The organism is Micromonospora eburnea (assembly GCF_900090225.1).
In the GTDB taxonomy this organism is placed as follows: domain Bacteria; phylum Actinomycetota; class Actinomycetes; order Mycobacteriales; family Micromonosporaceae; genus Micromonospora; species Micromonospora eburnea.
The window spans coordinates 6514190-6571185 of record NZ_FMHY01000002.1; the positions used below are offsets into that span (position 1 = coordinate 6514190).

A 56996-nucleotide genomic window follows, 5' to 3' on the forward strand; every position below is an offset into this window, starting at 1 on the left:
GGGTCGAGGCGCAGGTGATGCACCGGTTCGCCGAGGTCTACCTCGCCACCGACCAGATCGAACTGGCCCGGCAGCCGATCTACCGGGCGCTGCGTATCGTCCGGGCCACCGGCGACCGGATCGGTGAGACCCACGCCCTTTACGGCCTCGGCATTCTCCGGCACCGCGAGGGACGGCCGGACAACGCCTCGATGATCCTGACCCACACCCTCAACCGGTCCCGCCGGCTCGGCGAGCGGCTGATCGAGGCGCGTTGCCGGTATTCCCTCGGTGAGATCGCCCTCGCCACCGGTCGGATCTCCGGCGGGATGGAGCATCTCCGCGCGGCGTGCGACCTGTTCGAGCACCTCGGCTCGACCGTCTGGTACGAGCGGGCCAACTCGCTGCTGGCCGACGCGGACCTGCTCACCGCCCATCCGGACCCGACGGTGGCCCCGGCAGCGAGCTGACCCGCCAAACGCCGTTGCGGCGCCATCCCCTGCCGGGATGACGCCGCAACGGCGGGCGAAGGCCGGTTCACCAGTGGGTGTCGGTCACGCACATGACAAGCTCGTCGCTCCAGTGGGTGTCCTCGGGGCACGCCTCGATGGCCTGCGAGACCTGCTGCCCCGGGCCGTCGGCGACGACCGCGCCGAAGCCGACGGCCGCCGCGACGACGAGGGCGGACTTGACAGTGGTGATGACGAGCGTGCGGGTGATGGACATTTCCGTTCCCTCCTGGATGTGGCCTCTGCCGTGGCGGCTTGCCATCACCAGACCGCCTCGCGCTATCGAGACGGCCTTCGATCGCTGTTCGAGATCAGAGGGCGGCCGATAGCTGTTCGAAGGTAACCCGATAGGACCGGCGCCCACGGTGTGATCGCAGACGAAACGACCACCGAAGGGAACGTCCGATGGACAGCATGATCCCCCGCCCTGGTGCCGACCCCTTCTGCGGCACCAAGGCGGTGGACCCGGTCGACACGGTGACCGAGCGGCTGATGACCGGTGGCACGGTCGTCCAGCCGACGGGCATCCGGGGCCGGGCCGGTTGCCCCGGGGCAGCCGGCCCGACGACCCGGCACCGCGCGGTGTACGACGCCGCGGTGCTGGTCGCCCTGGCAGCCCGACACCTGCTCGGTCCGGAGGTGATCACCACGTCGGTGATCGGCCGGGGGCTCGCCGTCCAGCTGCACACCATGATCCTCGCGCGGTACGTCCCCTGGATCAGTCACGTGTCGGTGTTCCTCACCGACGAACCGGCGACACCGGAGGAGGCATCCTCCGGGCGGGCCTACGACGACAGCGACCCGGCCCCGTCGTACTTCGACGCCCGGGTGGTCGACGAGCTGGACCTGGCCGGCATCGCGCTGGCCCGAGCCGCCTCGCCCGCGAAGTCCGCGTTCGGGTCGAACCTCGTGGTCGTCGCCGGGCCGGACGGCCCGGACGGACACTGGCCCCCGGGCACGCCGGTACACCTGGCCAAAGGGGCCCTGCTGGTCAACGCGTCCGGCCGGGACCTGCCGCCGGGCCTGGCCAACCAGGTCGGACAGGTCATCGTCGACGACCTTTCCCTGGTCGAGCAGGCCGCCGAGCACGGCCTGGCCCGGCCGGCACAGGCCCACCACAGCCCGCAGCCGCGCTACCGGCTCGTCGGTGACCTACGTCAGGTAGTGCTCGGCGAGCGCATCGGGCGGACCAACCAGGAACAGGTGCTGCTCGTCGAGTTGCTGAGCAGCGCCGTACCTCAGCTCTGCTGACCCGTTTCCCGCACCTCGCTGTCCCTGCCGCACCGCGGGGCAGCGCCGTCACCGTGGCGATCCGCCACCGTCGTTCACCCGTCACCGCCGCACCGGCTCACCGCCGACGGCAAGAAAGGACTCCTCATGTCCCACGAGGCCGAGATCCGGCAGTTCATCGTCAGCGCGTTCGCGCCCGACATTCCCACCGACCAGCTTCCGGACGACCTGGACCTGCTGGACAGCGGGATCGTCAACAGTCTCGGGCTGCTGCGTCTCATCGCCTGGGTCGGCGAACGCTACGGCATTCCGGTCGAGGAGCAGAACATCTCGCCCGTCCAGTTCAGCTCGGTGGCCGCGATCGCCGGCTTCGTGCAGGACACGCACAGCCTCGTGTGAGCCCACCCTTCCACCCCGCGTACCACGCGGTCCGTCTCCGTCCCGGTGCGCAGCAGCGCAGCGGTCCGTCACCGAAGGCACCAGAGCTACCGAAAGGAAAAGATCATGATCGTCAAGACCAAGTCCGGGGCTCCCGCCGTCGACTGGGGCAACGGCACGAGCTTCCGGCTGCTCGTCGAGAAGGACAACATGGGCTTCGCCGTCGCCCACACCGTGGTCGCGGCCGGTTCGAAGTCGCCGCTGCAGTACCGCAACCACCTTGAGGCCTGCTACTGCATCTCCGGCCGCGGTCAGGTGATCGCCGGTGGCGTCACCCACGAGATCGAGCCCGGCGTCCTCTACGCCCTCGACCAGCACGACGAGCACTTCCTGATCGCCGATCCAGAGCAGGACATGGAGCTGATCAGCGTGTTCAACCCGCCGCTGCGCGGCGACGAGCGGCACCACTTCGACGCGGACGGGTTCTCCGAGTACTAGCTGCTCCGCTCCGGGGTGGGCGGGTCCGCCCGCGCACCCCGGGGGCCCGTGTCCCATCCGATCCGTCCCCACCGGCACCCAGTCACAGAGGAGCACACATGAACGAGCACTTCTCGCTCTCGGAGGAGGTTGCCGACGCGCTGGCGTTCGGCCGACCCGTGGTGGCCCTGGAATCCTCCGGCGTCGTCCACGGCCTGAGCTATCCGCTCAACCTGGAGACCGCGCTGGACATCGACAAGGTCATCCGGGCCGGCGGCGCGGTACCGGCCCGGACCGGCATCGTCGACGGCCGGTTCGTCGTCGGCATGTCCGAGGAGCAGGTAGCGCTCTTCGCCACCACTCCGGACATTCCGAAGGTCGGCACCCGGGACATCGGCCCGACCCTGGCCGGCGGCGGACACGGCGGGACCACCGTCTCGGCCGCTCTCGTCGCCGCCGCGCAGGTCGGCATCGAGGTGTTCGCGGTGGCCGGCATCGGTGGCGTGCACTTCGGCGCCGAACGGAGCTTCGACATCTCCGCGGACCTGGTCGAGTTCACCCGGCACCGGATCGCCGTGGTCTGCGCCGGCGCGAAGTCGCTGCTGAACCCGGCGCTGACCATGGAATACCTGGAAACCCTCGGGGTGCCGGTCGTCGGTTACCGGTGCGACGACTTCCCCGCGTACTACAGCGTCTCCAGCGGCGTCCGTAACCCGCGCCGCATCGACGACCTGACGGAGCTGGCCGCCGCGATCCGACTGCACTGGGCGGTCGGCAACGACGCCGGTTTCCTGGTCACCCACCCGCTCGACGAGCTGGACGCGCTCCCCGCCGAGGAGATCTACGCGCTGATCCACGAGGTGCAGGCCGAGGCGGAGGCAGCCGGGGTGCAGGGACCGGCGATGACCCCGTACATCCTGAGCCGGGTCTCGACGGCGACCAAGGGGCGCACCGCCGCGGCGAACCGGTCGGTGCTCCTGTCCACCAGCGCTCTCGCCGCCGAGGTCGCCGGGGCGTTGCGGGAGCGGTCGTGAGCACCGCGATCCTTTTCGACCTCGACGGCACCCTGGTCGACACCCCGGCCGGGATGACCACCGTGCTGCGCGCGGTCGTCACCGAGCATGGCCGGACGGCCACCGACGACCAGCTGCGCCGTACCGTCGGCCGCCCGCTGACCGCCTCGTTGGCCACCCTGCTCGGGCTGCCCGTCGACGACCCCGAGGTGGGGCGGGCGGCGGACCGGGCCCGGCGGTTGTTCACCGAGCTGGTCATCCCGTCCGCCGCCCGGCTGGTCCTTCCCGGTGTACCCGAGCTGCTCGCCGCCCTGCGGGACCGCGGCCATCCCCTGGCGGTGGTCACCAGCAAGGTCCGGCCCAGCGCCATCGAGCTGCTGGCCGCCACCGGACTCCTGGACGCGTTCGACTCGCTCTCCTGCCACGGCATGGCCGAACGCGGCAAGCCGCACGCGGACCTGGCGCTGCTGGCCGCGGACGCGCTCGGCGTGTCACCCGCCCGCTGCATCGTCGTCGGCGACGCCGTGGACGACGTCCGGATGGCCAACGCCGCCGGCATGACCCCGTTCGGCGTCACCACCGGTGTGGCCAGCCGGGCCGAGCTCCTGCTGGCCGGTGCCCGCGCGGTCTTCACCGGCGCGGACACGCTCGGCCCGGCCCTGCTGCTCAGCGATTCCGATCCCCGTCCCGCCCGACCTCAGCCAGAGGTGATCTGACCATGTCCAGCACCGCCCGATCCGCGGTCGTCCCCGGCCGGCCGCCGTTCGCGGCCGCCACCCTGACCATCCTGGCGATCGCCCAGTTCCTGATCGCCCTCGACTACTCCATCGTCTACATCGCCCTGCCCCGCATCGGTGCCGAGTTCAACCTGACCGAGAGCTCCATCCAGTGGGTGGTGAGCGGGTACGCGGTGTTCTTCGCCGGTTTCCTGATCGTCGGAGGCCGGGCCTCCGACCGGTTCGGGCCCCGGAACCTGTTCATCGTGGCGATGGCGGCCTTCGGGATCGCCGCGCTCGCCGGCGGCCTGGCCACCGCACCGGCGATGCTGCTGGCGGCCCGCGCGATGCAGGGCATCGCCGCCGCCGCCCTCCAGCCGGCGGTCATCGCCCTGATCAACACCTCGTTCGCCGCCGGTCCGGCCCGCAACCGGGCGCTCGGCGTCTGGGGTACGGTCGGCGCCTCCGGCCTGGCCGCCGGAGTGGTGCTCGGCGGATTGTTGAGCACCGTCTCCTGGCGCTGGGTCCTACTGATCAACCTGCCGCTCGCGCTGATCTGCGCGATGGGCGCACCCCGGCTGCTGCCCCGGCTGCGCCCCCCGACCACCGGCCGCAACCAACTGAACGTGCCCAGCGCGATCCTGTGCACCGGCACCGTGCTCTCCACCACGCTGGCCCTGACCTGGGCGTCCAGTGACGGCTGGACGTACGGCGGCACCCTGGCCATGTTCGTCGTCGCCGCCGTGCTGCTGGTCGGCTTCGTCCTGCGGGAGCGGAGCAGCGACCAGCCGCTGGTCGACCCGCTGCTGCGACGTACCCGGTCACTCCTGGTCGGTTGCGGGGCCACCGCTCTCTACATGGCCAGCGTCGGCAACCAGTTCTTCGTGCTCACCCTGCTGCTCCAGCAACTGCGCGGGTACGGCCCGATCGCGGCCGGGATGGCGTTCCTGCCGATGGCGGTGGCGATCGCGGTGGCGAACTCGGCGGCCCCCCGGATCGTCTCCGCGCTCGGCGTCCGGCTGGCCCTGGCCCTGGCCTTCGTCGGCAACGCGACCGGTCTGCTGCTGCTGGCCGTCCAGGTGCACGGCGAGAGCTACGTCCTGCACCTGCTGCCCGGCCTGCTGATCACCGGTTTCGCGCACGGGGTCACGTACGTGTCGATGTTCATCGCCGGCACCGCCGACGTGGACGACCGCAACCAGGGGGTCGGCAGCGCCCTGATGACCACCTCCCAGTACATGGCCGGCGCCCTCGGGATCGCCGTGCTGGTGCTGGTGCTCGGCACCGACCCGGATCCGGGCAGGTTCGGCGCGGCCTTCCTCACCACCGCCCTGGCGGCCGGCGCCGGTGCGGTCCTGGCTCTCCTCGGCCTGCCGGCGAAGCGGACGAAGGATGCTCCTCCGGTAGCCGGCGGGCCGGCCGAGGACGCCGCGGCGCGCGGGCCGGAACCGGCCGGCGGACGCGACGCCGGGGGCACCGGTCGCCCGGCGGACGTGCTGGTCGCCGGCCACGAGGGGAGCCGGTCGTGAGGGCCGCGGCCTGGGTCGCCCAGCTCGGCGTGCTGGTGGTGCACAACGACCCGGTGGTGGAGGCGGAGCTGTGGGACCGGGCCCCAACCGGGGTCACCGTGCACGCCGCCCGGTTCGAGAGCCCGACCAGCACCGGCGCCGAGTACACCGAGGAGACCTGGCAACGCCTGATCGCCCAGCCGGACATCCGGCGGGGACTGGTCCAGCTCGGCCAGATGGACCTGACCTCGATCTGCCTCTGCTTCGCGTCGGCGAGCTTCTTCGGCGGCTTGGAGTTCGACGCCGGCTTCGCCGCCGCCGCGACCGAGCTGGCCGGCGGGACCCCGGTCTACACCGCCGGGGAGGCGATCCGGGCCGGGCTGACCGAGCTGGGCGTGCGCCGTCCGCTGGTGGTGGTGCCGCCGTGGTTCACCGCGCCGACCTTCGCCGCCACCCGACGGTATCTGGCAGCCGGAGGGTTCCAGGTGGCCGGGCTGCTGCACTACCAGCTCGACGCCGGCTGGCACGGCGTGGAACAGCACCGGATCTTCGACCGGGGCGGCCGCTGGGTGGTCGATCCGGACGAGGTCTGCCGGCAGATCGGTGCCGGCTTCCCGGCGGACGCCGACGGGGTGCTGATCCCCGGCAGCGGCTTCCGCTCGTGGGATGCGGTGGCCCGGCTGGAGGAGACGCTCGGTGTCCCGGTGGTCACCTCCAACCAGGCCTGCCTGCGGCGGCTGCTCGCCGTCGCCGGTCTCGACCGGCCGGTGCCAGGCGGTGGCCGCCTGGTCGACGCCCGCGCCTGATTCCACCCGGCCCGCCCTCTCCGGGCGCCCACGCCGTCAACCATCCCCAGCCCCGGCTGGGAGAACGAACGACAGGAGAGACACGTGCCCACCAGATCGTTCTGCACCGCCTTCCGCGAGCAGGTTCGCGGCAGACCGGACGCCCCGGCCCTGTTCTGGGCGGGACGCCAGATCAGCTACCGAGACTTGGCACACCTGGTGGTGGCCGCGGAGCGGGCGCTCGCCGATCTCGCGCTCGATCCGGAGCTGCCGCTCTGCGTCCCGGCGGTGAAGTCGCCGGAGACCATCGCGCTACTGATCGCCGCGTTCGCGGCGGACCGCCGGGTGCTGCTGCCCTCGGCGTCCCTGGGGAGCGAGTCGCTCACCCGCCTCTCCGCCGAGGTCGGATGTGCCCACATCCTCCGTGCCACCCCGGACGGCCTGACCGTACGGGCCAGCGGGGCCGACGGCCGTCGACTGCCCGGGGCCGGCCTGCTGCTCACCACCTCCGGCTCGACCGGTACGCCGAAGGTCGTCGACCTGGCCGCTGACGGCGTGGATGCCTTCCTGGCCTGGGCGGGGCGGGCCTTCCGGATCGGGCCCGACGCCCGGGTGCTCAACTACGCGCCGCTCAACTTCGACCTGTGTCTGCTGGACGTGTGGGCCGCCCTGGCCGCCGGGGCCTGCGTCGAGCTGGTGGACCCGGATCGGGCCGTCGATGGGGCCTGGCTGGCGGAGCTGTGCCGGGACCGGAAGCCGACCGTGGTGCAGGCCGTCCCGCTGTTCTTCCGGCTGGTCACCGAGGCCGGCGGCCGTTTTCCCTGGGTCCGGGACGTGCTGCTCACCGGTGACGTGGTGCCGCTGGCTCTGCTGGACCGGATCACCGACGCGTTCCCGAACGCTCGGCTGTGGAACGTCTACGGCTGCACCGAGACCAACGACAGCTTCCTCTGTCGCGTCGATCCGGACGAGGTACGCGCGCAAGGCGCGATGCCGATCGGCCACCCGATCGACGGCGTCGAGGTGTCCGTGCTCGACGCCGACGGCGCGGAGGTCACCGGCGCGGGCACCGGTGAGCTGGTGGTCCGTACGCCGTTCCGGGCCCGGGGCTACCTGGACGCCCGCCTGGACGCCGAGCGGTGGCGGGACGGCTGGTTCCGGACCGGTGACCTGGTCCGGCGGGACGCCTCCGGGGCGTACTTCCTCACCGGACGCAACGACCACCAGGTCAAGGTCCGCGGGGTCCGGACGAACCTGCAGGAGGTGGAGCAGGTGGTGCTCGCCCATCCGGGGGTGCTGGAGGCGGCTGTGGTCGCCGTACCGGACTCGAACGAGGGCAACGTCCTGCTCGCCGTGGTCCGCCCGACACCGGCGTCGGGGGTCAATGGGCTGCACCTGCGGCTGCACTGTGCCGCCGCGCTGCCCCGTACGGCCATTCCCGGCGCGTTCGAGCTGGTTGATGAGGCGCTGCCCCGGACGTCCACCGGAAAGGTCGACCGCAACGCCCTGCGCGCGCGTCGCGGCCGGGCCCTCGCCGGAACCATCGAGAGGAGTTGACGTCGTGATCAGATGGACCGAGGAACAGCGTGAGCTGCGCACCCTGGCCGAGGAGCTGGGCGCGGCGGCGGGCGAAGGTCACCTCGAACGCGACGCGGGCCGCGAGTTCGGCCACGCGGCCTGGAAGCTGATCCGGGAGACCGGGCTGCTGGGCCTGCCGTTCGACGAGCGGTGGGGCGGGCTCGGCCAGGACCTGCTCACCACCATGTACGTCCTCGAAGGACTGGGGTACGCGTGCCGCGACGGTGGATTCAGCTTCTCCGTCTCCACGCAGATCGTGAGCACCGGGGTACCGCTGCAACGGTTCGGCTCGGCTCAGCTCAAGGATCGCTACCTGCCCCGGATCAGCGACGGCTCGCTCATCGGGGCGCACGCGATCACCGAGCCGTCAGGCGGCTCCGACGTGATGGCCATGCGCACCACCGCGGTCCGCGACGGCGACGACTACGTGCTCAACGGCAGCAAGGCCTTCGTCACCAACGGGCCGATCGCCGACGTGATCGTGGTGTACGCGCTGACCGGCAAGCGGGGCAGCCCCGCCGCCCTGACCGCGTTCCTGGTGGAGCGGGACACGCCGGGCCTGGTGGTCGGGCCACCGGTGGCGAAGATGGGGCTCGCCACCTCACCGTTCTCGGAGCTGTTCTTCGACGACTGCCGGGTCCCGGCGGCGAACGTGGTGGGCTCGCCCAACGCCGGTTTCCTGGTGATGGACCACGTCATGAAGTGGGAGATCCTCTGCTCCTTCGTGATCAACGTCGGCGAGATGCAGCACCGGTTGGAGCGGTCCGTCGAGTACGCCCGGTCCCGGACGCAGTTCGGCCAGAAGATCGGTTCCTTCCAGTCGGTGTCGAACCGCCTCGCCGACATGCACATCGCGGTGGAGAGCTCCCGCAAGTGGCTCTATGACACCGCGCAGCGGTACAGCAACGGCGAGAACGTCACCATCGACATCGCCGCCAGCAAGCTGATCACCAGCGAGAACAACGTCGCCGTCGCGCTCGCCGCCGTCCAGCTCTTCGGCGGTTACGGCTACACCAGCGAGTACGGCCTGGAGAAGGACCTGCGCGACTCCGTCGCCGGAACCATCTACTCCGGCACCTCGGACATCCAGCGCCAACGTATCGCCAGGATGCTCGGCCTCTGACACCCCTTCCGCACGCCACACCCGTCCACTCCTCTGGAGGACCTTCACCATGTCGACAAACGTCACCGAACCCGCCCTGCTCGAGCCCACCGAGTTCCTCGACCACGACTCCGCCGTCGTCCGCGAATTCGTGGCCCGGACCCTGCCGGACGGCGGCACGGGGATGACGCCGACCGAGCGGGCGATCGCCCTCTACTACGCCGTTCGGGACGGCATCCACTACGAGGTGTACGGGGCCGACCTGTCCCGCCACGGCCTCAAGGCCAGCTCGACGATCACCCGCGGGATGGGCTTCTGCGTCCACAAGTCGATCGTGTACGCCGCCGCGATGCGCTCGGTGGGCGTGCCGAGCCGGATCTACTACGGCGACGTCCGCAACCATCTCGCCTCGCCCCAGCTGGAGGAGCTGATGGGCGGCAACCTCTTCACCTACCACAGCCTGACGACGGTTCTCCTGAACGGCCGGTGGGTCCGGGCGACCCCGGTCTTCAACAAGATGCTCTGCCGGCTCTACCAGATCAAGCCGCTGGAGTTCGACGGGCTGACCGACTCGATGTACCACCCGTACGACGAGGAGGGGCGCCGGCACATGGAGTTCGTCCGGGAGCACGGCGAGTTCGACGACGTCCCGTACGACATGGTCGTCGATGGCATCCGCGCCAACCACCCCAAGCTCTTCGCCAGCCAGCACGTCACGGCCCGGGGTTCCCTGCTGGCTGAGGCGACAGCCCGGGGAGGTGCGTGATGAGCCGGGCTCGGTACGCCCCGGTCCAGCGGGGCCAGGTCGACCTGGAACTGGTCGTTCCGGCGTTCAACGAGGCCGCCCGGCTGCCCGCCACCCTCGCCGAGCTGACCAGCTTCCTGGCCGGCCAGCGCTGGCGGTCCCGGGTCGTGGTGGTCGACAACGGCAGCACCGACGGCACCGCCACCATCGTCAGTGCTCAGGACTGGGACGCCGAGGTTGTCGTGGTCGGGTGCTCCCGGCCGGGCAAGGGTGCGGCGGTCCGGCGGGGCATCGCCGGCAGCGGGGCCCGGTTCGTCGGGTTCGTTGACGCTGACCTCTCCACTCCGGTGTCGACCCTGACCCGGGCGGTCGCCGAACTGGAGGGGGGCGCGGCGGCGGCGATCGCGTCCCGGCACGCTCCCGGAGCCGAGCTGGCCCACCCGCAGCCGGTCACCCGCCGGCTGGGCGGTTCCGTGTTCCGGGCGCTGGCCCGACAGCTCGTTCCCGGGGTGCACGACACCCAGTGCGGCTTCAAGGTCTTCGATCGGCTGGCGGTGCAGTTCGCGCTGAAGCGCTGCCACCTCAGCGGGTTCGCGTTCGACGTGGAACTGCTGCGGCAGATCCGCCGGGTCGGGGGCCGGATCGCCGAGGTCCCGGTCGTCTGGACCGACGACGAGCGGTCCACGTTTCGCCCGCTGCGGGACGGTTCGGCAGCCTTCGCCGATCTGTTTCGCCTCTACCGGGCCGATCTGATCGACACCGCCCGGACGGGTGCGCGATGAGCCCGCCCCGGCCGGCCCCCGCCGGTCGCCGGGTGCTGGTGGTCAGCCGGCACGACGTACGACACCCCGGGGCGGGCGCGGCGGAACGCTACCTGTACGAGGTCAGCCGCCGCTGGGTGGCGGACGGCGCCGAGGTCACCTGGCTGGTGACCGGGCGGGCGGGCGGGCCCACCGAGGAAAGGGTCGCCGGGGTACGCGTCCTGCGCGCCGCCCGCCCGCTGGGTGCCGTCGCCCGGCTGATCCGAGGCGGCGACTGGTTCGACGTGGTCCTGACCACCTCTGGCCGGTCGGCCGGCGCGCTCCGGCTGCTGACCGGCCGACCCGTACCGGTGGTCGAGGTCGTCCACCGGGTCCGGCGGCGGGCCGTCGGCCGCCTGGAACGACTGCTCGGCTCGATGGGCCGGTGGAGCCGGACGGCCCGGGCCGTGGTGGCGCTCTCCCCGTCGGCCCGGCACGACCTACGCCGCAGGCACCGCCGCCAGGGGCCGATCTTCATCGTGCCGCCCGGCGCGGCGGCACCCGCCCTGGTCGACGCCGGTCAACGGGCCGACGTGCCGACCGTCGTGGTCGATGTCGACATGGTCGCCGAGGAGCGGATCGACCTCCTGATCGAGGCGCTGCCCACGGTCGTCGCCGCGCTGCCCGGTCTGCGGGTCGAGGTCCTCGGTGACGGGCCGGAGCTGGCCCGGCTGCGCCGGCTCGTCGGGTCCTCGCGGCTGGTCGGGTCGGTGACCCTGCACGGCCCGGTCACCGACGACGACCGGGACAGGTGGCTACGTCGTGCCTGGCTGACCGTCTGCACCGGCGAGGGCGAGGTGTGCGGCTCCCGGCTGCTCACGGCCGCCGCGTACGGGGTGCCCGCCGTCGTGTTGGCGGCGCCGGGCGCACGGGACTTCCTGCGTGCCGGCCGCACCGGGGAGGTCGTCGACTCCGCCGGCCAACTGCCGGCCACGCTGATCGACCGGCTGACCGCGTTGCGCGACGAGGAAGTCGCCCACCGGGTGGCCGACCTGTGCCGGGCCTGGGCCGCCCGGTTCACCTGGGAGCGCACCGCCGGCCTTCTCGCCGGGGTGGTCGAGCACCAGATCCGCATGGTCCGCTCCGACCTCGCCCGCCGCCGGTCGGCCCGCTCCGACATCGCCACGCTGGTCCGGCTGCCGGAGGGCGGGTCGGTACCGGCCGACGCGCTGCGGCCGACCGACGAGGTGGCGACGGTGGAAGGACAGGTCAGCGTCCTGCTCAACGGCTGTGACGAGTTCGACGCCCTCGGGGTGCTGGCCCGCCTCGGGGTGACCGCCGCCCAGCTCCGCCTGGCCGGGCACGACGAGCTACTGATCGGCCCGCACCCGCTTCCGCCGGCCCTGGCCGGCCGTCCACTCACCTTCGACAGGAGCTGACCATGCAGACGACAGAGCTTCGATCCACGCGACCGAGCCGGCGACTCGGCATCGGCACGATGGCGGCGGTGGTGCTCGCGGCACTCGCGCTGGCCGTGATCGCCGAGGCGATCTTCACTCGGGATCCGTACTGGGCGTTGCGCTGGACCGTGGACCTCAAGGTCTACCTGGCCAGCGGCGAGGCGGTCCGGAACGGCACCTCGCTCTACGACGTGGCGATCCAGAACCCGATGTACGGGCCGATGCCGTACCTCTACCCACCGTTGACCGCGATCCTGTTCTTCGTACCGCTCTCCCTGCTGCCGATCGGCGCGGCGAGCCTGGTGTGGAACACCGCGTCGCTGATCGCCCTGGGCGCGGTCGCCTGGCTCTCGTTGGGCATCGCCGGGGTCCGCACTCCGCGTACCCGTGCCGTGCTGACCCTGCTCGTGCTGTTCCTGGCCACCTGGCTGCTGCCGGTACGGATCCAGCTCATCGCCGGCCAGATCAACATGTTTCTGCTGCTGCTGGTGCTGCTGGACTTCCGCGGCTACACCGGCCGCTGGCGCGGGGTGGGCATCGGGGTCGCCGCCGGCCTGAAGGTCACCCCGTTGATATTCATCGGCTACCTGGTGGTGACCCGGCAGTGGCGGGCCGCCGGTACGGCGGTTGCGGCCTTCCTCGGCACGGTGCTCATCGGTTTCGTGATGCTGCCCGGGGATGCGGCGCGGTACTGGGGTGGCCTGGTGCTGCACTCGTCCCGGGCCGGCGGGGTCTGGGACACCCCGAACCAGTCGCTGGCCGGGGCACTGGCCCGGGGGGTGTCGAGCACCCAGTTCGCGCACTGGTGGCTGGGGGCCCTGGCGGTCGTGGCGGTCTTCGGCCTGGCGGTGGCCCGCTACGCGCACCGGCAAGGTTCGGATTTCCTCGGCTTCTCGGCCGCCGCCATCACCGGTTTGCTGGTCTCTCCGGTGAGTTGGGAGCACCACTGGGTCTACGTGATCCCGCTGCTGATCTGGCTGGCCGTCCGGGCGTACCGGACCCGCTCCGCCGGTCTCGCCACGGCAACGGCGGTGCTGGTGGCGGTCTTTTCGGTGCGGGTCTTCTCCCTGCTGGGCATCCAGGAGTCGCCGCCGGCCCCGATGGCTCTTGCCGGGTGGGAGCAGGTGATCGCCGCGATGTTTCCGCTGGCCGGCCTGCTGCTGCTCCTGGTCGGCCCGCTCTGGCTGCGCCGGGCCAGCCTGGTTCCGGCGGCTCGGCCCGCCCACCGGGTGCTGGTCGCCGAGCCGGCCGGGGCCACAGCGGGTTGAGCCGGTACGGCGGTGCCGTGGGGGACGACGCTTCCGGTGTCGTCCCCCACGGCCACATCCACGGGCGGCCGCCCGGCGCGGACGGCGACCGGGTCCCCGTGGAACCCTCGCCCGTCGGGGTTCGGCGTCGGCGCTCAGCCGGCGGACGGTGGTGCGGTGCTGCCCCGGACGACCAGTTCGGTGGGGAGCAGGACGTGTTCGGCGGCACCTGACCGGCCGGCGCGCCGGTCCTCGATCGCCTGGCTGAGCGCCGCCGCCGACAGCCGCCCCTTGGCCTGGACGTCCTGCCGGACGGTGGTCAGGGTGGGTCGGATCTGCACGGCCAGCGGATTGTCGTCGAAGCCAACCACGGACAGCTCGTCGGGGACGCGGATGCCGAGCTCCTCGGCGGCCTGGAGCGCGCCGTAGGCGACCGCGTCGGAGAAGCAGAGCAGCCCGGTGGGTCGGTCCGGCCGGTCCAGTAGCAGCCGGGCGGCGGCCTTTGCCTGCGCCAGGTCGGTCCCGGCCTGGCGGGCCATCAGCGGGGTGATGCCGGCCGCGTCGAGCGCATCGCGCCACCCGAGCATTCGCTGCTTGGAGGCGTGCCCGTCAACGGTGACGTCCTCGGGGGTGATGAGCCCGTGCGTGCCGTGCAGGCCGGAGAGGAGCAGCCCGATCCGCCGGTGCCCCAGGTCGATGAGGTGCTGCGCGGCGGCCCGGGCACCGGAGCGGTCGTCCACGTTGACCGCGGGAATTCCCTCGACCGGGTCCTGGTCCACATAGACCAGGGGCAGCCTGCGGCGGGTAAGGAACTGGACGGCGGTCGACGTCGGGTCGCAGGAGTAGACCACGGCCCCGTCGATCGCGACGTCGCGCGCGGGAATGATCTCGCCGTCGTCGGACGACGTCAGCAGGGTGAGCGACAGCCCGGTCGGGCCGAGCTGCTCGGCGATGGCGCCGAGAAAGCTGGTGGCGACCAGGTCGGTGAAGGCGAAGCGGAGTGAGGACGTCAGCACGATCCCGACCGCACCGGTGGTGCCTCTGGCCAGGGCACGGGCGGCGGGGTCGGGACCGACGTAGCCGATCTCCCGGGCGGTGGCGAGAATCCGCTCGCGGAGTGCCGCGGAGAGCTGGTCCGGCTTGGAGAAGGCATTCGACACGGTCATCCGACTCACACCGACCTTGTCGGCGATCGTCTGCAATGTCGCCCGGGACGCCACGTCACCGCCAGTCATTGGATCTACGCCCGCCGCCGGCCAGGCTATCAAACGCCGGTTCAAGCCGGCCCGATCGCGCGGGCGGCACGAATGAGGCCCCTGCTGAGCGCCGCACGGGCGGCCCGGGTGCGCCGCGGCTTCTCGACGTGCGGGATGACCGGGGCGTTGGACCGGGCGCTGTTGAACTCGAACTCGACGTCGTTGAGGGCGGTGACGAAGGCGGCGGGCATTTCCATGGCGGTCTCCTGACGCTCCGAGCCTCTTCTGTATCGGTACAGTAACCCCGGATTCTGTACCGGTCAAGAGCCTTCCTGGACCGGTACAGAAAAGCCCGTCGCGAAGCTCGCCGCAGCCTTGACCGTCACGCCCGGCCGGCCCATCCCGGTTGGCCGCCAGTTGCCCGGTTCCCGTCCTTCCGGTGAATCTCCGGACGGAAAATGACCTGGTGCGCCGTCTGCTCCGTCGTCCCGTGCGGCTGGTGCCGTTCGGGTTCCTGGCGGCGATCCTCTTCGGCACCGGCCTGCTGATGCTGCCCTGGGCCACCAGCCACCACCGGTACACCCCGTTCGTCACGGCCCTCTTCACCGCCACCTCGGCCGTCTCGGTCACCGGACTGACGGTCAACGACACCCCGAACTACTGGAACGACTTCGGGCTGGCGATGATCACCGTGCTCACCCAGCTCGGCGGCCTCGGCATCCTGACCGGCGCGGCGCTGGTCATCCTGGCGGTCTCCCGTCAGCTCGGCCTGCGCAACCGGCTGCTGGTGCAGGCCGAGACGGCCGAATTCGGCGTCGGCGACGTCCGCTGGCTGCTGGCCCGGATCGCGGCGACGGTCTTCGCCGTCGAGGCGGTGATGACGGCGGTGATCGGCGGCCGGTTGGCGCTGGCCTACGACTATCCCCCGGCAAAGGCCCTGTGGTACGCCGCGTTCCACTCGATCCAGGCGTTCAACAACGGTGGGTTCGCCCTCTACTCCGACGGGCTGGTCGGCTTCTCGCGGGACCCCTGGGTGATGCTGCCGCTGGGGCTTGGGGCGATCATCGGCGGGCTGGGCTTCCCGGCGCTGTTCGAGGCGCTGCGGGAGCGGCGGCGGCCGGGTCACTGGGCGATCGCCACCAAGCTGACCATCTGGGGCAGTCTCACGGTCATCCTGCTCGGCTTCGTCGCCCTGCTGGTCAGCGAGTGGCACAACCCACGCACCATCGGCACCTTCGGCACGGCGGGCAAGGTGCTGGCCTCGTTCACGCAGATCGCGCTGAGCCGCACCGGCGGCTTCGACGTGATCCACGTCGCCGACCTCCGCGACGAGAGCTACCCCCTGTTCATCGTGCTGATGTTCATCGGCGGCGGCAGCGCCAGCACCGCCGGCGGGATCAAGGTCTCCACCTTCTTCCTGCTCGCCTTCGTCATCTGGGCCGAGCTGCGCGGCGAACCGGACGTGGCGGTGGGCGGGCGGCGGGTCGCCACCGCCAGCCAGCGGCAGGCGTTGACCGTGGCGCTGCTCAGCGTGGCGGTGGTCGTCGCCGGCACGGTCGTGGTGATCGTGCTGACCAGCAACGTCCGCTTCTACGCCGCGCTCTTCGACGTCACGTCCGCGTTCAGCACCACCGGTCTGACCACCGGAGTCACCGAGCGGCTGGACCCCGCCGGTCAATACCTGCTGACCGGGCTCATGTACATCGGCCGGGTCGGCCCGGTCACGCTCGGGTCCGCGATCGCGTTGAACACCCGGCGACGCCTGTACCGCTATCCGGAGGAGCAACCCATTGTCGGCTAGGAAAACGGATGACAGCGGTGTCCTGGTGATCGGTCTGGGCCGGTTCGGCTCGCGGCTGGCCGGCTCGCTGATCCACCTGAATCAGGACGTACTGGCGATCGAGCGTGATCTGGAGCGGGTCCAGCACTGGTCGGCGCGGCTGGACCGGGTGGTGCAGGCGGACTCCACCGAGGAAACCGTGCTGCGCCAGCTCGGCGTGGCGGACTTCCAGCGGGCGGTGGTCGCCATCGGCGCCTCGGTGGAGGCGAGCGTGCTGACCGTGCTGGCCCTCGCCGAGCTGGGCATCCCGCAGATCTGGGCCCGGGCCACCTCCGAGAAGCACGCGAAGATCCTCGACTCGGTGGGCGCACACCACGTGATCTTCCCCGAGGCGGAGACCGGCGATCGGGTCGCGCACCTGATCGTCAGCAGGATGCTGGACTTCATCGAGTTCGGCGACGACTTCGCGATCGCCAAGGTACGCGTACCGGAGTCGATCGTGGGACGGCGGTTGCGCGACGTGAGCCCCACGGACCGTTACGGGGTGATGGTGGTCGGCGCGAAGCTCCCTGGCGAACACTTCTCCTACGCAGGCCCGGACACGGTGCTGCAACGCGACAGCGTGCTCGTCGTGGAGGGCAGCATCTCCCAGGTGCAGCGGTTCGCCGGGCTGGAGTGAGCGTCACCTCCCCTTGCCCTTGCCGGGTTTCCCCGGCTTGGCCCGGCCGCCGGCGCCCGGCGAGCCGCCGCCCTTCGCGGTGGCCGGTTTGGCCGGCACCTTGCTCGCCGACTTCTTGGCCGGTGGGACCTTGCCCGACGGGGCCTTGGCCGGTGGGGCCTTGCTCGGCGGAGCGGTGGTCGGCGTCGAACCGGCCACCCCGGACACCTGCACGCCGCACCGGCTGTCACCGATCTTGAACTCGACCGGCAGCGGGTTGCCTCCGGTGTAGCTGCCGGTCAGCGCGATCTTCTTCGACGCCCCCGGGGCCAGCACGGCATCCGTGGCGGGCACGTGGAGCAGCACGGTCCGCCCCTGTTGGCGTACCGCCGGCTGGGCCGTGGTGACCGTCTGCCGGCCGGGGAAGGTGAAGCTCATCGTCCAGTCACGCAGCTCCCGGCCGCCCGTGTTGGTGAGGGTCAGGTCGGCGGTGAAGTCCTTGCCGGAGTCCCGGCGCAGCACGTAGTCCACCGCGCACGGGGCCGGTTGCGACAGCACCATCCGGGCCTCAGCCGGCTCGACGCCGCCGCTGGCCGGGCTCTTCGAGGTCACCCCCCAGATCACGGCGGTGACCGCGACCAGGCCGGCGGCGGCCACCCCGGCCTCCGCCCTGCGCCGTCGGGCGGCGGCCCGCCGGGTACGGGTACGCACGGCGGAGAAGGGCAGCGCGTCGGTCTCCGTCGACCAGGGCAGGATGGTGGTCCCCGCGTTCTCCACCAGCGCCGGGTCGAACCGGCCGGGTGCCGGGGAGACCGGCATGATCGCGGCGATCCCGGCGGCGTCGGCGAGCGTACGGGCCACCTCGGCGGTCGCGGGACGGTCCTCGGGGCGCTTCGCGAGGCAGCGCCGGACCAGTTCCTCGACCTCGCCGGGGAGCCCGACCACCGGCGGCATCGGCTCCGGATCGTGGTACATGTGCGCCCGGAGCATCTGGGTGGTGGTGCTGGCCTGCCAGGGCAGCCGCCCGGTGAGCATCCGGTACAACAGCAGGCCGACCGCGTACACGTCGGTGGCCGGAGAGACCTGGCCGTGGTCCAGCCGCTCCGGCGCCAGGTACGCGGGGGTGCCGAGCAGGGCACCGTCCGGGCCCTGGTCGCTCTCCCCCGCCAGCGCGGAGATGCCGAAGTCGACCACCTTCACCCCGGTCGGGGTGAGCATGACGTTGCCCGGGGTGACGTCCCGGTGGACCACGCCCCGGGCGTGCGCGGCGGCCAGCGCCGACGCCACCTCGGCGCCGATGGTCACCGCCTCCCGCCAGGTCAGCCGCCCGCCCCGGCCGAGCCGACCGCTCAGCGGTCCGCCGTCGACCAGCTCCATCACGACGTACGGCACGGTCAGCCCGACCTGCTCGGACTCGCCGTAGTCGTACACGTTGGTGATGTTGGGGTGGCAGAGCCGCGCGGCGGCCTGCGCCTCGACGCGGATCCGGTGCCGGAACGCCCGGTCGTTGGCGAGCCGGGAGGCGAGCACCTTGATCGCCACCTGGCGGCCGAGCACCTCGTCGTAACCGCGCCACACCACCGACATGCCGCCCGCACCGAGCTGCTCGATCAGCCGGTACCGCTCACCCAGCAGCTGCGTGCCGTCGCCACAGACCGATGCACCCATGGTCGGTCCTGTTGCCCACGGCCGACCGGCGTACACCTGACAGGTCGAAATCGGGCAGAAAGTCACCCGTTCAGGCGGTCGCCAGCAGTTGGTCCACCGGGGCGTAGTCGTCGGTGAGCACCAGCGCGTCCCCGACGAACCGGGTCAGCCCGGCATCGTGCACCAGCTCGGCCACCTCGGGCAGCCGACCCAGGCGGGACTCGATCGCGGCCAGCGGCAGCGGCACGTCCGACGCGACGATGAGGAAGTTCGCGCCCTGCCGTCCGGCGAACGCGCCGGGCGGGGCGATCGCCGCGACGTACCGGAACTCGGCGGCGACGGTGGCCAGCTCGGCCCGGATGAACCGGTCCGGCGGCATGTCGATGACGTTCTGCACGTAGATGCCACCCGGCCGCAGCACCCGGCGGATCTCCGCGGCCATCTCCCGGGTGGCCAGGTGCCAGGGCACCACCAGGTGACCGAAGGCGTCGCCGACGATGAGGTCCCGGCTGTCGGTCGGCTCGCCGCCGAGCAACACCCGGGCGTCGCCGACCCGGGCCCGCAGCCGCGGCCCGGTGCGCACCCCCAGCTCCCGCCGATCCAGGTCGACCAGCCCACCGTCGATCTCGAAGACCAGGTTGTCGGTGTCGGGCCGGGTGGCGGCGAGGTAGCGCGGCATGGTGAAGCCGCCGCCGCCCAGGTGCAGGGCGTCCAGCCGCTGCCCCTTCGGCGCGGCCACGTCCGCAACCAGGCCGATCCACTGGGTGTACGCGTACTCCAGGTGGGTCGGGTCGGCCAGGTCGACGTACGAGTGCTGCGCCGAGTTCAGGTAGAGGTAGCGCCCCTCGGTCCACCGCGGGTCCGGCTGCACCTTCGCGCAGTGGTACGCCGTCTCCACGTCACACGGGTTCGGGGCGACCGCGGAGAGCCCCGCCGCGGCCAGACCGACCACCGCCAAGGCGGCCTTCGCCCGGGCCGGAGCGGGCAGCCCGGCCCCCGCCCGCCGGCGCAGGTACGCCCCGAGCGCCAGCCCGGTCGCCCCCAGCACCGCCGCCAGCCCGAGCACGATCACCGTGCTGGACAGCGCCGCCACCAGCACGAAGCCGGTGACCAGGGTGGCGGTGATGCCACCCAGGGTGCCGATACCGGAGAGCCGCCCGACCACCTGCCCGGTACGGCGCAGGTCGGCGAGCTGGAGCTTGACCACCAGCGGGGTGATCGCGGCGAGCAGCCCCGCCGGCACCAGCACCGCCAGCGCGGTCAGCAACAGCACCGCGCTGGCCGCACCGCCGCGCAGCACCTCACCGGCGTACCGGACGACGGGAAGGGTGACCGCGGTGGCGATGCCGGCCAGCACCAGGGCCGGGGCGAGCAGGCCGCGCGGGTCCCGCCGGTCGGCCAGCCACCCGCCCATCCACGCCCCGTACGCGATCGCGCCCAACGCCATGCCGATGACCGAGCTGGTCACCTGGAGGGTCACCCCGACGTACGGGCCGACCAGGCGGAGCGACACGGTCTCCAGCACCAGCACCGCCCCGCTGGAGAGGAAGACCAGGAACGCGGCGAGCCCGTTCGGCAGGGCCCGCGGGGCTGGCACGCTCGGCGCCGGGTCCACCACCACCTCGGAGGATGCGCTGCTCACCGTCGCGATGCTACGCAACCGACCCGGTAGCGGCATCAATACATGGAGACGTGAACATGGTTTGTGTGGTCGGCCGCCGGGCTGCCGCCGCCGCTGTACGACCGCCAGCCGGTGTTCGGCATCCAGATCTGCCGGTACCAGATCACGTACATGACGCCGAGCTTGCTGGCGTTGTTCTTCAGATAGTTGGCGAGGCTGTCCCCATACGCCTTGTCGCCACCGGTGGCGGAGACGTTCTCGAAGCCGCCGGACGCGGCGGAGAAGTCACAGGCCCGCCCCTTCGGGTGCTCGCCGTCGCCGCCGCTGCGGAAGCAGGAGACGTACCGCTTGTAGCCGGCCGCCTTGGCCTGCTGGAGCATGTGCAGGGTCCGCGGGGTGATGCAGTTCGAGGTGGTGGGATCCTTCACCGAGCAGGACTCCGACGGCCACGAGCCGTCGGCGTTGCGCGGCGCCGGTTTGGCCGACGCCGAGCCGCCGCTGAAGCCGGAGCTGCTGCCCGAGCTGACCTTGGCCAGCGCGATCTCGGCGTCCCGCTTCTTCTTCGCCAGGATGGCGAGCTGCTTCTGCTGTTCGCGGACCTCCGCGTCGATGGCCAGCTTGGCCTGGGCGGCCTCGGCCTTCGCCTCGTTCAGGGCCCGCAGCCGCTTGCCGTCCCGCTGGGCCATCACGTCCAGCTCCGCGGCGCGCTGGACGAAGGAGCCCGGGTCGGAGCTGGCCAGCAGCGCCGACACCGGGGTCAGCCGCCCCAGCCGGTACGACTGCGCGGCCACCTCGCCCACCTGCGAGTTCAGCTCGACCAGGCGCAGTTCGAGCTGCGTGAGCTGGGCGTTCAGCTGGGTCTGCCGCCGCTTGGAGTTGTTGAGCCGGGCGGTGGCCTCGATGTGGCCCTTCGCCGCCGCTTCGAGGGCCTGTCGCAGCTGCTTGCTGCCCCCCTCGTCCGGCGCGCTCGGGGTCGGTGCGGCGACGGCGACCCCGGCCGGGACGAGGCCGGCGCCGAGCAGCAGGGCCACCGCGGCGAGCAGGGCGAGCAACGGCCGGCGGACGCGCCGCCGGGTGAGCCTGGTCCTGGGCACGAAAGCCGTCCTTCCGTCGACCGCCGGTCACCATACCGGACCACGCGGGCCGCGCCAGGTCCCCGACCTCGATCGACGCTGGTCATCGACGCAGCGTGCCGGAGGGTGAGCGCACGGTGCCCGTCACTCAGCCATCCAGCAGCGTCGCCCGGACCTGGTCCCAGATCTCCGCGCTGGACGCGACCAGCAGGCCCCGGCCATCGTCGGCCGGGTGGTAGTCGGTCCCGTCGAAGCGGCGGGCCACCCCGCCCGCCTCCCGTACGAGCAGGGCGCCGGGCGCATGGTCCCAGGGCAGGGTGCGCCAGAACAGGACGAACTGCTGCGCGCCGGTGAGCACGTCCAGGTATTCCCGGCCGGCGCAGTGCTGGCCGGGCAGCAGCTCACCGATCCGCCCGCCGCCCGCCGTCACGCGCTGCCCGATGGCCGGGGGCAGGAACCGGGTCATCGCGGTGCCGCGCAGCGCTCCGACCTCCGGCGCCGGCCCGGTGGTGCGTACCGGCTTGCCCTCCAGCCAGGTGCCCACGCCCACGCGGCACATGCCCATGGCCCCGGCCAGCGGGTCGTACACCCAGGAGGCCACCGGCACGCCATCGGTCAACAGCGCCACCATCAGGGCGAACGGACGCCGCCCGGCGGCGAAGTTGGCGGTGCCGTCGATCGGGTCGACCAACCAGACGTCGCCTTCGCCACGCAGATGGCGCAGCAGGTCCGGGTCCTCGGCGACCGCCTCCTCACCGACCACCACCGAACCGGGGCGCAGCCGCCGCAGCCGGGCGGAGATCAGTTCCTCCGACCGCCGGTCGGCGACGGTGACCACCTCGCCGGGCGCCTTCTCGGCGATGTCGGCGGCATCGAGTCGCCGGAACATCGGCACCACGATCTCCGCCGCGGTCTCCCGCAGCACCGCGCCGACGTCCTCCAACAGCCGGTCAGCCACGCGGCGGCAACTTGACCACGCTGACGAAGAACTCGTCGATCTGGCGGACCACCGAGATGAAGCGCTCGAAGTCCACCGGCTTGGTCACGTAGGCGTTCGCGTGCAGCTGGTAGCTGCGCAGAATGTCCTCGTCGGCCTGAGAGGTGGTGAGCACCACGACCGGGATGCGGCAGAGCTCCTCGTCCTTCTTGATCTCCTCCAGCACCTCCCGGCCGTCCCGGCGGGGCAGGTTCAGGTCGAGCAGGATCAGGTCCGGGGTCACCGCGTCCGCGTACTGGCCCTCGCGGCGCAGGTACGCCAGCGCCTCGGCGCCGTCCGAGACCACGGTGAGGCGGTTGCGGACCTTGTGCTCCTCGAACGCCTCCTGGGTCATCAGCACGTCGCCCGGGTCGTCCTCGACCAGCAGGACCTCGATCGGGCTCTTGCCGTCAGCCGGCACGGTCATCCCACCGTCTCCTTCATGCCATCCGTGGCAGCGTCCCCGGCCGCCCCCTCGGGCGTCCCGTCCGACACCGGGTCCGGCTGCCGGCCGACGGGCCCCGCGTCGACGGCACCGGCCGCGGGGAGGGTGAACCGGACCGCGGTGCCCTCGTCGGCGCCGGTGTCCACCCAGACCCGGCCACCGTGATATTCCACGATCTTCTTGACGATGGCCAGGCCGATGCCGGTGCCCGGGTACGCGTCCTTGGAGTGCAGCCGCTGGAAGATTACGAAGATCTTATCGACGAACTCCGGCTCGATCCCGATGCCGTTGTCCCGGCAGGTGATCTCCCACTCGTCGTCGACCAGCCGGGCCGACACGTGCACCCGGGGCGGCACGTCGGGCCGGCGGAACTTGATCGAGTTGCTGACCAGGTTGGCCAGCAGGTTGGTCAGCAGCGGCTCCTCGCCGCGGATCACCGGCAGCTCGTCCCAGGTCAGCTCGGCGTCGGCGTACTGGCGGGCGGCCTCGGTCTGGGCGGCCACGTCGCCCATCGCCTTGTTCAGGTCGACCTCGGTGAAGCCGGTGGCGAGGCGGCCGATCCGGGAGAACGCGAGCAGGTCGTTGATCAGCCGCTGCATCCGCTGCGCGCCGTCGACGGCGAACGCGATGTACTGGTCGGCGCGCTCGTCGAGCTGGCCCGCGTACCGTCGCTGGAGCAGCTGACAGAAGCTGGCCACCTTGCGCAGCGGCTCCTGCAGGTCGTGCGAGGCGACGTAGGCGAACTGCTCCAGGTCCCGGTTGGACCGGGTGAGCTCCTCGGCCTGCTTCTGCAACTGGCTGTTGACCCACTCGATACGCTCCTGCGCCTGGCGGACCTCGTCCAGCTCCTGAGCGATCTTCTGGCGCATGGCGTCGACGTCGTCGGCCAGCCGGCGGAACTCCGGCGGACCCGCCCCCTCGATGTGGTGCCGGTAGTCGCCGGCGGCGACCTCGCGTACCTGGCCCGCCAAGGCGGCCAGCGGCCGGATCAGCATCCGGTCCAGCGAGAGCAGCAGAAGCGCGCCGGCCACCGCCACCACCAGGGCCGCCGCGATCAGCAGCACCACCAGCAGGTTGCTGGTCTCGTTGACCCGGTCGGCGGTCTGCTGCCGGACGGTCTGGATCTCGTCCTGGAGAGTGTCCACCGCGCCCCGGACGCCGTCGAACCGCTGCCGGGTCTGGTCGGTGATCAGCGCCTGCCCGGCGGTCGGGCCGCTGCGCCCGGTCGTGGTGATCACCGGCTCGGCGACCGTGGCCCGCCACTGCGCCGCGCGCTCCTCGACGACCGTCAGCGCGCGCAGCACGCCCGGGTAGTCCCCGGCCAGGTCACGCATCGACGCGACGAGATCCCGCTCCCGCGTCAGCCCCGCCTCGTACGGAGCCAGGTCCTTGCCGTCGCCGTTCACCGCGTACCCGCGGACGCTGGTCTCCTGGTCGAGCAGCGCGCTCAACAGCTCCTGGCCCTGTACGCGCAGCGGGCCGGACCTGACCATGACCGCGTCGATGTCCTGCCGGTTCTTCGCCGCGACCAGCGCCTCGGCCACGGCCAGCCCGAGCAGCAGCACCAGGACCACGGTGAGCAGCGCGCCCACCCGGCGACGCAGGGTCCAGCCCGGCCGATCCGCGTTCACCGGCCACCACCCCGGCTGACCAGCAACATGGCGACGTCGTCGGCGAGCGGGCCGCCGTTCAGCTGCTCGGCCCGGCCGACCAGCCACGCCGGCAGCTCGGCCAGCGGCACCGCCTGACCGGCGGGGTCGGCGAGCAGGTCGGTGAGCCCCGGCACGTCGAGCCGCTCGTCCCCGGGGCCAACCCGACCCTCGATGAGACCGTCGGTGTACATCAGCAAGGACCAGTCATCGGCGTCGAACTCCAGATCGAAGGCGACCGGCCGGCGCGGTCGTACCCCGAGCAGCAGACCGCTCCTGGCCGGCACCGGGGCGACCTTTCCGCCGCTGAGCAGCAACGGCGGCGGATGCCCGGCGAGTCGTACGGTGGCCCGGTCGGCCGCCAGGTCGAGGCGGGTCGTCGCCACCGTGGCGAAGATCTCCTGGAGCCGGCGCTCGCTCATCAGCACCTGTTCCAGGGCGGGCAGCACCTCGTCGTCCGGCACCCCAGCCAGGATCAGCGCCCGCCAGGCGACCCGCAACTCGACGCCGAGGGCGGCCTCGTCCACGCCGTGCCCGCAGACGTCGCCGACGATCAGGTCGATCCGGTCCGGCCGGGTCTGCACCACGTCGAAGAAGTCGCCGCCGATCAGGGCGGCGTGCCGGCCGGGCCGGTAGAAGGTGTGCACCGACACCCGGTCGGTGGTCATCAGCGGCTGCGGCAGCAGGCCCCGTTCCAGGCGGGCGGACTCGGCCTGGCGCAGCTCCACCTCGCGCAGCCGGCGGGCGTTCTCGTCGGCCCGCTTGCGTTCCACCGCGTAGCGCAGCGCGCGGGTCAGCAGAACGCCGTCGACCTGCCCCTTGACCAGGTAGTCCTGGGCGCCCTCGGCGAGCGCGACGACGCCCAGGTGCTCGTCGGAGCGGCCGGTGAGCACGCAGACCGCGGCTCCGCTCGACATCTCCAGCACCTGGCGCAGCCCGTCCAGGCCCTGCGCGTCGGGCAGACCCAGGTCGAGCAGGACGCAGTCGACCCCGGCCACCCGCTGCCGGGCCTCGCTGAGGCTGGTCGCGACCATCAGATCGATCATCGAGTTGGTCTCGGCGAGCAGCTCGCCGACCAGGAAGGCGTCGCCCTCGTCGTCCTCGACCAGCAGCACCCGCAGCCGCTCGCCCGGCGGCAGGTTGGCGGCGTGCCCGGCGCCGCCCGGAGCGGCGGCACGGGGCACGGGGGGACCGACCCCGCCGGGCCCCGGTTGCGGCCGGGTCACCGCCGCGAGACGCGGGAGTTCGCTGGTGATGTCGGACTCCTTCCGAGTGTCCCGCTGATCCTGTATCAGACAACGTTCGCACACAACACGTCCGGAGGCGGTGCGGCGGGCGCGCCGTGGGAGGTTCACCACGGGCCGGCGGGAGGGCAGGATGAGGCCCACCCCCGACCACCCCGAGGAGTTCTGAGTGGGCGTACCCCCGACCCGCCCCGCCGACCGGGCGCTGGCCCGGCCGCGCCGCCGGCTGCCCGCCGCGGTCGCCGCGCTCGCCGCACTGCTCGCGGTCGGCGCCGGTGTCCTGGTCGACCTGGCCACCCCGGCGCCGCGCCCGGCCGACGCGCCGGCGGACCAGTTCAGCGCCGAGCGGGCGTACCAGCATGTCAAGGTCATCGCGGCCCGGCCGCACGTCGCCGGCAGCGCCGCCAACGACCAGGTACGCGAGCACCTGGTGGGCGTGCTGCGCGGGCTCGGCCTGGAGACCGAGGTGCAGGACACCGTCGCACCGGAGGCCGGGCAGCTCAGCGGGGCGGCCGGCGGGGCGACCCTGGCCCGGGTCCGCAACGTGGTGGCCCGGCTGCCCGGCACCGACTCGACCGGCCGGGTCTTCCTGGTGGCCCACTACGACTCGGTGCAGTCCGGGCCGGGCGGCAACGACGACGCGGCCGGCAGCTCCGCCGTCCTGGAGGTGGCCCGGGCGCTCACCGCCGGTCCGCGCCCGCGCAACGACGTCGTCTTCGTGCTCACCGACGCGGAGGAGGCGTGCCTGTGCGGCGCCTCCGGGTTCGCCGCCGGCCACCCGCTGGCCGCGGACGGCGGGGTGGTGCTCAACCTGGAGGCGCGCGGCAGCACCGGCCCGGTGATCATGTTCGAGACGTCCCGGAACAACGCGAAGCTGGTGGACGTCTTCGGCCGGGCCGCCCGGCACCCGGTGGGCACCTCGTTCGCGGTGGAGATCTACCGGGCGCTGCCGAACGACACCGACTTCACCGCCTTCCTGGACCACGACTTCGTCGGCCTCAACTCGGCGTACATCGACGGTGGCGCGATCTACCACACCCCGCTGGACGTGCCGGCGGCGATGGACCGGGGCAGCCTCCAGATGCACGGCGACAACGCGCTCGGCCTGGCCCGCGAGTTCGGCCGTAGCGACCTGCGTGACCTGCGCTCCGGCCACGACGCCACCTACTTCCCGGTGCCGGGCGGGCTGGTCCGCTATCCCGGCTGGCTGGCCCTGCCGCTGGCCCTGGCCGCCCTGGTCGCGGTCGGGCTGCTCGGCTGGCTGCTGCGCCGTCGCGGCCGGGCCACCGCCGGCCGGCTGGCCGCCGGCGTCGGGCTCACCCTGGCGCCGATCGTGCTCGCCCCGTTGGGCGCGTGGCTGCTCTGGGCCGCGATCACCACGATCCGCCCCGGGTACGCCGAGCTGCTCGACCCGTACCGGCCGGTCTGGTACCGGCTCGCCGTGGTGGCGCTCGCCGCCGCGATCCTGTTCACCTGGTACGCGCTGACCCGCCGCCGGGTCGGACCGGCCGCCCTCGCGTTCGGCGGGCTGACCTGGCTGGCGTTGTTCGGCGTACTCCTCGCGGTGCTGGTGCCGGGGGGCGCGTACCTGGCCACGCTGCCCGCGCTGGCCGGCGCGCTCGCCGGCCTGGCGGCGCTGGCCACCCGGCTGGACGGCCCGTGGCCGGTGGTCGCGGTGACCCTGTCCGGCGCGGTGGCCGTGGTGATCCTGCTGCCCACCGTGGTGCTGCTCTTCCCGGCGCTGGGCATGGCGATGGGCGGGGTCGCCGCGCTCTTCGCGGTCCTGCTCGGGCTGGCCGCGCTGCCGGTGGTGGACCTGCTGCACCCGCAGGCCGGCGGCCAGCGGGGCCTGCTGGCGTTGCGGGCCCGTCGGCTGGGCGCGCTGCCGGCGGCCGCCGCCGGGCTCGCCGCCGTGGTGCTCGCCGGGGTCGGCCTGGCCGTGGACCGCTTCGACGCCGCCCACCCCGTGCCCACCCACCTGATGTACGGCTTGGACGCGGACACCGGCAAGGCGATGTGGATCACGCACGAGGAGGATCCGCAACCGTGGACCGCGCAGTACGTCGACGACCGGGCGACCGTCTCCCACTACTTCCCCGCGCTCGGCGACGACGTCTTCGAAATCGGTGACGCCCCCGCGGTGGCCCTGCCGCCACCGGCCGTCACGGTGCTCTCCGACACCACCGCCGGCACCTCGCGCACGCTGCGGGTACGGGTGACCCCGCAGCGGCCGGTCCGCGTGCTCTCGTTGCACGTCGACTCCGAGCCCGACCCGGGCTCGGCGACGGTCACCGCGGCCAGCGCGGCCGGCGTGCCGCTGCCGGTCAAGCCGGTGCAGCCGGGAAGTTCCTGGGGCTTCGGTCTGGTGTTCCACGCCCCGCCACCGGAGGGTGTCGAGGTGACCCTCACCCTGCGTACGCGGGCGGAGAAGGTGGAGCTGCGGGCGATGGACGCCAGCGACGGCCTGGACGGGGTGCCCGGCTTCCGCCCCCGCCCGGCGGACGTCGGTGTGGTCGGGTCGCACAGCTCCGAGATGTTGGCGGTGGCGCGCACCTATTCGCTGTGATCTGTGACCGCAGCAGGTCCTCGGCCGGCGGGTCCTCGACCGCGCCGGCCGGGGACCGCCTCACGCTCGCGCTGGGCCGGAGTGACAATCTGACCGTGAATGACCTCAGGATCCGCGACCGGACCGCCGCTGACCTGCCACACTGCGTCGCGGTCCTCACCGAGGTGCATCGCCTCGACCGCTACCCGCTGAACTGGCCGGACGACCCGGAACTGTGGCTGTCGCCGACCAACGCACTGCACGCGTGGGTCGCGGAGACAGCACAGGGCGCCATCGTCGGTCATGTCGCCCTTCACGACGTCGGTTCCGCCGCGGACGACCCCGCGTCGATGCCCGCAGCCGAGGTCAGCCGCCTGTTCGTCGCACCGGGCGCCCGTGGCTACAACGTCGGAGGCCAGCTCCTGGCCCACGCCCGCCGATGGGCCGCCGGACGCCGGCTCCCGCTCGTCCTGGAGATCGTCGACCACCCACGTTCAGGCCCCGCCATCACCCTCTACGAGCGCACCGGCTGGCGGCACACCCACACGGCCACCGCCACCTGGACCGGCCCAGACGGCGACCCCGTCCGGCTGCGCCGATACACCCTCACCGAGGACGCCTGATCACTACTTCCAGCGGAAGTGGACGAAGAGCCGGCCGAAGTTCTTGGAGTCCTTCTCGACCCGGTGATAGAGCTGCTTGACGTCCTTCTGGTCGAGGAAGCGCAGCACCCGCTTCTTGAGCTGGCCGGAGCCCTTGCCGGGGATGATCTCCACGAGGGTGGCCTTCTTCGCCACCGCCTCGTCCATGATCCCGCGCAGGGCACGGTCGATGTCGTGGCCCTTGTTGAAGATGTCGTGGAGATCGAGCTTGAGCTTCACCAGACCATCCTAGGGACGGCGGAGGGCAGCCCGCCCGGGCTGCCCTCCGCCACGTTCGTCAGCGACCGCGGTTGACCCGGCTCTCCACCCGGCGCAGCGCCGCCGCGTAGTCGGCGTTGGTCGAGTGCATGGCCGCCGCGATACGCAGGTGTCGCAGCGCGTCGGTCGGCCGGTTCAGCCGCTCCAGCGTACGGCCGAGCACGTGGTGCGCGTAGTGGTCGCTCGGGTCCCGGTCGACCAGCTCGCGTAGCTGCTCCTCGGCCCGGCTGAGCTGGGCCGACTGGAAGTACGCCCGGGCCAGCAGCTGCCGGACCGAGGAGTTGCCGGGCTCCGCCTCGACGATCGGTTCGAGCAGCCGCGCCGCTCCGGTCGGGTCACCCGCTTCGAAGAACATGGTCGCCCGCCGGTACTCCGCCAGAAGATCCACTCGACCCACCTCCTCATGTCGCCCGGCCCCTTTGTCCGACGCTGGCACAACACCGGCCGGACCGCGAGTGTTCCTGCGCGGCGAACCTGCGTTCAGGATGTCGGGTAGTACCGGTCGCCCACCAGGTCCCAGGCCCGGACCCCGCCGACGATCCCGGCCGTGTTCGGGACGACCACCACGTCGTCGCCCATCCGGGCCAGCTGTTCCGGCCGGATCAGCCGGGAGTTGCCCCCGCCCAGATAGAGCCGGTCCCAGCGGAAGACCGGCCGCAGCCCCTCCACGACCTGGCGGATCCGCCGGGACCAGAACGCATCGCCGAGGCGGCGGCGTTCCGGCTCCCCGATGTACGTGTCGTAGGTGGTGTTCCAGCGGACCGGCGCGTGCGACAACTCCAGGTGCGGGGCGAGCAGCCCGCCGTCGAAGAGCGCGCTGCCCAGCCCGGTGCCGAGGGTCAGCACCAGCTCGCACCCCGTCCCGGCGACCACGCCCGCGCCGTGCACCTCGGCGTCGTTGAGCACCAGCGCCGGGATGCCGAACGCCTCGGCGAGCGCGCTGCGCGCGTCGTACCCGGACCACTCGGCGACCAGTTCCGGGTCGATTCTGCTGCGCGGCCCGGACCGGGTGACGTAGTGCGGGGTGGCCACCACCACGCCGTGCCGGATCATGCCGGGCATCCCGACCGTGAGCCGGTCCGCCGCCGGCAGGCTGCCGGCCAGGTCCAGCAGCGTCTTGACGAAGAGCGCGGGCGGCAGCGGGTACGGCGTGGGCACCCGCAGCGGCCGGGCGCGCATGGTGCCCGCGGCGTCCAGCACCGAGGCCTTGATCCCGCCGCCGCCACAGTCGATCGCCAGAGTGGTCGCCACGGCAGTGAGTGTCCCCCAGCACCCCGGGGTCCGGCGCACCGGTAATCAGATCGGTGCCGGCCGGCCCAGCGGTAGGCTCGACAGCCTCATGAGCGCCACATTGATCGCCAAGGACCTCACCGCCGGCCACGGTGACCGGCTGCTCTTCGCCGACCTGGACCTGGTCGTCGCCCCCGGCGACGTGGTCGGGCTGGTCGGGGTGAACGGCGCCGGCAAGTCGACGCTGCTGCGTACGCTCGCCGGGCTACAGCCGCGGGAGCAGGGCTCGGTGGCTCTGAACCCGCCCACCGCCACCGTCGGCTACCTGCCCCAGGAGCCGGAGCGCCGGCCGGGCGAGTCGGTTCGGGGCTTCCTGGCCCGGCGTACCGGGGTGGCGGCGGCGCAGGCCGCGCTGGACGCCGCCACCGAGGCGCTCACCGCCGGGGCCGCAGGCGCCGACGACGCGTACGCCGTCGCGCTGGAGCGCTGGCTCGACCTCGGCGGCGCGGATCTGGACGAGCGCGCCGAGCAGGTGGCCGCCGAGCTGGGCCTGGGCGTCGACCTGGAACATCCGATGACCGGGCTCTCCGGCGGGCAGGCGGCCCGGGCCGGGCTGGCCTCGCTGCTGCTCAGCCGGTACGACGTCTTCCTGCTCGACGAGCCCACCAACGATCTTGACCTGGCCGGGCTGGACCGGCTGGAACGGTTCGTCACCGGGCTGCGCGCCGGAACCGTGCTGGTCAGCCACGATCGTGAGTTCCTCACCCGCACCGTGACCCGGGTGCTGGAGCTGGACCTGCACCAGCGACAGGTCCGGCACTACGGCGGCGGCTACGCGGCCTACCTGGAGGAGCGGGAGGTGGCCCGCCGGCACGCCCGCGAGGAGTACGAGGAGTACGCCGACACCCGGGCCGAGCTGGAGGCACGGGCCCGGATGCAGCGCGCCTGGATGGAGAAGGGCGTGAAGAACGCCCGGCGCAAGGCCACCGACAACGACAAGATCGGCCGCAAGTTCCGGACCGAGTCCACCGAGAAGCAGGCGGCGAAGGCCAAGCAGACCGCGCGGCTGATCGAGCGGCTGGAGGTGGTCGAGGAGCCCCGCAAGGAGTGGGAGCTGCGGATGGAGATCGCCGCCGCGCCCCGCGCCGGCGCGGTGGTGGCCTCGCTGCGGGGCGGCGTCGTACGCCGGGGCGGCTTCACCCTCGGCCCGGTGGATCTCCAGATCGACTGGGGCGACCGGGTGGCGATCACCGGGGCGAACGGCTCCGGCAAGTCCACCCTGCTCGCCGCGCTGCTGGGCCGACTGCCGCTGGACGAGGGCCACGCCGCGCTCGGCCCGGGGGTGGTGGTGGGCGAGGTCGACCAGGCCCGGGGGCTCTTCCTCGGCGACCGGCCCCTGCTGGACGCCTTCGGCGCCGCCGTGCCGGAGCTGAGCCCGGCGGACGTGCGGACGCTGCTGGCCAAGTTCGGCCTGCGCGCCGACCACGTGCTGCGGCCGGCGGCGACCCTCTCCCCCGGCGAGCGGACCCGGGCCGCGCTGGCCCTGCTCCAGGGGCGCGGGGTGAATCTGCTGGTGCTGGACGAGCCGACCAACCACCTGGATCTGCCGGCGATCGAGCAGCTGGAGTCGGCCCTGGCCACGTACCAGGGCACGCTGCTGCTGGTGACCCACGACCGGCGGATGCTGGAGGCGGTGAGCGTCAACCGACGGCTGCGGGTGGACGCCGGACGGATCGCCGAGGACTGAACCGTGCCGACCCGGTCGCACCGGGTGACAATGACCCCATGCTCAAGTGGGAGTACGCGCTGCTGGTCCGCCGCCGCCAGGCGGCCACCACCGAGGCCGGGTGGGAGATCGTCTTCAGCTGGTACGGCCCGGACGGCTCGATGGTCGACGTCACGCCGTTCGGCGACACCGCGCTGGCCCATCTGAACCGGGCCGGTGACCAGGGATGGGAGCTGGTCGCGATGAGCGAGGACCCGTCGCTGCCCGGCAACAACGAACTGCACCGGTACCACCTCAAGCGACCCAAGGCGCCCGCGCCGCCCCGGCAGCGGATGCGTGGCACCGGACGGACCGCCCGGCGGACGATCGCGGGCTGAGCGGATCACCGGGAGCAGGCATACCGGGCGGGGATCCGGGTATCGCGCGGCCCGGAGGTGGCGCATGGTCACGATGGGGCAGTCCCCACCCTCGGCGGAGCGGCTGCGTACGGTCGACGGGTTCCTCACCGAGGCATGGGCCGATCTGGCCCGGTACGACGAGCGGCTGCGTCCGCTGGCCGTCGAGGTGCGCTTCGACCGGGGTGTGGCCCACCTCAGCGGCGAGGTCGCCGACCCGAGCGAACTGCGGCTGGTCCGGGACCTGGTGGGCCGCCTCGCCGGGGTGCTCGGGGTCTGGTGCCGGGTGGCCGTCGCCGGCCGGGCACCGGTGGTGGTGGACCTGGGCTGCGGGGCGACCAAGCAGTGGCCGGGCAACCTCGGGCTGGACATCTACCCGGCACCCGGGGTGGACGCGGTCGCCGACCTGTCCGGCTCGCTGCCGCTCGCCGACGACTCGGTGGACGTGTTCTTCGCGGTGCACATCCTGGAGCACCTGATCGACTTCCTGCCGCTGGTCGACGAGTGCCACCGGGTGCTCCGGCCGGGGGGCGTGCTGCACGTGATGAGCCCCTGGTGGCGGCACGTGAACGCGGTGGCCGACCCGACCCACGTACGGCTGCTGGACGTGCAGACCGTCAAGGGCATCTGCGGTCAGCGCCCGCCCGGCACCCCGCGCTGGTATCCACTGCACGTCGGCTGCGACGGCGCATCGATCTTCGCCGACCTCACCCCGCTCGCCCCTGACGCCCCGCCGCCACCCGCCTCCCACCTGGCCCGCTTCTTCGACTGAGGCTGTCCGGTACCCGACGGTACATGCACATCGATCCACAAAGTAACGCATAGGCGATCTACGATCGCGCCATGTTTCGTACCGTTCGTCGGGCTCTCGCTGTCGCCCTGACCGCGACCCTCGCCGCCACTCTCACCGCCACCGTCCTGACCCCCGCCGCGCCGGCCGCCGCCGCCGTCACCAGCGGCGCCGTCTTCAACAATCCCACCGTCGCCAGCCAGCAGTACGCGATCATCGACCACCTGCGGGGTCTGATCCAGAACGCCGCCGCGGGTTCGACCATCCGGGTCGCGATGTACCACTTCACCCTCACCCGGATGTCGAACGATTTGATCGCCGCGCACGATCGCGGCGTCAACGTCCAGCTCGTACTGGACAGCGAGTCCCGGAGCTACCCGGCGGTCGTCGACCTCGTCAACAAGCTGGGCACCAGCCGGGCCAACCCTTCCTGGGTCACCATCTGCACGACCGGCCGGGCCTGCATCGGCAACCTGAACACGCCGATCATGCACAACAAGTTCTTCCTCTTCTCCAACACGTCCGGCTCGACGAACGTGCTGGTGCAGAGTTCCGCGAACTGGACCAACGACAACGCGGAGAAGTACTGGAACAACGCGGTGACGCTGGTCGGGAACACCGCCGTCTACAACGCGTACGTCGCCTACTTCAACGACCTGGCGGCGCAGGTGAAGAACAACGACTACTACCGGACCACGTCCAGCGGCAACGCCAAGTCGTACTTCTTCCCGCGGGCCGGGTCGGGCGCCAGCACCGACACGATCTACAACATGCTCGACGAGAACGTCACCTGCGAGGGCAACACCTCGGTCGGCACCGCGACCGGGCGCACCATGATCCGGATCGGGATGTGGTATTTCAGCCGCAACGCCATCGCCAGCAAGCTACGCGAACTGGCCGACCGGAAGTGCTGGGTCGAGGTCGTCTACACCGAGATGGACTCGGACGTGCGGAGCATCCTCGGCGGGCACGACCGGATCAAGCTCTACCGGATCAGCGGCACCAACATCGTCCACTCCAAGTACATGTTGATCGAGGGGACGTACGCCGGCCTGCGGGACACCAAGTGGGTGATGACCGGCAGCCACAACTACTCCAACGCGGCGCTGCGGGAGAACGACGAGGCACTGCTGCGGATCCAGTCGGCGGCCATCCACGACCAGTACCGGTCGAACTTCTGGGCGCTGCGCGCCGCAGGCGTACCGCAGAGCTGATCCGCCGGGGCCGGTGAGGGACGGGCTGGGGCGCTCTCGCGGAGGGCGCCCCTCCGGCTTTCGGCCCCACCTGCACATTGATCCACCCGAAGGTCTTGCGCGGCACGGGGATTGATGAAAGTTTCCTACCTACGGCGGATGTCCCACGGCGAATCTTGCCGGATGCGCCGGGGTGTCCGCCGCCACCCGACACCCCCGGGACCCAACGAAGGGACCGCACCGCATGAAGGCAACTCGGCTCAGCGCCGCCGGGCTGGCCGTGGCGCTGCTCGGCGCACTCACCGCCGGCACCCCCGCGCGCGCCGCGGACACCGACAGCACCACCGGATCCTCGACCACCTGCGCCATCGACCCGGCCACCCCCAAGCGGCAGTTCCGGGCCATGTGGATCGCATCGGTGACCAACATCGACTGGCCCAGCAAGGCGTCCCAGACCGCCCCGGACCAGGTAGCCAAGCAGAAGTCCGAATACCTGGGCTGGCTCGACCTGGCTCAGCGGCTCAACCACAACGCCGTCGTGGTCCAGGTCCGCCCGACCGCCGACGCGTTCTGGCCGTCGCCGTACGAGCCGTGGTCGGAGTACCTGACCGGGGTACGCGGCCAGGACCCGGGCTGGGACCCGCTGGCCTTCCTCGTCGAGGAGTCGCACAAGCGGAACCTGGAGTTCCACGCCTGGTTCAACCCGTACCGGGTCTCGATGCCGGCCCCGGGCGCGGGCGCGGACCTGGCGAAGCTCGCGCCGAACCACCCGGCCCGGCAGCACCCGGACTGGGTGTTCGCGTACCCGCCGGCCGGGGTGGCCGGCAGCCGGCTCTACTACAACCCCGGCATCCCGGAGGTCCGCGAGTTCGTCGAGACCGCGATGATGGACGCGGTCAACCGGTACGACGTCGACGGCGTGCACTTCGACGACTACTTCTACCCGTACCCGAGCGGCACCTACCAGGTGCCGGACGACGCCGCGTTCGCCCAGTACAACCGGGGCTTCACCGACCGGGCCGACTGGCGGCGGGACAACATCAACCTGCTGATGCAGGAGATGAACGCCAAGATCAAGGCGGTCAAGCCGTGGGTGAAGTTCGGGGCCAGCCCGTTCGGCATCTGGCGGAACAAGTCGGCCGACCCGGCCGGCTCGGACACCACCGGCTCGCAGTCGTACGACATCATCTCCGCCGACACCCGTAAGTGGATCAAGGAGGGGTGGATCGACTACGTGGTGCCGCAGCTCTACTGGTACATCGGCCAGTACCCGGCGGCCGACTACGGCCGGCTGGTGCCCTGGTGGGCCGAGCAGGTGCGTGGCACCGACGTCCAGCTCTACATCGGCCAGGCCGACTACAAGAGCGGTGACCCGGCGTACGGGGCGGACTGGATGGACCCGCGCGAACTGTCGGACCACCTGACGCTCAACCGGTCCTACCCGGAGGTGCTCGGCAACGTGCACTTCTCCGCGGTGCAGGTGCGGGAGAACCGACTTGGCGCCACCGACATCTACGCCGCCGAGCACTACTCCCGCCCGGCGCTGGTGCCGGCCATGTCCCAGCTCCCGGCCAAGCCGCTCCAGCACCCGGTGATCACCGGAGTCGACCGGGCGGACGACGGCGTACGGCTGACCTGGCACCAGCCGGCCAACGGCAAGGGTCCGTTCGGCACCGCCACCTCGTACGCGATCTACCGGTTCGACGGCGCCGGCCAGGTCGACGGGTGTGCCCTCGCCGACGCGTCCCACCTGGTCGCCAACGTGCGCGGCACCGACGGCGACGTGCAGTCCTGGGTGGACACCGACGCCCAGGCCGGGCAGGCGTACACCTACTACGTGACCGCCCTCGACCGGGTCTGGAACGAGAGCCCGGCCAGCCCGGCGCGCTTCGTACGCTGATCCGGATGCGGGCCGCGGCGCCCGGGGCTCACCACGAGCCCCGGGCGCCGCGGTCGTTCAGGCGGCGCCGGCCTTGCTGAGCCGCACCTCCAGCCCGACCAGGCCCTCCGGCTCGACCTCGGCGCCACCGAAGGCGCTCTCGGCGGCGAGCCGGGCGAACACGTCGGCGGTGACCGCCCGACGGCGCAGCCACCCCAGCACCGACCGGGTCCAGAAGGCGTCCAGGCCACGGATGCCCATCCGGGCCACCTCCCGCTCGATGTTCGCCCGGGAGACGTCGGCCCGCAGGTCCTGGATCACGGCCCGGCCGCCCGGGCGGAGCACCCGGTGCATCTCGTCCAGCGCCCGCACCGGGCGGGTGAAGTTCTTGAACGCCGCCTGGCAGACCACCAGGTCGAACGAGTCCGCCCCGAAGGGCAGCTCGTGCACGTCACCCTGGCGGAAGGTCACCGCCACGCCGGCCCGCCGGGCCGCCTCGCCCGCCAGCTCCACGAACGTATGGCTGACGTCCAGCCCGGTGACCCGGTACGCCCCGAGCCGGGCCAGTTCGATGGCCAGATAGCCCGGGCCGGGTGCCACCTCCAGCACCGCCGCGTCGGCGGGCAACCCCTCGGCCAGCCGGGCGGCCTGGCGGCGGTACTCGGCCAGTTGGTTGGCCGAGGCGCGGTTGCGGGCGTACCAGCGAGCGGTCGCCCCCTCCATCTCGGGCACCAGCTTGCGCTTGGGCGCCCTCAGGTCCTTGGTCGTCACTTTCTCTCCTCCGGTCTCGGATCGGTCGCACGAACCGTCCCGGGACCGGGAGCCCAGCTATCGTTGCGGTTGCCACCTTGCGGCCGGGTGCCCGTTCCCGCGGTCTCGGTTCGAGGTCAGGGCCCCGGCGGCGGTGTTCCCGCACCCCGCCGGGGTCCGTCGTCACTGCTGCTCGGTCCCCCTCTCCGCCAGCTCCGCCCACTCGGGCGGCATCGCGCCGGTCTCGTGCCAGGCCCGCCACTCGGCCAGGCCGGGCAGCGAGCCGGTGGTCAGCTCGTCGAGCAGACCGCGCACCCAGTCCGCCTCGGCTGCCTGGACGGCCAGGTCGTACTCGACCTCGATGAGGAAGATCCGGGGCACCTCGCGGGCGGTCCGCGCCAGCGCGGCGCGCTGCTCGGCGAGCTGGGCCTCCAGCCGGTCGAGGCGCTGCCGCAGCAACTCCGTCACCTCGTCGGGCGGGAGGATGCCCAGCACGGACAGCCCGGCCTTGAACCGGGGGTGCTCCCGCTCCGGGACCGCGACCAGCTCGCGGGTCCAGTCCGCCAGCTCCTCCCGGCCCGCATCGGTGATCCGGTAGACGGTCCGTTCCGGCCGTCGCCCCTGCCGGCCGCTCTCCACCGCGGCCAGCAGACCGTGCCGGGTCAGGTTCGCCACCACCGTGTAGAGCGAACCCCACTTGATCGGCATGTCCTGGTCCTTGCCGTGTTCCCGGAGCACGGCGGCCATCTCGTACGGATGCATGGGTCGCTGCACGAGCGCCGAGAGCACGGCGAGGGCCAGCAGGTTGCCGACCCGGCGTCGCTTGGCCATCGCCACCCTCCTCGGGCCCGATTACTCGCACACGAGTATATGGGCCGCACCCCGCCGCCCACCAGGGAAGAACCCGGGACGTCGCATTGGTCTGTTTCGACGCATGTCATCGGCCGGGGTGCACGTCCGCGTGCCCCCCGGCTCAACTCGCGCCGAACCGGTGGGAACCGGGGCTGGTGAAACGCGGCGAGTCGACGGCTAGGTCCGGGTGCTCGACGCCTGGGCCGCGCCGAACAGCCGAGCCGCGGTCACCCCTTCCCCGCCGAGCGCGCAACGGACCGCGATCGCGTTCACCGTGTCGCAGGCCCGGCCCAGGTAGCCGTGGTTCATCCGGGAGCGCAGCGCCACCAGCAGATGCTCGTGCGCGGCAACCAGGCCGCCCCGGGCCAGCGCCACCATGCCGATCAGCATGTCCAACGAGCAGCGGCCCCGCTCGACCGGGCGGGCCGCCTCGAAAAGGACCAACACCTGCGGCAGGGCCGGACGACCGGGGAGCGGAGCCCGCCGGAGGTCAGCAGCCGCAGGCGCCGCCGCAGCAGCCGCCGGCCGGGGCGGACGCCGCGCCGCCCGGGCCGGTGCCACCGCGACCGGTGACCGCGACGGTGGAGAGCAGCTTCACGGTGTCGACGTGTCCCTGGGGGCAGGACGCCGGCTGGCCGGCCTCGGCCATCGGCCGGTTGACCTCGAAGGTGTCGCCGCAGGCGCGGCAGCGGAACTCGTACCGGGGCATGCCACAAGCGTACGGCCGGGCCGGACACCACGACAGACATGGGTGATACTCGACGGGTGGTGGACGGCGAGGAGCGATCCATGATTCTGCCCCTGCGACGGGCTGTGCCACCCGACGGCGTCGCCGGACCGGTGCCGGTGCCCCGGCCGGCCACCGAGCCCACCCCGGCCGGCGGTGCCGCGACCGCCCCCGAGCCGGCCGCGACCACTTCGGATCCAACCCCGCCCGCCTCCGCCGAGAAGCCGACGAAGGCCACCACCGCCCCGGAGCCGAAGGAACCCGCCGCCGACGCGGACCCGAAGGACGCCACCGCCAGCGCGGACCCGAAGGAGGCCACCGCCGGGGCGGGGCCGGCGGAGGGCGGCTCGACTGCCGGTCGGCGGCGGATGCCGTCGCCCCGACGGCTCACCGTCGGCGCGGCCCGGGCCACCCGGGCCTGGTCCCGCCGCCCCAGCGGGCGGACCACCCTCGGTGGGCTCTTCCTGCTCGCCCTGGTCGCGGCCACCGTGGCGGCCGGCGCACTACTGGTGCCGGCGGTCGTCGGCAAGCCACGATCCTCGGCCGGCGACGCCACCGCGACCGGGCCGGCCGGCGGGGTGCCCGCAGAGGGCGCGATGCCCGGAGCGACCCCCACCGGTGTGCCCGGGGCGACCGACCTGTGGACCGGGACGCCACCGCCGGACGCCGGGCAGCCGACCGGGCCGGTCGTGGGGCCGATCGGCCGCCCGGCCGACGCGCTGGCCGAATGGGCGGCGCAGGTCAGCAGCAGGACCGACATCCCGGTCGTCGCCGCGCAGGCGTACGGCTACGCCGAGCTGGTGCTCCGCGAGACGCACCGGAGCTGCCAGCTCAGCTGGACCACGCTGGCCGCGATCGGGTATGTCGAGTCCCGGCACGGGTCGGCCAACGGCGCCACCCTGCGGCCGGACGGTATCGCCACGCCGGAGATCCGCGGCGACCCGCTGGACGGGCAGGGCGGCCGCTCCCGGATCCTCGACACCGACAGGGGCCAACTCGACGGCGACACCGTCTACGACCGGGCGATCGGGCCGATGCAGTTCATCCCGAGCACCTGGCAGGAGATCGGCGCGGACGCCGACAACGACGGAGCCAAAAATCCCCACAGCATCAACGACGCGGCCCTGGCCGCCGGACAGTACCTCTGCAAGAACGGCCGGAACCTGACCATTCCCGGCGACTGGTGGGGAGCCATCCTCTCCTACAACGACGTACGCCGGTACGCCCAGGCGGTCTTCGACAAGGCGGACGAGTACGGGCGACTGAGCGGTACGTGACGTGACCGGACGCGCACATTCGAGCGCTGAACCCTTCCCCCGGGCAGCCGTTGCCGGCAAGCTAGACGGGTGATGGTGCGCGAGTGGGATCCTCGTAACGCCTCGTCCGCCGAGATCACGTCGCTGCTGGACGCGCTGAACGCCGTTCTGGCGGCCGACCTGCCCCAGGATCCATCCTGGCGGGAGGGCTCGCTGCGGGAATACCTCTCCGAGGTGATGCCCGGTGAGCGACGGATCTCCTGGATCGCCCGGGCCGAGCGGGCCACGGACGACGCCTCGGGGCCGATTCTGGGGCACGTCAACGTGCTGCTCCTCGGCGGGATCGGGGTGCTGGAGGTGCTGGTGCACCCGGCGGCCCGACGCACCGGCCTCGGCCGCGAGCTGGTCCGGGTGGCCGCCCGCCGGGTCTGGGACGAGGGCTTCCAGTCGATCGGGGTGGAGGTGGTTGGCGACACCCCGGCCGTCGGGTTCTACGAGTCACTCGGCTTCGCCCGCGAATACGTCGAGATGCGCAGCGTGCTCGACCTCAACGCGGTGGCCTGGCCGGCGCTGGCCGAGATGGCCACCGGCGTCGGCACCGGATACCACCTGGAGTTCTGCCCCGGGGGCCCGCCGGACGAGCTGATCGAGGCGTACGCGCGGGCCAAGGCCGAGGTACGCGACGTCGACGACGGCGAGCTGCGCCCCAGCTCCTACGACCCGGAGCGGCTGCGGGCCAGCCTGGACACGCTGCACCGGCGGGGCATGAAGCCGTACATCGTGCTGGCTCTGCACGAGCAGACCGGTGAGGTGGCCGGGCTGACCGAGGTGGTGGTGCCGGCGCAGCATCCCACCCGCGCCGACCAGTACGACACCATCGTCGTACGCGACCATCGCGGGTACGGCATCGACCGGGCGATCAAGGCGCGGATGCTGCTGGAGCTGCGCTCGGCCGAGCCTGAGCTGGTTGAGGTGCAGACCTGGAACGCGCAGGCCAACGAGGCGATGTTGAAGGTCAACGCGGAGCTGGGCTACCGCGCCGACCGGGAGTGGTGCGAATACAGCGTCGACGTCGCCGAGCTGGTCCACCGCCTCGACGCCCACCGATGACCGAACGACACCGACCGGCTGCCCGGGGGATGGACGGCGGACCGGACCGACCCTTAACGTGCGTTAGTTCCCGTCCATCGATCGTGGAGGCCTGATGCGTCCACGCCGCACGCTCGCCGCGTTCGCGGCCACCACCGCCGCCTCGATGGTGGCCGTCGGCATCGCGCCCCCCGCCGCCGGCGCCGCGCCCGCCCACCCGCTCACCGCCGCGCTGACCTGCGGCGGCACGCTGACCGTCGAGGCGGGCGGCACCGCGACCCACCAGGTCACCGTCACCGACGCCGACGTCGCCGACCTCACGGTGACCGCGGTCAGCCCGACACCGGCGAGCGGCTCGATCAGCCGTACCGAGGTCGGCCCGGACGCCGCGGAGGACGGCGCGGCCACCGCGACGCTGACCGCGACGGGCCTTCCGGCCGGCTCGTACGCGGTCACCGTGACCGCGACGGACGCCGACGGCGACACCGCGAGCTGCGACCTCACCGTGCAGGCCGTCGCCGTGCTCTCGGTGGGCGAGGTGCAGGGCCGCACCGGTGACGACGAGGACGCCCGCACCAGCCGGTCGCCGCTCGCCCCGCCCAGCGGCGACGGTGCCAGCTCCGCGCGATACGACGTACGCGGCGTGATCACCCAGCTGTCGCTCACCCGCAACTCCGCCGGGGCTCCGCAGCACGGTTTCTACCTGCAGAGCCGCAAGGGCTCCGAGGACGGCGATCCGCTCACCTCGGACGGCGTCTTCGTCGCCATGGGCTCGTCCACCACCCTGGCCGGCGACTACACCCCCACGGTCGGCGACGAGGTGGTGCTGCGCGCCCGGGTGCGGGAACACTTCGGCCAGACCCAGCTCGCCGACGCGTCGCTGGTGCGCAAGCTCGACTCCGGGCTCGACGTCGACACCGCCGTACAGGTCGACGTCGCCGTGCCGCCGGCCGACGCGGGCGCCGCCGCGCGGTTCTGGGAGCGGCACGAGGGTGCCCGGGTGCGGGTCCGCTCGGGCAGCGGGGTCTCCGCCCCGCGGCGGGTCTACGCCGCCACCGCCGACTCGGAGATCTACCTGCTGGACCGCGAGGACCCGATCATGAAGCGGACCGACCCGTACGCCCGCCGGGTGTACCGGGACGCGCATCCGCTGGACGACATTCCGGGCACCCTCTTCGACAACGGCAACGGCCAGCGGATCCTGCTCGGCGCGGGCGGGGTGAAGGCGACCACCGGAGACGCCACCGCGCTGCTGCCCGAGGCGCGCACCTACGACACGCTCACCGAGGACGCCTACGGCGCCGTCTCGTACGCGTTCGGCAGGTACAGCGTGCAACCGGAGCAGGTCACCCTCACCGCCGGCGCCGACCCGGCCGGGAATCACCCGCCGCAGCCGGCGGACCACGCCAACGAGATCGCGGTCGCCACCTACAACCTCGAAAACCTCTACGACTACCGGGATGACCCGCTCGACGGCTGCGACTTCGTCGGCGACCCGGGCTGCCCCGGGGTCAGTCCACCGTTCGACCATCTGCCCGACAGCGAGGCGGCGTACAGTGACCGGCTCGGCGTCGCGGCCCGGCAGATCGTCGACATCCTGCGCAGCCCGGACCTGCTGCTGCTCCAGGAGGCCGAGGACCAGGACCTCTGTTCGGTGGCCGCCGGCCGACTGATCTGCGGCAACACCGACAACGCCGACGGCGCGCCGGACACGGTGCAGGAGTTGGCGCTGGCCATCGCCGCCAACGGTGGCCCGGCCTACGCGGCGGCGTACGACCGGACCGGCTCGGACGCCCGGGGCATCTCCTCGGCGTTCCTTTACCGCACCGATCGGCTGACGCTGACCGAGGCGACCGTCACCGACCCGCTGCTGGGCGCCGCTCCGACCCTGTCGTACCGCTCGGCCGGGCTGCCGTCCAACGCGGCGGTGCGGAACCCGAAGGCGTTCAACGCGGTGCTGCCGGCCGACGTGGACCGTTCCACCGGGGTGGACGGCGGCAACGTCTACAGCCGGGCCGCGCAGGTGGCCCGCTTCACCGTGGCGGCGACACCGGGCTCGGCCGAACACTTCACCCTCTGGGCGGTCGGCAACCACTACTCCTCCGGCCCGGACACCCGGGTCGGGCAGCGGCGGGAGCAGGCGGCGTACGGGGCGGCCCTGGTGCGGGCCATCCAGGCCGCCGACCCCGACGCCCGGATCGTCTACGGCGGTGACCTGAACGTCTTCCCGCGCCCGGACGACCCGATCGCCGCCGGGCCGGACCCGACCCCGTCCGACCAGCTCGGGCCGCTGTACCGGGCCGGGCTGCGTAACCTCTGGGACGACCTGGTGACGCAGGTGCCGGCCGCGGCCTACTCGTACACCTCGGACGGTCAGGCCCAGACCCTGGACAACCTCTTCGTCAACGACAAGCTGCACGGCGATCTGGTGCAGGCCCGCGCGGCGCACATCAACGCCGACTACCCGACCGACACCAGGGGGCTCGGCGACCGGGGGGCCAGCGACCACGACCCGCAGGTGGCTCGGTTCCGCACCCGCGCGTCGCTGAGCGTGGCGGACGCCTCGGTGGCCGAGGGCGACCTGGGCAGCACCGCCCTGACGTTCAGGGTCACCGTGTCCCGGCCGCTCTCCGAGCCGACCCTGATCTGCGCCAGCACCTACGGCACCACCGCACGGGCCGGCCGGGACTACGACCCGTACGTCGGCTGTCGGACGCTGGCCGCCGGCCGAACGTCGCTCGCCTTCCCGGTGACCGTGCACGGTGACCGGGAGGTCGAGCCGGACGTGCAGCTCAAGCTGTACGTGTCGGGCGGCGGCCCGGGGCTCCGGATCGCCGACCCGGTCGCCCTGGGCACCATCCGCAACGACGACTGACGGCTCGTCGACCGGGTGCCTCCCGGTGCCGGGAGCGCGCTCGGCGGCCACGCACCGGCCCGCCTACTCGTCCAGCCGGGTACGCGGCAGCATGTCGGGCGACCAGCGCAGGTCGTACCGAGGGGCGGCGACCGCCTGGGCGAACGCTCTCGCCGACGCGGGTGAGCTCTCGATGCGCCAGTCCAGTTCCTTGTTCACCTCGAACCAGATGAGGCCGATGATGTCCTGGTAGCCGGCCAGCCCGCGCATCGTCTGCCTGATCCATTCGGCCTTGCGCCCGTTGCCTTCGGCGGCGGCGGTCTCGGTGATCACCAACGGCCGCTTGCTGAAGGTCCGGATCTCCTTGATGGTGGACGCGAAGATCGCGTCGAAGGACCAGCTCGTCGAGAAGGCACCCATGCCGTTGTAGCCGCTGGCCCCCACCCAGTCGACGTACTCGTCACCCGGGTAGAGCCCGGCGAGCCGCGGGTTCTTCGTGCTCCAACGGGCGTTCGGGCTCCACACCCAGATGGCGTTGGTGACTCCGGCGTCCCGGAACACGTCATGCACGTGGCGCCACGCCTTGACGTACTCGCCGGGCCGGTTGCCGTTGACCGTCTCGCACCACGGGTACCAGTCACCGTTCATCTCGTGCGCGAACCGGATGGCCACCGGGTAGCCGAGGGACCCGATCCCCTCGGCCCAGGACCGCAGGTAGCTGTCGAAGTCGCCGCGCGCTATGCGGGACAGCCGGTAACCGGGTTGGTTAGACCGAATCTGGTCGATCTGGCGAGCCTTCAGCTTCTTCTTCCGGGCCGCCTTGTCCACGTCGTAGTCCCACGGTTCCCAGCCCAGCATCGGCAGCATGCCGCGGTCGCTGATCCGGTCGAAGAGCGTCCGGTCGAACCGGTCGGACGCCCAGCCCGCGCTGAAGAGCATGACCTGCGGCTGGTACCTGGCGGTCGCCGTGAAGGTGTCCAACGCCGTGAAGTCGTGCGGGCCCTTGTCGGTCATGACACCGATGAACTTCTTGCCGGACGGCGGAAAGACCGCCGCCGGTGGACGGGGTGAGACGCTCGACCCGGCCGGCGCCACCGCCTCTGCCGTCATCATCGCGTTCGCTTCGGGCAGCACCGTCCCGCCGGGCGGGCTGTCCTGCCGGTCCCGCGACAGAGCGGCCGGTGCCACGGCGAAGGCGTACGCCAGCAGCAGCGTGCCGATCAACACCATCCCGACGCGCGGCAGAGTCAGCCTCACCATCGCACACCTCCGTTCGCCGCCACCGGTGCCGTCGGCGCGGGGCGCTCCTCGTTCCCGACGTGAGCGACCGTGGCGGCCTCGTCGGCGCGCTGCTCCCGCCTGGCCCGGACGTTCGACCCGAGCGCGATCAGCGGCGGGCCGAGACCGGTCAGGATCGTCAGGATCGGCCACACCCGCAGCAGGGTGAAGTCGTTGCCCAGCGCGACACTCGCGCCGAGCAGGCCGGCGGCGACGGCCGCCCAGCAGAGGTGCAGCCGGAAGGTGCCGAGCGACTCGATGGTGCGCAGCTTCCCCTTGGCCGTCACCACGAACCCGAGCTTGCGGCGCAGCAGCGCGCCGACACCGGCGGCCACGTAGACGGGCCCGGCGAAGAGTGCCAGCGCCATCCCGACCATGCCGATCTCCTCCCGTTCGTGGGGCGCGATGTTGAACCGGCGCAGCCAGAGCCACAGCACGAACCAGGTGCCGAGGGTCGAGCCCCACAGCATCGACCACACGGTGACGTCGAGCTGCGCGGTGCTCACCCCGGTGAGCAGGTACAACGCCGTGGCGACGTTGCCCAGCAGCAGACTGACCGCCACGCTCGGGTAGTAGAACTGCAGCAGGCGGTACTGCCAGCGCCGACGGGACGGCAGGGTCCGTGGCGCGCGCAGTTCGGGACGTACGAGAATCTCGCAGATGCCGGCCGCCCACCGCTTCTGCTGGTTGAAGTAGTCCGCCCACGACGTCGGGCCCTCGCCGATGGCCACCACGTCCGGGGTGTAGACCCCCTTCCACCGGTTGCCCGTCTCCGGGTTGACGGCGGCGTGGACGCGGATGCTGGTCAGGTGGTCCTCGATGATCGAATCCTGGTAGCCGCCGATGCTCCGCCACGCGGTCGGCCGGTAGAGGTGCCCGGTACCGGTGAGCAGGGGTGCGTCCAGGCCGTTGCCGCCCCGGGCGATGAGGCCGTTGTAGAGGTACTGCTGGACCGACGCGCCGTGCGCGACGAAGTTCTGGTGCATGTTGCCGTAGACCTGCGGCGTCACCACGAAGGCGACGTCCGGGTCGCGGAAGTAGCCGAGCGTTCGTTCGAGGAAGTTGGGCAGCGGCACGTGATCCGGGTCGACGTTGGCCACCACGTCGTACCGGTGCTCGTGTTCGGCCCGCCAGGCGTTGTGGTTGCCCGACTTGGTCCTGGCCCGGAACTCGCCGCTGGGCTGGTTGTACTCCGGCCGGCCCCGCCTGCTGAAGTGGTGTACGCCGAGCCGGGCGGCCATCGCCTTCACCGCCGGGTCGTCACCCTCGTCGAGGATCCAGACGTCCACCTGGCCGCAGTACACGAGCTGCCGTAGCCTGCGCAGGGTCCGCTCGGCGACGTCGAGCGGCTCCTTGCTGGGCACGATCGTGGTCAGCAGGGCCACCCGCAGCCCGACCGGCGGATCGACCGGGACCGGGTCCTTGGCGTTGAACGCGAACGCCCAGACGACCACGTTCTGCGCGAGCCGGATCAGCTCGACGCCGACGACCACGCAGAAGCCGAGCCGGGCCGCCATCGTCCGCCAGTCGCCGAGCCCGATCACGCCCGACCCGGGTACGTGCTCGGGCAGCAGCAGCCAGCCGATGAACAGCAGGCCGGCCGCGCTGTTGACGAGGACGAGCAGGGTCAGGACCACCCGGGCCGCGGGCGAGGCGACGGGACGGAACTCGACCGCCGCCCGCGGGTGGCGGGGCGCGACCAGCGGTCCGGCGGTCGCCCCGCACCTCGCGTACGCGAGCCGAGCCCTGATGTTCAGCTGACGGCGGTCCGGGTGCCGGCCGGAGGCCGGTTGCCCGGCGGGGGTTGTCGGTGGTCCGGCGTAGGACGGTCCCTCCTTCCTGGCCGGAGACAGGCGTGTTTCGGCGGCGACGGCCACGTTTCCCCCATGAGTGATGAGTAGTGCGGATCTCGCGGGCCCACCGGCCGGTCAGCCGCCCGTACGCGTCCCGGCCCGGATCGCCGGTCCGCCCCCGAGCCGGGCCAGCGCGACCGCGCCGAGCGTCGCCCAGGCCGGCAGCGTGAAGAGCAGGTACCGCGGCTCCCAGATCGGTGTCGCCTGAGCGGTGACCAGCAGCGCGAGCGGCGGTAGCGCCGCCCACGCCGAGTAGACGGCGGCGGAACGCCGCAGCGGGAGGCTGAACAGCGCCAGCCCGAGCAGCACGGCCCCCAACGCGGCGTGGCCGAACAGTTGTCCGGGCAAGTCGGCCAACGCCCGGAGGTTCGGTTCCGCGACCGGCCCGAGCCACGCCCCGGGCCGCCGGTCGAACCAGAGCAGGACGGCCGCGGGCAGCACGCCCGCCGTGGCGGCCGCCAGCCATCGGGCGGCCGCCTCGCGCCGGAAGGCGAGCACGGTCCAGCCGTGGCCGACGAGGAGCAGGAGCGCGACGACGTGGCACAGGCCGAGCGCCACGACCGACCCGGCGTAGAGGGCGAGGCGGCGCTTCGCCGGCCGGTCGAGGGCCGGCACGAGAAGCGACGTGGCGAGCACCGCGGCGAAGAGCGCCAACGCGTATGGCTGGGCCTGCTGCGCGTATCGGGCCGAGGTCGGCAGCAGCGCGAAGATCGCACCGGCCAGCAGTCCGGTGCCCGGTCCGAACGCCCTGGTCGCGGCCGCGGCGACGAGTGCGGCGGCCGCGGCCATGGCCAGCACGGACGGTCCGCGCAGGGCGGGTTCGGAGGCGCCGAACAGCTCTGCCGACGCCCGGATCAGCAGGTGGTAGGGCGCGACGGCGGCATCGCCCGGGTGCAGGATGTCCCGCCATGGTGACGTGGCCGCGCGCCAGGACGCCTCCTCCCCGGCCCGTGGTCCGGGTCCGCCGGCCCCGAGCAGGCTGATCGCGGCCATCATCAGCGCCGGCACCAGCCACGCCGCCAACCGCCAGCCCGGGGCGGCGGACGGCGGACGGTCGGGGACGGTGCCACCGCCTTCCCCCCAGGGGTCCTCCAGGCTGGCCTCCGCCGGCCCGAGCCGGGGCAGGACCATGGTTTCCGCGTCGTTCATCCTGACTCACGCATCTCGGTGGTTCCGGCGGTCCAGGCCCGGGGGCGCCCTGCGGCGACGCCCTGGACGGCGTCCTGGTGGCGTGCGGACCCGAGCAGCACGAACCACGCCAGGGTTCCGCCGAACTGCTCGGTGTCACCTCGGAGCATAATGAGCCAACTTCGACACCGCGCCGCTTATGCGGCATAAGGGACAAAAGACGCAAGCCCACCTAGTGCGAATGGCGCGAAACCGTAGCCGATCGCCGTCCGGACGACGGTGGCCGCAGAAGCGGTATGCCTCCGCGGCACACCGCTCAACGGCGTGCGCTCAGCGGGCGGCCCGCCGGTTCAGGAAGCGCCCGGCGCGGCCCCGCCGTCGGCGTAGACGAGATCCATCGTGTCGGTACGCCCGGACCACCGCAGGTCGAGATGCCAGCAGCCGGCCCGCGGCAGGTCGATGATCGACGGGCCGGGCCCGCCGTCGACCTCCCGGGTCACCCGGGTGTCGGTGCCGTCCAGGGTCGCGGTGACCACCAGGTCGGCCGACAGCGCCGGGTCGGCCGGCGTCGGACCGGTGCGGGAGACCCAAAGGATCTTGTTGTTGACGCCGTCCCTCCGGTCCACGGTCAGCGGATGACCGAACAGCACCGCGACGATCTCACCCCGCACGCCGAAGACGTGCGGGACCCGGGCGTCCCCGCTGAACCCGGCGTCCGCCCAGTCGGGCAGGGCCCCCGTCTCGATCCGCGACCCGCACCCGGTCGCGGTGGACGCCGCCGCGCTCGCCCCGACCGGGGTGCCCGGCGACGCGGACGGCGTCGTGCACCCCGCCGCCAGGACCACCACCGACCCGAGCGCCAGCTTCCTCCATGCACCCATCTCGCGCCTCCCTGACCAGCGTCTGCCTACCCACGACCAAAGTCGTGGACACGCCCACTGTCAGGACACCGGCCAGGCGCTCGGGGATCCGGTGGGTCGCCGGTCAGTAACGCCGGCGGAGCAACTGGGCGGCCTCGACCGCCCAATAGGTGAGGATGATCTGCGCGCCGGCCCGGCGGATCGAGGTCAGCGTCTCCAGCATCACCTGTTCCCGGTCGATCCAGCCGTTCGCCGCGGCTGCCTCGACCGTCGCGTACTCGCCGGAGACCTGGTAGGCGGCGACCGGGACGTCCACCGCGGCGCGGACCGCCGACACCACGTCGAGGTACGGCAGGGCCGGCTTGACCATCACCAGGTCGGCACCCTCGGCCACGTCCAGCTCGACCTCGCGCAGCGACTCCCGCAGGTTCGCCGGGTCCTGCTGGTAGGTGCGCCGGTCGCCCTCCAGGGCCGACTCGACGGCATCCCGGAACGGGCCGAAGAAGGCGGAGGCGTACTTCACCGCGTACGCGAGCACCGCCACGTCCTGGTGCCCGGCCGCGTCCAGGGCCCGGCGGATCGCGCCGACCTGGCCGTCCATCATCCCGGACGGCCCGACCATGTGGACCCCGGCGTCGGCCTGGGCGACCGCCATCCGGCCGTACTCCGCCAGGGTGGCGTCGTTGTCCACGCCGCCGTCGGGGGTGAGCAGCCCGCAGTGCCCGTGCGAGGTGAACTCGTCCAGGCAGAGGTCGGCCATCACCACGGTGGCGTCGCCCACCTCGGAGACCACGTCCCGGATCGCGGCGTTGAGGATGCCGTCCGGGTCGAGGCCACCCGAGCCGGACTCGTCCCGGCTCGCCGGCACCCCGAAGAGCATGATCCCGCCGACCCCGGCCTGGACCGCCTCGACGGCGGCCTTGCGCAGCGAGTCCCGGGAGTGCTGGAGCACCCCCGGGAGCGACGCGACGGCCCGGGGCTCGGTCAGCCCCTCCCTGACGAACATCGGCACGACCAGCTCGGCCGGGTCGACGCGGGTCTCGGAGACCAGCCGCCGCACGGCCGCGTTACGGCGCAGCCGGCGGGGCCGGATCTCGGGGTACGGCATGACGGGCCTCCCTAGCGACTAGCGGAACCTCAGGGCGGTGGGACCCTGCACCTTGGAGCCGCGGCGCTGCTTGGCCGGCATGGCGGCCAGCTTCTCCCGCAGCTCGACGGCGTAGGCGGCGAGCGCCTCCACCAGGTCGGGCACCGAGGCGTGCGCCGGCTGCACGTCGACCCGCAGGCCGAACTCCGTCGCCGTCTCCGCCGTCTTGGGTCCGATGACGGCAACAACGGTACGCGCGTGCGGCTTCCCGGCGATACCGACCAGGTTCCGGACGGTGGAGGACGAGGTGAAGAGCACCGCGTCGAACCCGCCCGACTTGATCGCGTCGCGGATCTCGGCCGGCGGCGGCGCGGCCCGCACGGTCCGGTACGCGGTCACGTCGTCGACCTCCCAGCCGCGCTCGGTGAGCCCGGCGGCCAGGGTCTCGGTGGCGATGTCGGCACGCGGCAGCAGCACCCGGCCGACCGGGTCGAGGATCTCGTCGTGCGGCGAGAACTCGGCCAGCAGGCCCTCCGACGTCTGCTCACCCGAGGGCACCAGCTCCGGCTGGATGCCGAACGCCCGGACCGCGTCCGCGGTGGCCTCTCCGATGCAGGCGATCTTCACACCGCCGAAGTGGCGGGCGTCGAGACCGTGCTCGGCGAACTTCTCCCAGACAGCCCGCACCGCGTTCACCGAGGTGAAGACCACCCAGGCGTACCGGCCGTCGACCAGGCCCTTGATCGCCCGCTCCATCTGGGCGGGGGTACGCGGCGGCTCGACCGCGATGGTCGGCACCTCGCACGGGATCGCCCCGTACGCCCGCAGCCGGGCGCTCATCACGCCGGCCTGCTCCTTGGTCCGGGGTACGAGCACCTTCCAGCCGTACAGCGGCCGGTTCTCCCACCAGCTCAGCTTGTCGCGTTCGGAAACGCCCGCACCGATGGTGAGCACGACCCGGCCGGTGAAGCCGAGCGCCGCCGCGACGAAGGAGTCCACGGTCGACGTGGTGGTGTACTGCGTCTCGCCGGTGCCGTCGCCGGTCACCCCGACACCCGTGGCGCCGTCCACCCCGGCGGCGAGCAGGCCGTCCCGGATCGCGGCCAGGTCGCCGGCGTCCACGGCCAGGGCCAGGGAGCCCCGGCTGACGGCCGCGGCCAGCGCCTCGAAGTCCAGCGCGGTGACGTCCTCGACGTCGGCGGCGGTCCGTACTCCCGGCAGCGGCACACCCGCGTAGGCGGCCACCCCCTCGGCCTGGCCGACACCCGGGACCACCTCGAAGTGCGCGGCGGTACGCGCCACCGCCTGCACCTCCTTGACCACCGAGTCGTGGCCGAACGGGTCACCGGCGACCAGGTGCACCGCGTTCAGCCCGGAGCGGGCCGCGGAGATCAGCACCTTCGCCACGTCCCCCGGTACGCCCTCCGCCGGGCTGAACTGGGTGTCGGACTTGGCCTGCGCGCGCACGTGGTCGAGCAGCGACTCGGGGAGTCCCCGGTCGTACACCACCTGGTCGGCGTCGACCAGGGCGTCATGCGCCCGGCGGGTCAGCAGGCCCGGGTCGCCGGGACCGGCCCCGACGAACGCGATACGGCCTACGGGCTTACGGGTGCGGGTCATTCTGTGCTCCCAAATTGCTGGGTCCCCGGGCCGGCGTGTCCTTCTTGGCCGAGGATCGAGTCGGCGCCGAGTTCGAGGAGTTCGGCGGCGAGTGCCTTGCCGATCTCCGCCGCGTCGGCGGGCGTTCCGGTGCGGGACAGCCGGAGGTCACGGGTACCGTCCGGGCTGATCACCGCCCCGCGCAGGTAGATCTCATCGCCACCCTCGCCACCGGCGAGCGAGCTGGTCGGCTCACCCTCGGCGATAACGGCATAGGCGGCGACGGGCGCGCTGCACCCGGCCTCCAGGGTGGCCAGCAGTGCCCGCTCCGCGGTGATCGCGGCGCGGGACGGTGCGTGGTCGAGCACCGCGAGCAGCTCGACCAGGTCCTGATCGTCGATCCGGCACTCCACCGCCAGCGCGCCCTGGGCGGGCGCGGGCAGCATCAGCATCGGATCGAGCGTCTCGGTGATCACGTCGGTCCGGCCGAGCCGGGCGAGCCCGGCCCGGGCCAGGACGACGGCGTCGAGGTCGGCGTCCGGGCCGAGCACCCGGCCGAGGCGGGTGTCCACGTTGCCCCGGATCGGGGTGACCTCCAGCTGCATCCCGAGCGCGTGCAGCTGGGCGATGCGGCGCAGCGCGCCGGTGCCGACCCGGGCGCCGGACGGCAGCTCGGCGAGCGTACGGCCGTCCCGGGTGATCAGCGCGTCGCGCGGGTCCTGCCGGAGCGGCACCGCGGCCACGTGCAGGCCGGGGGCGTCCGCCGTGGGCAGGTCCTTGTACGAGTGGACGGCGAAGTCGATGGTGCCGGCGGTCAGCTCGTCCCGCAGCGCGGAGACGAAGACGCCGACGCCGAGCCGGTGCACCGGGGCCGCCGAGCGGTCCCCGGCGGTCAGCACCTCGACCAGCTCGACCTCCCGGCCGGTGGCCGCGGTGAGGGCCGCGGCGACGTGGCCGGACTGGGCCATCGCCAGCGCGCTGCCCCGGGTACCGAGGCGCAGGGGGGCGGTCATCGGGCACCTCCGCTGAACGGGATGTCGAAGTCGCTCGCCGGCACGTCCGCGATCTCGAACGACGGCCGGCCGGTCGGGTCGGTCTCCACCACGTCGGGCACGGTGTCGACCGGGGAGGTCTGCGGCACCTCCAGGTCGAACAGCTCGCGCAGCAGGGCCGCGTACTGGTCGCCGCCGGGCTCGGCGGCGAGCTGGCGGACCCGTACGGTCGGCTGGTGCAGCAGCCGCTGCACCACCCGGTGCACGGTGCGGGCCACCTCGGCGCGCTGGTCGTCGGTGAGGTCGGGGCGGCGCTGGGCGAGCCGGCGCAACTCGGCGGTGACCACGTCGTCGGCCCGCCCGCGCAGAGCGGCCACGGTGGGCGCCACGTCGGCGCCGCGCAGCCAGTTGAGGAACGCCTCGACCTCGGCGGTGACGATCCGGGTCACCTCGGCGGCGTCGGCGGCGGCGGAGCCGTCGGCGAGGATCGCGGCCATCCGGTCGATGTCGATCACCTCGACGCCGGGCAGCTCGGCGACCCCCTCCTCGACGTCACGCGGGACGGCCAGGTCGAGCAGGACCAGCGGGCCCCGGTCGGCGTCCCGCCGGGCCAGCGCCCGGGTCACCACGTCGTGGGTGAGGACCGGTTCCGTGGCGGCGGTGGCGGCCACTACGATGTCCACTGTGGAGAGCGCGTCGACCAGCTCGGCCATCGGCACGGCGTGCGCGCCGTACGATTCGGCCAGCCGGACGGCCCGGTCCGCGCCACGGTTGGTGACGGTGAGCGGGGCGGCACCCAGCCGGGAGAGGGTCGCCACGCCGAGCGAGCCCATCGCGCCGGCGCCCACCACCATGGCGGGCCGGCCGGCCAGGTCGCCGTCGAGCAGGTCGGCGGCCAGGTCCAGGGCGGCGGTGACCACGCTCTGACCGGCCCGGTCGATGTTGGTCTCGGCGTGCGCGCGCTTGCCCACCCGCAGCGCCTGCTGCATCAGCTCGTGCAGCAGCCGGCCGGCGGAGTCGGCGCCGCTGGCCGAGTGGTAGGCGTCGCGGAGCTGGCCGAGGATCTGCGCCTCGCCGACCACCATCGAGTCCAGCCCGGCGGCGACCCGGAAGGCGTGGTCGACGGCGGCGGCGTCGTAGTGCACGTAGAGGTGGTTGGCGAGCGCCGCCGGCGGACAGCCGGCCTGCTCGGCCAGGACCGCGCAGACGTCGCCGAGGCCGCCGTGGAAACCGGACACGGCAGCGTAGACCTCCACCCGGTTGCAGGTGGAGACGAGCACGGCCTCGGCGACGTAGGGCTGGGCGACCAGCCGGTCCAGGGTGCGGGTGAGGTCGGCGGGTGGAACGGCCAGCCGCTCCAGCGTGGCGACCGGGGCGGTGCGGTAGGACGCGCCGACGACGAGCAGTTTCACGTGCCGATCGCCTCCTGGGTGTCGGTGGCCGCGAGCCCCCCGGGCAGAGCGGTGAGGGCGGACCCGCCGGTGGCGGGGAGCGCGGTCAGCGACGCCTTGCGGTGCTCGTGGAAGGACAGGATCTGCAGCTCGATGGCGAGGTCGACCTTGCGCACGTCGACCCCCTCCGGAACCGAGAGTACGCACGGAGCGAAGTTGAGGATGCTCGTCACGCCGACGGCGACGAGCTGGTCGGCCACCGCCTGGGCGGCCGACGCCGGGGTGGCGATCACTCCGATCGAGATCGACTCCTCGGCCGCCACCTGGGGCAGCTCGTCGATGTGCCGGACGACCAGCCCGTTGATCTCCTCGCTGACCCGGGCGGGGTCCGCGTCGAAGAGCGCGGCGATCCGGAAGCCGCGGCTGGCGAAGCCGTCGTAGCCGGCCAGGGCGTGACCGAGGTTACCCACGCCGACCAGGGCGACCGACCGGCACTGGGTGAGCCCGAGCACCGACTCGATCTGGTCGATCAGCAGGGCGACGTCGTAGCCGACGCCCCGGGTCCCGTACGAGCCGAGGTGGGAGAGGTCCTTGCGGAGCTTCGCCGAGTTGACGCCGGCGGCGTTGGCCAGCCCCTCGCTGGAGACGGTCTCGTCGCCCGCGTCGGCGAGGGCATGCAGGGCGCGGAGGTATTCCGGGAGCCGCGCGACGGTCGCCTCGGGCAGGTCAGGGAGCGCCGGTACGGTACCGGCGCGACCGGGCGCGCCAGGGTGACGGTGCTGACTCATGAGACTCCGTGCGGTGCGATCCTCGACCAGCGTCGGCGGCCGGTCGTTTCGGGACTCCCGCTGGCAACCGAGATTGCCGGCTGTGCTAGCAGGGCGCGTCGGGACTACAGAGTAGGCGCTTGTGAAGAGGTGCACAAATCGCGATCTTGCTGGCCCGTGACGCGTCGCCACCTGCCCCTCCATCCCGCAAGATCGATAAACCGCGCGCCAACCGCGCCGATCGGCATTATTGCTCAATCCCGACTTCTCTGACCAATCGCGCGCGCTCGGTCGCGCCGTGTCACCGCCGTGGCGGGGCGGGCGTCACGCCGGGTAGGGAGAACCCCACCCCGGAGAGGCCGGTGCGCGGGATGGGTCGGGCCGGTCCCGCGCCATAGCCTCGACACATGACCGCCGTACCGCTGGCCGCCCCGCCCACGCCCACCACACCCGCGTCCGGACTCGCCCGGCAGCTCCTCCGGGACTCCGGATACGTGCTGTTCGGCCTGCCGCTGGCGCTGGTCGGCTTCGTGCTGGCGGTGACGGGCGTCTCACTCACGGCCGGGCTGCTGGTCACCACGCTCGGGCTGCCCGTGCTCGCCGGCACCCTGTACGCGGCCCGCCTGCTGGCCGATCTCGAACGGTTCCGGCTGCCCGCCGTGCTCCGGCAGCCCCGGGTCCGTCCCACCTACCTGGCACCCGTGCGGGGGGCCGGCTACTGGCGCCGGCTCCTGACGCCGATCCGCGACCCGCAGTCCTGGCTCGACCTGCTGCACGCCTTCATCAAGCTGTTGGTGACGTTGCCCACCTTCGTGGTGCTGGTGGCCTGGTGGGCGCTGGCCATCGCCGGCACCCTCTACCTCAGCTACGACTGGGCGCTCCCGCGTGGCCCGGGCAACCAGGACCTCAGCCAGCTCCTCGGAATGGGCGACGGCGCCGATGCGCGAATCGGCCTGAACACCGCGATCGGCCTGTTCTGCCTGCTCAGCCTGCCGCTGGTGGCCCGGGGCTGCGCCCGGCTCCAGGCCGGCCTGGCCCGGCTGCTGCTGACCGGGGTGGCCGAGATGCGCCACCGGATCAGCACGCTGGAGGAGCAGAAGCGGGCCGCCGCCTCCGCCGAGGCGTCCGCGCTGCGCCGGCTGGAGCGGGACATCCACGACGGCCCGCAGCAGCGCCTGGTCCGCCTCGCGATGGACCTCAGCCGTGCCCGCCAGCAGCTCGCCGCCGATCCTGAGGCGGCCCGGCAGACCCTGGACGAGGCGGTCACCCAGACCCGGGAGACCCTCGACGAGCTGCGCGCCCTGTCCCGGGGCATCGCGCCGCCGATCCTGGTCGACCGGGGGCTGCCCAGCGCCCTTGCCGCCCTCGCCGCCCGCGCCCTGGTCCCCACCGAGCTACAGGTCGAAGACGACCTGGGTACGCCCGCGGGACGGCTGGACCCGGCGGTGGAGACCACCGCGTACTTCGTGGTGGCCGAGGCGCTGACCAACGTCGCCAAGCACAGCGCGGCCACCACCTGCCGGGTGCTGGTGACCCGCCGGGTCGGCCGGCTGGACATCACCGTGTGGGACGACGGGGTGGGCGGGGCCCACCTCGCCAAGGGGCACGGCCTGACCGGCGTCGCCGACCGGGTACTGGCCACCGGCGGCACCCTGGACGTGACCAGCCCGGTCGGCGGGCCCACCGTCGTACACGCCGAGCTGCCCCGGTGAGCCAGGTCGACGTACCGCCTCCGGACGGCGGGCTCACCCCCGCGGATCGGCCCGGATCGGCCGGGGACGACGGGGACGTGGTAGACACCGGAGCCATGCGGGTGGTGATCGCGGACGACGCCGTACTGCTCCGGGAGGGGCTGGTCCGGCTGCTGACCGAGTCGGGGCACGAGGTGGTGGCGGCCGTCGGGGACGGAGACGCCCTGGTCGAGGCGGTGGCGACGCACCGGCCGGACGTGTCGGTGGTGGACGTGCGGATGCCGCCCTCGCACACCGACGAGGGGCTGCGGGCCGCCGTCGAGGCCCGCCGACGGGTGCCGCGTACGCCGGTCCTGGTGCTCTCCCAGTACGTCGAGGTGTCGTACGC

General features: G+C 72.6%; 53 protein-coding genes and 1 pseudogene (2 of these 54 running past the window's edge). 28 read left to right on the forward strand and 26 right to left on the reverse strand.

The genetic code is table 11. The features are described from left to right. A protein-coding gene (locus GA0070604_RS28380) for an AfsR/SARP family transcriptional regulator (RefSeq protein WP_167363588.1) crosses the window boundary here: on the forward strand, positions 1-449 show its 3' end. Its footprint begins 2563 nt before the window's first position; 449 of the gene's 3012 nt are visible here — the last part of the coding sequence; the start codon falls outside the window, past its left edge; the stop codon is at positions 447-449. A 67-nt stretch (positions 450-516) separates the two neighbouring features. Here GA0070604_RS28380 and GA0070604_RS28385 read toward each other — a convergent pair whose 3' ends face one another. Further along, positions 517-705, reverse strand: coding sequence for a hypothetical protein (locus tag GA0070604_RS28385; RefSeq protein WP_091125329.1), 189 nt, complete (start codon positions 703-705; stop codon positions 517-519). A 188-nt stretch (positions 706-893) separates the two neighbouring features. Here GA0070604_RS28385 and GA0070604_RS28390 point away from each other — a divergent pair, with 188 nt between their 5' ends. The 13 genes from GA0070604_RS28390 (at position 894) to GA0070604_RS28450 (ending at position 13488) form a co-directional block, all read left to right on the forward strand. After that, the gene (locus GA0070604_RS28390) at positions 894-1739 is read left to right on the forward strand and encodes a hypothetical protein (protein WP_091125331.1); all 846 of its coding nucleotides are present in this window, start codon (positions 894-896) and stop codon (positions 1737-1739) included. A gap of 126 nt (positions 1740-1865) precedes the next feature. Then, a complete protein-coding gene (locus GA0070604_RS28395; protein WP_091125335.1) occupies positions 1866-2117 on the forward strand; it encodes a phosphopantetheine-binding protein in 252 nt (83 codons plus the stop codon). Between the two features lie 105 nt (positions 2118-2222). Next, the gene (locus GA0070604_RS28400; RefSeq protein WP_091125339.1) at positions 2223-2594 is read left to right on the forward strand and encodes an ectoine synthase; all 372 of its coding nucleotides are present in this window, start codon (positions 2223-2225) and stop codon (positions 2592-2594) included. Between the two features lie 98 nt (positions 2595-2692). Continuing rightward, positions 2693-3607 carry a pseudouridine-5'-phosphate glycosidase gene (locus GA0070604_RS28405; protein ID WP_091125342.1) on the forward strand — a complete coding sequence of 305 codons (915 nt, stop codon included), beginning with the start codon at positions 2693-2695 and terminating at the stop codon, positions 3605-3607. Then, on the forward strand, positions 3604-4302 hold the full coding sequence (locus GA0070604_RS28410) for an HAD family hydrolase (RefSeq protein ID WP_091125345.1): 699 nt from the start codon (positions 3604-3606) through the stop codon (positions 4300-4302). Before GA0070604_RS28405 ends, GA0070604_RS28410 begins: the two co-directional genes overlap by 4 nt. Positions 4303-4304: 2 nt before the next feature. Next, a complete protein-coding gene (locus GA0070604_RS28415; RefSeq protein WP_091125349.1) occupies positions 4305-5831 on the forward strand; it encodes an MFS transporter in 1527 nt (508 codons plus the stop codon). Continuing rightward, complete coding sequence (locus tag GA0070604_RS28420; protein ID WP_091125352.1) at positions 5828-6616, forward strand: maleate cis-trans isomerase family protein; 789 nt, start codon at positions 5828-5830, stop codon at positions 6614-6616. Before GA0070604_RS28415 ends, GA0070604_RS28420 begins: the two co-directional genes overlap by 4 nt. An 84-nt stretch (positions 6617-6700) precedes the next feature. Further along, positions 6701-8152: an AMP-binding protein gene (locus GA0070604_RS28425; protein WP_091125356.1), complete on the forward strand. Its 1452-nt coding sequence runs from the start codon at positions 6701-6703 to the stop codon at positions 8150-8152. Between the two features lie 4 nt (positions 8153-8156). Further along, positions 8157-9296 (forward strand): acyl-CoA dehydrogenase family protein, encoded by a 1140-nt coding sequence (locus GA0070604_RS28430; protein ID WP_208602183.1) that lies wholly within the window; start codon positions 8157-8159, stop codon positions 9294-9296. Between the two features lie 49 nt (positions 9297-9345). After that, the gene (locus GA0070604_RS28435) at positions 9346-10041 is read left to right on the forward strand and encodes a transglutaminase-like domain-containing protein (protein ID WP_091125364.1); all 696 of its coding nucleotides are present in this window, start codon (positions 9346-9348) and stop codon (positions 10039-10041) included. Next, positions 10041-10802, forward strand: a complete 762-nt coding sequence (locus tag GA0070604_RS28440; RefSeq protein ID WP_091125368.1) for a glycosyltransferase — start codon at positions 10041-10043, stop codon at positions 10800-10802. The genes GA0070604_RS28435 and GA0070604_RS28440 overlap by 1 nt, the downstream gene beginning before the upstream one ends. Continuing rightward, entirely contained in the window at positions 10799-12199 is a 1401-nt protein-coding gene (locus tag GA0070604_RS28445; RefSeq protein ID WP_091125371.1) for a glycosyltransferase family 4 protein, read from the forward strand. The genes GA0070604_RS28440 and GA0070604_RS28445 overlap by 4 nt, the downstream gene beginning before the upstream one ends. A gap of 2 nt (positions 12200-12201) precedes the next feature. Next, positions 12202-13488, forward strand: a complete 1287-nt coding sequence (locus tag GA0070604_RS28450) for a glycosyltransferase 87 family protein (RefSeq protein WP_091125375.1) — start codon at positions 12202-12204, stop codon at positions 13486-13488. A gap of 134 nt (positions 13489-13622) precedes the next feature. On the opposite strand, the gene GA0070604_RS28455 is transcribed toward GA0070604_RS28450, so the two are convergent. Further along, on the reverse strand, positions 13623-14702 hold the full coding sequence (locus GA0070604_RS28455; protein ID WP_167363589.1) for a LacI family DNA-binding transcriptional regulator: 1080 nt from the start codon (positions 14700-14702) through the stop codon (positions 13623-13625). Between the two features lie 41 nt (positions 14703-14743). After that, a complete protein-coding gene (locus tag GA0070604_RS32810; RefSeq protein WP_167363590.1) occupies positions 14744-14920 on the reverse strand; it encodes a hypothetical protein in 177 nt (58 codons plus the stop codon). Between the two features lie 209 nt (positions 14921-15129). Between GA0070604_RS32810 and GA0070604_RS28460 the strand changes: the two genes are divergently transcribed. Together GA0070604_RS28460 and GA0070604_RS28465 are read left to right on the forward strand one after the other, a co-directional pair. Then, positions 15130-16464 carry a TrkH family potassium uptake protein gene (locus tag GA0070604_RS28460; protein ID WP_091125380.1) on the forward strand — a complete coding sequence of 445 codons (1335 nt, stop codon included), beginning with the start codon at positions 15130-15132 and terminating at the stop codon, positions 16462-16464. Next, entirely contained in the window at positions 16454-17122 is a 669-nt protein-coding gene (locus tag GA0070604_RS28465) for a potassium channel family protein (protein WP_091125383.1), read from the forward strand. Before GA0070604_RS28460 ends, GA0070604_RS28465 begins: the two co-directional genes overlap by 11 nt. A gap of 3 nt (positions 17123-17125) precedes the next feature. Here GA0070604_RS28465 and GA0070604_RS28470 read toward each other — a convergent pair whose 3' ends face one another. From GA0070604_RS28470 to GA0070604_RS28500, 7 genes are all read right to left on the reverse strand, one after another. Further along, positions 17126-18769: a serine/threonine-protein kinase gene (locus tag GA0070604_RS28470; RefSeq protein ID WP_091125387.1), complete on the reverse strand. Its 1644-nt coding sequence runs from the start codon at positions 18767-18769 to the stop codon at positions 17126-17128. Between the two features lie 70 nt (positions 18770-18839). Then, positions 18840-20390, reverse strand: coding sequence for a fused MFS/spermidine synthase (locus GA0070604_RS28475; protein ID WP_091125390.1), 1551 nt, complete (start codon positions 20388-20390; stop codon positions 18840-18842). A 35-nt stretch (positions 20391-20425) separates the two neighbouring features. Next, the gene (locus GA0070604_RS28480; protein WP_091125394.1) at positions 20426-21463 is read right to left on the reverse strand and encodes a coiled-coil domain-containing protein; all 1038 of its coding nucleotides are present in this window, start codon (positions 21461-21463) and stop codon (positions 20426-20428) included. A 127-nt stretch (positions 21464-21590) separates the two neighbouring features. Then, complete coding sequence (locus GA0070604_RS28485) at positions 21591-22400, reverse strand: inositol monophosphatase family protein (protein ID WP_091125397.1); 810 nt, start codon at positions 22398-22400, stop codon at positions 21591-21593. Then, the gene (locus tag GA0070604_RS28490) at positions 22393-22845 is read right to left on the reverse strand and encodes a response regulator (protein WP_091125400.1); all 453 of its coding nucleotides are present in this window, start codon (positions 22843-22845) and stop codon (positions 22393-22395) included. Before GA0070604_RS28490 ends, GA0070604_RS28485 begins: the two co-directional genes overlap by 8 nt. Continuing rightward, positions 22842-24494 carry a sensor histidine kinase gene (locus tag GA0070604_RS28495; protein WP_091125404.1) on the reverse strand — a complete coding sequence of 551 codons (1653 nt, stop codon included), beginning with the start codon at positions 24492-24494 and terminating at the stop codon, positions 22842-22844. The genes GA0070604_RS28490 and GA0070604_RS28495 overlap by 4 nt, the downstream gene beginning before the upstream one ends. After that, entirely contained in the window at positions 24491-25696 is a 1206-nt protein-coding gene (locus GA0070604_RS28500; RefSeq protein ID WP_091127474.1) for a PP2C family protein-serine/threonine phosphatase, read from the reverse strand. The genes GA0070604_RS28495 and GA0070604_RS28500 overlap by 4 nt, the downstream gene beginning before the upstream one ends. Before the next feature lie 229 nt (positions 25697-25925). On the opposite strand from GA0070604_RS28500, the gene GA0070604_RS28505 reads away from it, so the two are divergent. Both GA0070604_RS28505 and GA0070604_RS28510 read left to right on the forward strand, forming a co-directional pair. Further along, complete coding sequence (locus tag GA0070604_RS28505; protein WP_091125408.1) at positions 25926-28322, forward strand: M28 family peptidase; 2397 nt, start codon at positions 25926-25928, stop codon at positions 28320-28322. A 95-nt stretch (positions 28323-28417) separates the two neighbouring features. Continuing rightward, entirely contained in the window at positions 28418-28924 is a 507-nt protein-coding gene (locus GA0070604_RS28510) for a GNAT family N-acetyltransferase (protein ID WP_091127475.1), read from the forward strand. 3 nt (positions 28925-28927) lie between these two features. Here GA0070604_RS28510 and GA0070604_RS28515 read toward each other — a convergent pair whose 3' ends face one another. The 3 genes from GA0070604_RS28515 to GA0070604_RS28525 all read right to left on the reverse strand — a co-directional run bounded on the left by GA0070604_RS28515 (position 28928) and on the right by GA0070604_RS28525 (position 30472). Next, positions 28928-29182, reverse strand: a complete 255-nt coding sequence (locus GA0070604_RS28515) for a Smr/MutS family protein (RefSeq protein WP_013736060.1) — start codon at positions 29180-29182, stop codon at positions 28928-28930. Positions 29183-29240: 58 nt separating this feature from the next. After that, positions 29241-29609 (reverse strand): tetratricopeptide repeat protein, encoded by a 369-nt coding sequence (locus GA0070604_RS28520; RefSeq protein ID WP_091125413.1) that lies wholly within the window; start codon positions 29607-29609, stop codon positions 29241-29243. A 92-nt stretch (positions 29610-29701) separates the two neighbouring features. Next, positions 29702-30472 carry an ROK family protein gene (locus tag GA0070604_RS28525; RefSeq protein ID WP_091125416.1) on the reverse strand — a complete coding sequence of 257 codons (771 nt, stop codon included), beginning with the start codon at positions 30470-30472 and terminating at the stop codon, positions 29702-29704. Positions 30473-30560: 88 nt separating this feature from the next. On the opposite strand from GA0070604_RS28525, the gene GA0070604_RS28530 reads away from it, so the two are divergent. The 5 genes from GA0070604_RS28530 to GA0070604_RS28550 all read left to right on the forward strand — a co-directional run bounded on the left by GA0070604_RS28530 (position 30561) and on the right by GA0070604_RS28550 (position 36455). Next, positions 30561-32198, forward strand: coding sequence for an ABC-F family ATP-binding cassette domain-containing protein (locus GA0070604_RS28530; RefSeq protein WP_091125420.1), 1638 nt, complete (start codon positions 30561-30563; stop codon positions 32196-32198). Positions 32199-32236: 38 nt separating this feature from the next. After that, the gene (locus tag GA0070604_RS28535; protein WP_091125424.1) at positions 32237-32554 is read left to right on the forward strand and encodes a hypothetical protein; all 318 of its coding nucleotides are present in this window, start codon (positions 32237-32239) and stop codon (positions 32552-32554) included. A 64-nt stretch (positions 32555-32618) separates the two neighbouring features. After that, positions 32619-33344: a methyltransferase domain-containing protein gene (locus GA0070604_RS28540; protein ID WP_091125427.1), complete on the forward strand. Its 726-nt coding sequence runs from the start codon at positions 32619-32621 to the stop codon at positions 33342-33344. A gap of 71 nt (positions 33345-33415) precedes the next feature. After that, positions 33416-34576 carry a phospholipase D-like domain-containing protein gene (locus GA0070604_RS28545; RefSeq protein WP_091125430.1) on the forward strand — a complete coding sequence of 387 codons (1161 nt, stop codon included), beginning with the start codon at positions 33416-33418 and terminating at the stop codon, positions 34574-34576. A gap of 223 nt (positions 34577-34799) precedes the next feature. After that, on the forward strand, positions 34800-36455 hold the full coding sequence (locus GA0070604_RS28550; protein ID WP_091125432.1) for a glycoside hydrolase family 10-like protein: 1656 nt from the start codon (positions 34800-34802) through the stop codon (positions 36453-36455). A 57-nt stretch (positions 36456-36512) separates the two neighbouring features. Here the strand turns inward: GA0070604_RS28550 and GA0070604_RS28555 are convergent, their stop codons facing one another. The 4 genes and pseudogenes from GA0070604_RS28555 to GA0070604_RS28570 form a co-directional block, all read right to left on the reverse strand. Then, the gene (locus GA0070604_RS28555) at positions 36513-37205 is read right to left on the reverse strand and encodes a class I SAM-dependent methyltransferase (RefSeq protein WP_244162108.1); all 693 of its coding nucleotides are present in this window, start codon (positions 37203-37205) and stop codon (positions 36513-36515) included. Between the two features lie 162 nt (positions 37206-37367). Beyond that, a complete protein-coding gene (locus GA0070604_RS28560) occupies positions 37368-38015 on the reverse strand; it encodes a PadR family transcriptional regulator (protein WP_091125437.1) in 648 nt (215 codons plus the stop codon). Between the two features lie 216 nt (positions 38016-38231). Beyond that, a pseudogene (locus GA0070604_RS28565) lies at positions 38232-38468 on the reverse strand (hypothetical protein); the annotation flags it as partial. 58 nt (positions 38469-38526) lie between these two features. After that, entirely contained in the window at positions 38527-38745 is a 219-nt protein-coding gene (locus GA0070604_RS28570; protein ID WP_091125441.1) for an FmdB family zinc ribbon protein, read from the reverse strand. A gap of 56 nt (positions 38746-38801) precedes the next feature. On the opposite strand from GA0070604_RS28570, the gene GA0070604_RS28575 reads away from it, so the two are divergent. The 3 genes from GA0070604_RS28575 to GA0070604_RS28585 all read left to right on the forward strand — a co-directional run bounded on the left by GA0070604_RS28575 (position 38802) and on the right by GA0070604_RS28585 (position 43983). Next, positions 38802-40040, forward strand: a complete 1239-nt coding sequence (locus GA0070604_RS28575) for a lytic transglycosylase domain-containing protein (RefSeq protein WP_377593218.1) — start codon at positions 38802-38804, stop codon at positions 40038-40040. Between the two features lie 72 nt (positions 40041-40112). Further along, a complete protein-coding gene (locus tag GA0070604_RS28580) occupies positions 40113-41129 on the forward strand; it encodes a GNAT family N-acetyltransferase (RefSeq protein ID WP_091125448.1) in 1017 nt (338 codons plus the stop codon). 94 nt (positions 41130-41223) lie between these two features. After that, on the forward strand, positions 41224-43983 hold the full coding sequence (locus tag GA0070604_RS28585) for an endonuclease (RefSeq protein WP_377593087.1): 2760 nt from the start codon (positions 41224-41226) through the stop codon (positions 43981-43983). 63 nt (positions 43984-44046) lie between these two features. On the opposite strand, the gene GA0070604_RS28590 is transcribed toward GA0070604_RS28585, so the two are convergent. The 9 genes from GA0070604_RS28590 to GA0070604_RS28630 form a co-directional block, all read right to left on the reverse strand. Further along, complete coding sequence (locus GA0070604_RS28590) at positions 44047-45222, reverse strand: glycoside hydrolase family 26 protein (protein WP_091125452.1); 1176 nt, start codon at positions 45220-45222, stop codon at positions 44047-44049. Beyond that, positions 45216-47117: a glycosyltransferase family 2 protein gene (locus GA0070604_RS28595; protein WP_244162109.1), complete on the reverse strand. Its 1902-nt coding sequence runs from the start codon at positions 47115-47117 to the stop codon at positions 45216-45218. The genes GA0070604_RS28590 and GA0070604_RS28595 overlap by 7 nt, the downstream gene beginning before the upstream one ends. 51 nt (positions 47118-47168) lie before the next feature. Next, complete coding sequence (locus GA0070604_RS28600; protein WP_091125455.1) at positions 47169-48242, reverse strand: glycosyltransferase family 39 protein; 1074 nt, start codon at positions 48240-48242, stop codon at positions 47169-47171. Between the two features lie 329 nt (positions 48243-48571). Continuing rightward, a complete protein-coding gene (locus tag GA0070604_RS28605; protein WP_091125459.1) occupies positions 48572-49102 on the reverse strand; it encodes a hypothetical protein in 531 nt (176 codons plus the stop codon). A 103-nt stretch (positions 49103-49205) separates the two neighbouring features. Further along, on the reverse strand, positions 49206-50189 hold the full coding sequence (hemB, locus tag GA0070604_RS28610) for a porphobilinogen synthase (RefSeq protein ID WP_091125462.1): 984 nt from the start codon (positions 50187-50189) through the stop codon (positions 49206-49208). A gap of 18 nt (positions 50190-50207) precedes the next feature. After that, positions 50208-51788: a bifunctional uroporphyrinogen-III C-methyltransferase/uroporphyrinogen-III synthase gene (locus GA0070604_RS28615; RefSeq protein WP_091125466.1), complete on the reverse strand. Its 1581-nt coding sequence runs from the start codon at positions 51786-51788 to the stop codon at positions 50208-50210. After that, positions 51785-52780 (reverse strand): hydroxymethylbilane synthase, encoded by a 996-nt coding sequence (hemC, locus tag GA0070604_RS28620; protein ID WP_091125471.1) that lies wholly within the window; start codon positions 52778-52780, stop codon positions 51785-51787. Before hemC ends, GA0070604_RS28615 begins: the two co-directional genes overlap by 4 nt. Continuing rightward, a complete protein-coding gene (locus GA0070604_RS28625; RefSeq protein WP_091125475.1) occupies positions 52777-54171 on the reverse strand; it encodes a glutamyl-tRNA reductase in 1395 nt (464 codons plus the stop codon). The genes hemC and GA0070604_RS28625 overlap by 4 nt, the downstream gene beginning before the upstream one ends. Next, the gene (locus GA0070604_RS28630) at positions 54168-54938 is read right to left on the reverse strand and encodes a redox-sensing transcriptional repressor Rex (protein WP_091125479.1); all 771 of its coding nucleotides are present in this window, start codon (positions 54936-54938) and stop codon (positions 54168-54170) included. Before GA0070604_RS28630 ends, GA0070604_RS28625 begins: the two co-directional genes overlap by 4 nt. Positions 54939-55324: 386 nt before the next feature. Here GA0070604_RS28630 and GA0070604_RS28635 point away from each other — a divergent pair, with 386 nt between their 5' ends. Together GA0070604_RS28635 and GA0070604_RS28640 are read left to right on the forward strand one after the other, a co-directional pair. Beyond that, positions 55325-56629 (forward strand): sensor histidine kinase, encoded by a 1305-nt coding sequence (locus GA0070604_RS28635; RefSeq protein ID WP_091125483.1) that lies wholly within the window; start codon positions 55325-55327, stop codon positions 56627-56629. 95 nt (positions 56630-56724) lie between these two features. After that, positions 56725-56996, forward strand: the beginning of a protein-coding gene (locus GA0070604_RS28640; RefSeq protein ID WP_091127478.1) for a response regulator transcription factor. Its footprint extends 394 nt past the window's final position; the window shows 272 of its 666 coding nt (coding positions 1-272); it begins with the start codon at positions 56725-56727; the stop codon falls past the right edge of the window.

Excerpts from the sequence above, each read along its gene's own strand:
- GA0070604_RS28385 (WP_091125329.1), bottom strand. The coding sequence starts at position 705 with ATGTCCATCACCCGCACGCTCGTCATCACCACTGTCAAGTCCGCCCTC.
- GA0070604_RS28390 (WP_091125331.1), top strand. The coding sequence starts at position 894 with ATGGACAGCATGATCCCCCGCCCTGGTGCCGACCCCTTCTGCGGCACC.
- GA0070604_RS28395 (WP_091125335.1), top strand. The coding sequence starts at position 1,866 with ATGTCCCACGAGGCCGAGATCCGGCAGTTCATCGTCAGCGCGTTCGCG.
- GA0070604_RS28400 (WP_091125339.1), top strand. The coding sequence starts at position 2,223 with ATGATCGTCAAGACCAAGTCCGGGGCTCCCGCCGTCGACTGGGGCAAC.
- GA0070604_RS28405 (WP_091125342.1), top strand. The coding sequence starts at position 2,693 with ATGAACGAGCACTTCTCGCTCTCGGAGGAGGTTGCCGACGCGCTGGCG.
- GA0070604_RS28415 (WP_091125349.1), top strand. The coding sequence starts at position 4,305 with ATGTCCAGCACCGCCCGATCCGCGGTCGTCCCCGGCCGGCCGCCGTTC.
- GA0070604_RS28435 (WP_091125364.1), top strand. The coding sequence starts at position 9,346 with ATGTCGACAAACGTCACCGAACCCGCCCTGCTCGAGCCCACCGAGTTC.
- GA0070604_RS28440 (WP_091125368.1), top strand. The coding sequence starts at position 10,041 with ATGAGCCGGGCTCGGTACGCCCCGGTCCAGCGGGGCCAGGTCGACCTG.
- GA0070604_RS28445 (WP_091125371.1), top strand. The coding sequence starts at position 10,799 with ATGAGCCCGCCCCGGCCGGCCCCCGCCGGTCGCCGGGTGCTGGTGGTC.
- GA0070604_RS28450 (WP_091125375.1), top strand. The coding sequence starts at position 12,202 with ATGCAGACGACAGAGCTTCGATCCACGCGACCGAGCCGGCGACTCGGC.
- GA0070604_RS28455 (WP_167363589.1), bottom strand. The coding sequence starts at position 14,702 with ATGACTGGCGGTGACGTGGCGTCCCGGGCGACATTGCAGACGATCGCC.
- GA0070604_RS32810 (WP_167363590.1), bottom strand. The coding sequence starts at position 14,920 with ATGGAAATGCCCGCCGCCTTCGTCACCGCCCTCAACGACGTCGAGTTC.
- GA0070604_RS28470 (WP_091125387.1), bottom strand. The coding sequence starts at position 18,769 with ATGGGTGCATCGGTCTGTGGCGACGGCACGCAGCTGCTGGGTGAGCGG.
- GA0070604_RS28490 (WP_091125400.1), bottom strand. The coding sequence starts at position 22,845 with ATGACCGTGCCGGCTGACGGCAAGAGCCCGATCGAGGTCCTGCTGGTC.
- GA0070604_RS28530 (WP_091125420.1), top strand. The coding sequence starts at position 30,561 with ATGAGCGCCACATTGATCGCCAAGGACCTCACCGCCGGCCACGGTGAC.
- GA0070604_RS28535 (WP_091125424.1), top strand. The coding sequence starts at position 32,237 with ATGCTCAAGTGGGAGTACGCGCTGCTGGTCCGCCGCCGCCAGGCGGCC.
- GA0070604_RS28540 (WP_091125427.1), top strand. The coding sequence starts at position 32,619 with ATGGTCACGATGGGGCAGTCCCCACCCTCGGCGGAGCGGCTGCGTACG.
- GA0070604_RS28545 (WP_091125430.1), top strand. The coding sequence starts at position 33,416 with ATGTTTCGTACCGTTCGTCGGGCTCTCGCTGTCGCCCTGACCGCGACC.
- GA0070604_RS28550 (WP_091125432.1), top strand. The coding sequence starts at position 34,800 with ATGAAGGCAACTCGGCTCAGCGCCGCCGGGCTGGCCGTGGCGCTGCTC.
- GA0070604_RS28560 (WP_091125437.1), bottom strand. The coding sequence starts at position 38,015 with ATGGCCAAGCGACGCCGGGTCGGCAACCTGCTGGCCCTCGCCGTGCTC.
- GA0070604_RS28570 (WP_091125441.1), bottom strand. The coding sequence starts at position 38,745 with ATGCCCCGGTACGAGTTCCGCTGCCGCGCCTGCGGCGACACCTTCGAG.
- GA0070604_RS28580 (WP_091125448.1), top strand. The coding sequence starts at position 40,113 with ATGGTGCGCGAGTGGGATCCTCGTAACGCCTCGTCCGCCGAGATCACG.
- GA0070604_RS28585 (WP_377593087.1), top strand. The coding sequence starts at position 41,224 with ATGCGTCCACGCCGCACGCTCGCCGCGTTCGCGGCCACCACCGCCGCC.
- GA0070604_RS28590 (WP_091125452.1), bottom strand. The coding sequence starts at position 45,222 with ATGGTGAGGCTGACTCTGCCGCGCGTCGGGATGGTGTTGATCGGCACG.
- GA0070604_RS28600 (WP_091125455.1), bottom strand. The coding sequence starts at position 48,242 with ATGAACGACGCGGAAACCATGGTCCTGCCCCGGCTCGGGCCGGCGGAG.
- GA0070604_RS28605 (WP_091125459.1), bottom strand. The coding sequence starts at position 49,102 with ATGGGTGCATGGAGGAAGCTGGCGCTCGGGTCGGTGGTGGTCCTGGCG.
- hemB (WP_091125462.1), bottom strand. The coding sequence starts at position 50,189 with ATGCCGTACCCCGAGATCCGGCCCCGCCGGCTGCGCCGTAACGCGGCC.
- GA0070604_RS28615 (WP_091125466.1), bottom strand. The coding sequence starts at position 51,788 with ATGACCCGCACCCGTAAGCCCGTAGGCCGTATCGCGTTCGTCGGGGCC.
- hemC (WP_091125471.1), bottom strand. The coding sequence starts at position 52,780 with ATGACCGCCCCCCTGCGCCTCGGTACCCGGGGCAGCGCGCTGGCGATG.
- GA0070604_RS28630 (WP_091125479.1), bottom strand. The coding sequence starts at position 54,938 with ATGAGTCAGCACCGTCACCCTGGCGCGCCCGGTCGCGCCGGTACCGTA.
- GA0070604_RS28635 (WP_091125483.1), top strand. The coding sequence starts at position 55,325 with ATGACCGCCGTACCGCTGGCCGCCCCGCCCACGCCCACCACACCCGCG.